The organism is Corynebacterium sp. HMSC035E02 (assembly GCF_001836065.1).
Lineage (GTDB): Bacteria > Actinomycetota > Actinomycetes > Mycobacteriales > Mycobacteriaceae > Corynebacterium > Corynebacterium hiratae.
In genome coordinates this window covers 111954-167376 of sequence record NZ_KV827333.1, presented here as the reverse complement: position 1 = coordinate 167376, position 55423 = coordinate 111954, and the positions used below count along the sequence as shown (strand labels likewise).

Here is a 55423-nt window from a genome sequence, read left to right as displayed (position 1 = left end):
GAGCCGACTGAGCCGACCGAGCCGACTGAGACTCCGGATGACGGTGACGGTAGGGACAAGGACGACAACGATGGCAGCTCGAAGAAGTCTGACCTGCCGTGGTGGCTGCTGCTCATCCCGGGTCTGGGCCTCATCAAGCTCATCATCGATGGTGGCAACGGCGGTGACGGTGGACATGATGGTGGCCATGATGGCGACCACAACACTGAGGTCATCGAGGAAGGCGGCCGTGGCAACAACCACGGTGAGCCGACCGAGGAGACCGGTGACAACACCGGCCGCGATGACCGCGAGGTCACTGTCCTGGACGCAACTCCGCCGGAGGACTCCGGTCAGCCGCTGCCGTCCAATGCAGAGCGCGTGGAGATCAAGCACGTACCTTCCGGTGCGACGAAGCTTGACCCGGGCATGAAGGACTTCATCAAGTAGTCCAGACCGCAACACCATCCCAGCCCTCACGGGTTGGGGTTGGTAGGGGCAGAGAACAATGAGGACAATCCCCTCCAGGGCATAAACGCTGGAGGGGATTCGTCGTCTGATTTTTAGTCTATTGTTTAGAACGAATAACTAGAGCCAATATTTTTATAAGCTAAATCTCAGAAGTTAGAACGTAGAAGTTAGGAGCGAGGAATAGAAAATGACTGATGATGGCGAAAAGAACGGTATCCCGGAGTATCCCGGTGAGTCCTCTGCACCTGAACACCCCGCCAGCGAAGCGCAGCCGGTAGGCGATGAGAAGAAGAGCAACAAGAAGCTGCTCATCGGTATTGCAGCGCTCATCGCGATTATCTTGGTTGTTGTACAGCTAGTGCTCTATGCGGGCCGCAGTGAGGACGATTCCGCGGAGACGAATGCGGCTGAGGAACAGACGTCAACCTCGCAGAGCGTTGAAGCTGAAGCGCCGACAACGAACAATGACCCCTTCGTGGATGACTCGGGTGAACAGGAACACGAGGTAGAACCGGCGCCGGGTGAGTTTCGGGGCTTTGGCGCGATGTCCTTAGGCATTAACGATGAGTTCGCGGCCGTGGACCCGATTCAGGTCACTGATACCGGCATGCTGATTCCCCCGCACGATGTACAGCGCTTGGGCTGGTACTCCGCGTCGGCAGTGCCGGGCGAGGCTGGTCCGGTGGGCTCCAGTGTTATTACCGGCCACATCAACTACCAAGGTCAGGGCACGGGCTTCGCAGAGAAGTTCACCACCATGGAGTTGGGCCAGGAATTTACCGTCTTCATCGATGGTGAGGAGCGCCGATTCCGCGTGACCGAGGCGCCGTACCGCCTGCAGAAGGGCGCGGGTTTCCCGGACGTGGTCAATGACACGCAGGGAGACAACCGCTTGGTCCTCATTACCTGTGGCGGCAAGTTTGTGGGTGGTCAGCTCGGCTACGAAGACAACATCATCACCGTGGCGGAGCCGGTGGCACCGGTGGAGGGTGCTGAGGCGCCGGTAGATGGTGGCGTCGAGGAGGGTGCTGAGGCACCGGCGGCTTAAGCCGTCGCAGCGGCCTAAGCAGGTGTACTGCTTACGCCGCAGACTGTTTAGGCGGAGGCCTCCTGCAGGCGGGCAATATGCAGCGTCAGGTAGGAGATCTCATCGGGGGTTAGGGCGCTGTCGAGGCGCAGCTCAATAAGGTTGGCCACCATCTGGGCGGTCTCGACGGCATCGGGGTAGCGCGCGGAGATGGCAGTGGCTACTTGGCGGTCGTCAGAGTCGAGCTGCTGGTGCTCCGCCATGCGCACAAACAGGTAGCGCAGGTGCGTGATGAAGCGGGCGACGGAGATGTCCTCGCTGTTGAGTTCCGTGCCGTTGTGGGAGCCGATGACGGCCAGGATCTGCTGAATCAGCCCCGTCATGCGGTAGGTGCCGGAAAGGTCTCCGACCGCGAAGCCGGCGTTGACCAGATGCAGGGTAATGGCCACGGCTTCGTCGGCAGCCAGTGGTGTGTGTAGGCCACTGTTGATGGCGGTGAGGAGCCGCTGCGCGAGGCTAAAGTCCTCGGCGTAGAGGTGGCGGACCTCAGCCTCGAGGGGATAAGACACCGTGTTGCCGCGGCTGACCGCGCCGTGGATGTGGTCCGCAATTGCCACGACCAGCGTGAGCTTGCTGCGTAGTGCCTCAGACATGTCCACGGAGTGCATGGCGTCGATGATCAGTTGCACGTACTCGCCGGGGATGCCGGCGATCATGGCGGCTAGGTGATCCGGGTCGCGGCCGGAGTCAGGAACGAAGACCTTCACCACCTTGGTCGGGTCAACCTCAGTGCCCGGCTTTGCCTGGAAGCCGATGCCGCGGCCGGTGACAATGACGTCCTCCGCGCCGCGTCGTGCGAGCACGACGTTGTTATTGAACACTCGCAACAGTTGCACAAGGCACCTTTCTGGTTGAGGGTAAAACGACTAAAGCCGGCCACGATGGTGGATACATCGAGCCAGCTTAGTCAGGGTGCGTTAAACGGGGGCCAAAGGTTCCCTCGTGGGTGCTTTAGCGGGTCGTGGTGATGACCGTGTCGCCGGCGGAGGCGTGGTTGAGGCCAGCCGGGGTGACGGCGGCCAGTGCCTTGGTGTTGGTTACGGCCAGGACGATGGTGGTGTCGTAGCCAGCTTCCTTGACCTTGTCGAAGTCAACGGTGGCCAGCAGCTCACCCTGCTTGACGGTGTCGCCCTTCTTGACGGCCGGAGCGAAACCTTCGCCCTTCATCTTCACGGTGTTGATGCCGATGTGGACGAGGACCTCCACGCCATCCTCAGTCTTGATGCCGTAGGCGTGGCCGGACTTCATAGCACTGACAATCGTGCCGCTGACCGGGGAGTAGACGTCGTTGTCCTCAGGGACGATACCGACGCCATCGCCAAGCGTTCCGGCGGAGAAGACTGGGTCATCGATTTCTGCCATCGGGACGACCTTGCCGGCGGCCGGCGAGGCGATGTCGGTGGTGGTGCCAGCGGCGGGCTCAGCAGCCTGGGCCGGTGCGTCTGCCTTGGTGGCGGTTGCGGTGGCAGCGCCAGCGCCAGCACCGGCGCCGGCAGTAGCGGTGCCTGCGGTGGTTGCGGGGGCGTCGGCAAGCGCGGCGTTGTTGGCGTTGTCGAGCTCGGCCTTCTCGGCGGCCTCGCGGGCGGCCTTGGCCTCAGCGCGCTCCTCCGGGGTGCGGTAGTCGGTGAAAAGGATGAGCAGGAAGGCCACGAAGAAAGCCACTGCGATGGAAATGGCGTACTTGGCCATCGGGGTGAAGACCGGGATGGTCAGCAGTGAGGTGAAGACGAAGGCATTCGTCGTGATGCCGTTGGAGCCCAGGGTCAGCAGGGCCACGGTCAGGCCACCGGCGAAGCAGCCCACCAGCATGCGCGGGTAGATGCGCTTGTAGCGCAGGTGGATACCGTAAAGGGAAGGCTCGGAAATACCGCCCAGCAGGCCAGCCAGAAGTGCAGAGCCGGAGGTCTGGCGCATTACGGTGTCGCGGTCACGGATGGACAGGGCCAGCACACCGGCGGTAGCGCCGAAGCAGGCAAAGTTCCATGCGCCCATCGGGCCCTGGATGAAGTCGTAGCCCAAGGTCTGGATGTTGACCAGCATGAGGGCGTTGAGCGGCCAGTGCAGACCCAGCGGGACCAGGAACGGGTAGAGCATCGGGATGGCCAGAGCGAAGACGAACGGTGCGTTGTCATTGAGCCAGGACAGGCCAGCGCCAATGCCGTTACCGGCCCATACACCGAAGGGTCCAATGATGAAGGCCGTTAGCGGGATGAGGAAAATCAGGGTCAGGAAGGGAACGAAGACCATGTGGACTGCGGACGGGATGAGCTTCTGGAAACCCTTGTAGAAGAGCGCTGCGACGGCGGCCATGATGAGCGGGACGAAGACATTTCCGCCGTAGTCCTGCAGCTGCATTGGCAGGCCGAAGATATCGATGGAGCACTGCTCAGCAGACAGCGTCTCGTTGGTCACGCATTGGACGGCTGGGTTGTCGGCGAGGCCGGTGAACTCCGGGGTGAACATCGCGAACATGACCGCAGCGGGGACCCAGGGGTCGATGCGCAGCTTCTTGCCGGCGTTATAGGCCACCATGACGGGCAGGAAGAAGAAGACGGAACGCCACATGGCGTCGACGAAAAGCCAGGATGCTGGCTTATCCTCAGCGCGGAAGTCGACGATGCCTAGCGCATCCAGCACTGCGGCGAAGGCAATAACCAGGGAGGCGCCCAGCAGCACGCCCAGGATGGGGCGGAAGGAATCCGAGAGGTACTCGAAGAAGGTATCCATCCACGGCAGTTTGCCCTTAGCCTTGGAACGGGCAGCAGCCTTGACATCGTCATTGGAGCGGCCGGTAGACGCGCCGGCGTTCTTCATCTGGGGGAGAGCGTTGATCTCGTCATAGACCGTGGCCACGTCGCCGCCGATGACGACCTGGTAGTTGCGCCCGCCTTGGGGCACAGCGCCCATGACCTTGGGGATAGATTCGAGTGCTTCCTTATCGGCTTTGGAGGCATCAGCCAGCTCGAAGCGCAAGCGCGTGGCACAGTGCGTGAAAGAGGTGATGTTCTCCGCTCCGCCGATGCCATCCAAGATGGCTTCGGCTGCCGAGCGAGTCTCTGTCGACATGAGAATCCTTTCGAGAGTAGGCAGGCACTGTGGCTAAAAACCACAAAAGACCTAGGCCTCAATGGTTCATAGCGAACCATCCCCACACGGCTAAGAGCGGGGAGCCTAGGTCTTGCCCGAAGTAACAATCCTGGTTAGGACCCTACTCCGAAGTGGTCACGAGGGGCAAGTTTCTGTGGGATACCGCACTCTATGGCGGTGTGGGGAGTTGTTGGCCTGCAACGTTGGGATATGAAGCCTCGCTTTGGCGGCGCGAAGGGGTGCGTTCCCGTACTGTGAAAGTGTCGTAGTGTCACTGTGTGCCCAGTTTGTGAGCCCGGGTACACGCTTTCTAAGCAGAGAAAGGTTTCTCATGACCGCCAAGTCCTCACGGAATTCCGCCTTTATTAGCGTCATCGGGCGCGGCTTCGACGGTTTGGACGTTGCTGCTGTGGCTCAGGAACTGGGGGCCACCTTCGCCCAGGTCGATGACCTGGGTACCACGCTCAGCGAGGTCCTGGAAAATGCCCCCGCGGGCAACCTGGTCCTTCAGGGCACAGGCGTTATGGATTTTGATGCCAAGGCCGCGGCCGCCCTGGGCCTGCCCTTTGTCCTGATTTCTAACGCGCCCGCCCGCGCGGAGGAGTTGGCGCTGGGCCACGCGCGCTCTGTGGGCGCTACGGTGGTCGGCGCGTTGACCGATGTTTCCTCGGTTCCCGGTGCGATTTCTTCCCTGGAGGAGATCGAGCCCTATATGTCCGCTGAGCTCTTCCAGAAGCAGCTGCTGGACCAGGCCCGCGAGGTCGGAGCGCACATTGTTTTGCCGGAGGGCGAGGATGACCGCATCCTTCAGGCTGCGGGTGAGCTCATCAAGGGCAAGGTGGCGAAGCTGACGATTCTGGGTGACGGGAACGTCGAGAAGCGCGCCCAGGAGCTCGGGATCGACCTGTCTGGTGTGGAAATCATCAACCACCTGGAATCCCCACTGGTGGAGGAGTTCGCCGCGGACTTCGCTGAGCTGCGCAAGAAGAAGGGCGTGACGCTGGAGCAGGCGCGCGAGATCATGCAGGACGTGTCCTACTTCGCCACGATGATGGTGCACAAGGGCTTGGCTGATGGCATGGTCTCCGGCGCGGCGCACACCACGGCGCACACCATTAAGCCTTCCTTCCAGATCATTAAGACCAAGCCGGAGGCTTCCGTGGTTTCCTCCATCTTCCTCATGGTGATGCCGGGCCGCTTGTGGGCCTTCGGCGACTGCGCGGTGAACCCGAACCCGACACCGGAGCAGCTCGGCGAGATCGCTATTGTCTCCGCGCAGACCGCCAAGCAGTTTGGCCTGGACCCGCGCGTGGCGTTGCTGTCCTATTCCACGGGTACTTCGGGCGCTGGCCCGGACGTGGAGAAGGTGGCGCAGGCCGTTGAGGTAGCTCGCGGTATCGATTCTTCCGTGGCGGTGGATGGTCCGCTGCAGTTCGACGCTGCCTGTGACCCAGGCGTGGCCGCCAAGAAGGCGCCTGACTCTGATGTTGCGGGTAAGGCTACGGTCTTTGTCTTCCCGGACTTGGAGGCCGGCAACATTGGCTACAAGACGGCGCAGCGCACCGGTGGTGCATTGGCGGTGGGCCCGATTCTGCAGGGCCTGAACAAGCCGGTCAATGATCTCTCGCGTGGCGCGACCGTTCCGGACATCATCAACACGGTGGCTATCACCGCGATCCAGGCAGGGGTGAAATAGATGGCGTATGTACTCGTTCTCAACTCGGGTTCCTCCTCGGTTAAGTTCCAGCTGGTGGACCCGGAAAGCTCGGCCACCGATACCCCGCTGGTTTCCGGTTTGGTGGAGCAGGTCGGTGAGCCGCAGGGTGCTGTGACCGTGAAAACGGGCGGTGAGGAATTCAAGGAAGAGCTGGAGATTCCCACCCACTCCTTCGGGTTGGACCGCGCGTTTAGCATCATGCATGAGCACGGCGTGGGCCCGACGGATGTGGAGGTCATCGCCGTGGGCCACCGCGTGGTGCACGGTGGACGCCTGTTCAGCGAGCCGCAGCTCATCGTGGACCAGATCGAGTCCATGATCGAGGACCTCATCCCGCTCGCGCCGCTGCACAACCCGGCGAACCTGGACGGCATCCGCGTGGCGCGCAAGCTCCTGCCGGAGATCCCGCACGTGGCGGTCTTCGATACGGCCTTCTTCAACCACATGCCGCCGGCGGCCGCACTGTACGCCATCAACAACGATGTGGCCTCGCAGTATGACATCCGCCGTTACGGTTTCCACGGAACCTCCCACGAGTTTGTCTCGCAGCAGGTGCCGAAGCTGCTGGACATGGACCCGGGGCACGTTCATCAGATCACGCTGCACTTGGGCAACGGTGCTTCGGCGGCGGCGATTCGCAACGGCCGCCCGATTGATACCTCGATGGGCCTGACCCCGTTGGCAGGTTTGGCCATGGGCACGCGCTCGGGCGATATTGACCCGGGTATCATCTTCCACCTCTCGCGTGAGGCAGGGATGTCCATCGATGAGATTGATGACTTGCTGAACAAGCGCTCCGGTGTGAAGGGCATTGCGGGTGTGAACGATTTCCGCGTGCTGCGCGAGCGCATTAACAACGAGGACCAGGACGCCTGGCTGGCCTACAACATCTACATTCACCAGCTGCGCCGCTTCATTGGTGCGTACATGATTGCGCTGGGCCGTGTGGATGCGATTACGTTTACCGCCGGCGTGGGTGAGAACGATACCGAGGTCCGCCAGGATTCGCTGTACAACCTGGACATGTACGGCATTGACTTCGACAAGGAAGCCAACCTGGTGCGCTCCAAGGAGCCGCGCATGATTTCGACCGCGGATTCCCAGGTCAAGGTCTTCGTGGTGCCGACGAATGAGGAGCTGGCCATCGCGCAGAAGTCCGCGGAGGTGGCCGCCATGGCTCGGGAGGCGGGGCTGTACTAAGCCGGGCGTCGGCTATGCCGCCGGCCGGTAGCGCTGGCGGCTAGAACATCGTGACTGGGCGGACCTTGTTGGCCAGGTCCACCAGCGCGTAGCGGTGGCGGGCGAAGGGGGCCTGGCGGGCCAGTGCCCGCAGGGTATCCGCCAGGCCGTAGCGCAGGCCGCGCTGGGTGAAGGGGAACTCGAAGAGATCGTTGGGGGAGGCCGCCGCGTCGAGGTCTGATTCGCGCAGGAAGGTCAGCCCGGCGGAGATGACCGCGATCTTGATCTGCAAGAAGCGCGGCTCGTTCTGCGGAATCTCCTCCAAGCGGCGGGCAGCGCGGCGGATGCGGGACTCGGAGAGATCGTGCACGATGAGCTGCAAAACCGTGGTCAAGCGGGCCATGCGGTGGTGGCGCGAGGCGTTGGGGACCTTATCCAAGGTAGCTACGGCGAGCTCAACTTGGTGCTCGGCGCGCAGCTGGCGGGCCAAGCCGAAGGCGGAGGAGACAGTCGTAGGGTTCGTCGCCCACACGATGCCGTAGAGGCGCAGCGAGTTGAAACGCAGGTGGGCGGGGTCATCGGTGACGTGGTCCCAGATGCCGGGCTGATCCTCAAAAGCGTCATTGGGCAGATCCGCGAGCGAGGTGGTGAGGTTGGCGCAGGCGCGGGCAACGGAGGCGTCGATCAGCGCGGCCTCCGAAAAACCTAGCTGCTGCAAGATGAGCTCATTGACCGCGCCGATGGCCAGCTTGGGGGCGGCCTCACCAGGCAGCACGTCGAGGACGTGGGCGAAGTGGGCCTGGGCCTCGCGATACTTATCCAAAAGCAGCTCGGTTACGCCGGAGTACCAGTGGAAACGCCAGTCCCTCCCCAGGCGGTCTTCGATGGAGTTCAGCCACTCGCGGGCCTGGCCGATGTAGCCCAAGTCAATCATGGAGCGCACCACGCCGAGCGGAATCTCGGCGGACTCCTCATACTCCGGCGCCTCCATGGCCTGGCGAAGTGTTTCCAGCGCTTCCTGTGGCTCCGTGTAGGAGGAACCTTGCAGCAGCGGGGCGCCGATATCGGAGCGGACGACCAGCGGGATGGGCAGCGCTGAGACCACCTCGGGGGCTGTGATGCGGACGGTGCGGTCGATGCCATCGATGAGCTGGTCGGTGCGGAAAACCAGGTGCTTCGTGCCGAAGGTCGTACGCTGCGGGGAGAACACCGAGTGCTGGGCCGGGTGCTGGATGCCATCGCGGAGCGCGATGACCTCGCGCAGGACGCCGAAGAGCTGGTCGCGCAGCTCGGAGACCGACGCAAAGCGCTGCTGTGGGTCCGGATCTGTGGCGCGCAAGAGCAAGCGGTAGAAGGAGAGGTAGCGGCGCAGTAGCGGCTCCTCCGTGGGGGAAGGCAGGCCGGGCTTGTAGACGCCATCCTCCACCGGCAGCTTCAGCGTCAGGCAGGCCAGGGTGCGGCCGATGGTATAAATATCGCTGGCCACAGATGGGCCCTGGGTGGAGATCTCCGGGGCCTGGAAACCCTGCGTGCCGTAGATGTGGCCGAAGGCGCCGATGCCGGAGACCGCGCCCAGATCAATGAGCTTGACCTGGTCCTCGGTAACGATGATGTTGGAGGGCTTCAAGTCGTTGTAGACCACGCCGCGGGCATGGAGGTAATCCAAGGCGGGCAGGATTTCGAGGATATAGGCAATTGCCGTGTCGACGGGGAAGCGGTCAGTGGCTTGGTCGTTGCGGCGCTGCTTCAGCGAGGGGCCGCCGACGTACTCCATGACGATGAAGCCACCGGGCACGCGGGGATCATCGATGAAGTTGAAAATCTTCACGATATTCGGGTGCGTGATATCCGCGAGGAATTCGCGCTCCGCCTCCGCGGTGGCTGTCTCCTCGGCTGAGTTGGTGGATTGCATGCCCTTGAGCACCACGATGCGCCCGGAGACGAAGTGGTCGTTGGCCAGGTAAATCCAGCCCAGCCCGCCATGCGCGAGCACGCCCAAGATCTCGTACTGGCCGGCCACCATGTCACCCGGCTTGAGCTGCGGTGGGGCCGCGCGGGGCGCATCCTTGGGATCGATGAGCGCGTCGCGCGGGTTGCCCGGGACAACGAAGGGCAAGGTGGCCATGCCATCGGCCACTTCCCGGTCGGTGCGCTTGGTGCTGCGGCGCTGGCGGAAGGTATCGAGCGCGCGGCGCCGCGAGGCTTGCGAGGGGTCCTCTGCTTTGCGGCGATCACGCAGCTGCCCCAGCTCCTCGATGAGCGCGGCGATATTGTCCGAGTCGACGTATTCGCCATCGTCGGGTTGGCCCGTCGCCGTGCCGCTCGTGCCCACGCGATTCGCGGGGGAGAGGCGGGCGCCGGTGGCGGCCTCGTAGTCATCGTCATCGTCATCCGCGAAGGGATCAAAGGGCACGGCGGCGGTGCGGTCGGAGGCTTCGGCGTCGGCGGCGCCGGCAGCTGCTGTTCCCGCGCTGTGCGAATCTGAGGGGGAGACGCTGAGGTGGTGGTCCTCCGAATAGTCGTCATCGTCATCCGCGAAGGGATCAAAGCGCACGGCTTGGGTGGCGTCGTTGGTGGCGTCGTTAGAGGCGTCGTTGGAGGCGGGGTGGTCAGCGGTAGTGGCGGCGTCGGGCTGAGCGTCCTCGTGCTCTTCGGGCGTGAGGTGATCGAGCTCATCCTCGGTGAAGCGGTGCGACATTATTGTCCCTCCTTCTTCTCGCCGGGCTGGTCCTTGGCTGCGGAGCTCGGCTGTGATTCCTCGGCAGGCGGAGTCTCGTTGAGGTACTTCGGCTCCGGGAGTACGGGCTGCTCCATGTAATTCCCCAGCCAGGTATTAAAGAGCTCCTGCCAGGTGCCGTCGCGGCGGATGCGCTCCAACGTGGAGTTGATCTGACGGATGAGCGGGCGCGAGTCATAGGAGGCATCGGGCTTGCGCACGGCCACGCCATAGCTCTGGCTTTCCAAAGGATCGCCGACGATCTCGGTGTATTTATCCTGCGCTAGCATGCCGGACAGCAGGGCGTCATCCACGACGATGCCATCCGTCTGGCCCAGCTGCAGCGCCATAAGGCAATCGCCCCAGGTACGGGTCTCCAAAATATCGGAAGACGGCGAGTGCTTGCGTATCGCATCCACCATGGTGGAACCTTTCGCCGCACACAACGTTAGCCCGGCGGCCTCCGTGATGGAATGGATGCCCGAGTTCTTCAGCACCAGCAACCGTGCATCCGTCTGCATATACGGAATGGAGAAGGCCACTTCGCGTTGGCGCTCGGGGCTAATCGTCATGGTGCGGATGACCATGTCCACCGTGCGCTCATTCAGTGCACGCGCGCGGTCGGAGGCCTCCACGAAGCGGAAGTCCACTTTGTCGGGATCCCCGAAGATATCGCGGGCGATTTCGCGGGCGATATCGACCTCGAATCCGCGGACCTCGCCGCTGGCGGTATCGCGGTAGCTGAGTAGGTTATTGGAGCGGTCCACGCCCACGATGAGTCGGCCGCGCGTCAGGATGTTGGGCACGCGCTCCTCCGGCTTCTTATCGTCCGGGCGGTAGGAGCCGTAAACGTCCGCGGTGCTTTGCTTGGACACCTCTCCCGTGCCGGCGGGTTCGATGATGGCGTCCTCCGGCAGCGGCGGCCCCGGGGTGGAGTTGAGATCCGCGCTGGAGGGCAGGATCGGATCCGGCGTGTTGGGCGGCTTCGGCTCGCAGGCGCTGAGTGTCACGGCGGCGCTGAGCAGCAGCACGGCCGCAGTGGCGTGCTGGCGGTGGTCGGTTCGGCGGCGCATCACAGGTACTCCTGCAGGCGGGGGCGGATACCCAGCCACACGGCGATAATCGCGCCAAACGTGGCTAGGAGGACGCCGGTAGACACCATGGTCATGGCATTGAGACCCTGAACCAGGTAGGTGCGCATGGCGTCGCGGGCTTGGTCGATGAGCGCGGCCAGGGAGTTATCCACGGCATTGAAGGCGCTGGCGGCGGTCGGGTCACCATCCGGATCGATGGCGGTGGCTTGGTAGAGCGCGGCGTCGTAATGGCCCATGGAGAGATCCTCCATGAAAGCATCGTGCGTGGTTTCCCAATCCTCCAAGGCCTCCTTGGCGCGAGGAATCAAGGAAGGATCGGAGGAGGGGAAGTCGTCGTCGTCAAGCGCCTGCTCATAGTCCCGCAGGGCCCGGTCCACCGAGTACACCGTGGAGTTAAAGTGCACGGACATGTCCTGTTGGGAGGAGCGCAGGACCAGCGCCAGGGTTTCCGAGGTGCGCATCTGCTGGGCCTCAATGCGCGAGGCGGTCAGCGAATCCCAGGGGCGCGAGACCGTCTCGAAGCCCTGGTGGCCGGAGGCCCACGTGGCGAAGTTGGAGCCAGCGGCCCACACCAGCGCCAAGAACAACAGTCCCGTGGCCACCACGAAACCGCGGTTGAAGCGGCGGCGGGTCAGCCGCCACAGCCACCACTGCGCCAAGCCGAGGAAAATGATCGCCGCGACCAGGCCCGAGAGCGGCACCCACTGCGGGCGGGTTAGGCGCTGTTGTTGCTGGGTCACCTTCTCCGAGGTCAGGGTGAACAGCTCCGCGGCGGCGGGGAGAATCTGGGTGCGCATGAGCGCCGAGGCATTGGACATGTAGGAGTTCGCCACGGCGTGGCCGGCACGGTGATTGACGCGGGCCTTTTCCACCAGGGCGGTGTAGACCGGCAGCTTGCGCTGGATAAACGTGACGAGCTCGCGCACGCGGTCATCTTCGGCGGAGGTACCGACGATGGCCTGCGTGGCGGCGACGGAGGCGGCGTCGATGGCCTCGTTATAGCGGTCGCGGTTATCCTCCGGCTCCACGCCTGCCTGGACGAAGCCGGTGGTGGCGACAGTATCGGCTAAAGACAGGTTGGTGTAGAGGTGGTGCGCCGCGTTGGACATCGGCTCGGTGGAGGCTAGCAGCGTGTCCAGATCATCGTGGCGCGCGGCCGAGGAGGAGGACATGGAAAAGCCGGCCGCGGCGAGCGCTGCGGTGAGGATGACGGTAACCGTAAACAGCTTGCCGGGAGTGGTGATGGCGAAGCTATAGAGGCGCCGAATGACCCGCGCGGGGCCGGCGAAGGAGCTCATCGCCAGCTGTGTGGGGCGGCTAAAAACCGGCGCGGAGGGCTCGGTGACGTCATCGAGCCAATGATCGCCCCATGATTCGGGGGAGTGCTCGCGCAGTTCGGTGGCCGGGCCGGTCATTCCCTTAGGATAGCGCTCTCGTGCGCTTCGCGCGATGATTTCGGGGGCGTTGGCGCGGGGAGTTTGTCGCGTATCGTGTAAGGCATGTGTGCACGCGTTAACCCAGAACTTTCCGGTGATGGCTGGTCGAAGGGCCCGGGCGGGGTGCCGGTGTGGGGCAAGTTTGGAGCAGCTGGTCTCTTCCTCGTGGCGGGCGATGAGGTACTGCTCCAGCATCGCGCGACGTGGACGAATAACGGTGGGACCTGGGGAATCCCGGGCGGGGCGCGGGATAAGCCGGAGTCGCCGGAGCAGGCCGCGCTGCGGGAGACGGAGGAGGAAACCGGAATCTCGCCGGCAGACGTTGAGGTGCTGGATGCCATCGTCACTGCCGGGCCCTTCGAGGAAGGCTGGACCTATACCACGGTGTTGGCGCGGACGGTCTCGGGGCAGCGCTTGGCCACGACCGCTAACGAAGAATCCGCCGAGCTGCGCTGGGTCCCGTTTAACCAGGTAGAAGAGCTAGAACTCTTAGCGCCCTTCCGGGAAGCGCTGCCGCGGTTGTTGAAGTACTGGGAAGACATCACCAGGTGATACAGGCGCGCGGCAGGAACCTGTGGCACGCTGTAGGACATGATTGAAGTAGCCGGACTGACCAAACAGTACAAGTCTGTCCGCGCCGTCGATGACCTCACCTTCCAGGTGGAGCCGGGCCAAGTGACCGGCTTTCTGGGGCCCAACGGCGCTGGAAAATCAACGACGATGCGCATGATCCTGGGCTTGGACAAGCCCACCGCTGGCACCGCTCTGGTGCACGGCAAGCGCTACCGCGAGCTGAAGAACCCGCTGCGTGAGGTGGGCGCGCTTCTCGACGCCAAAGCGGTCCACGCCAACCGCACCGCTGCCAACCACCTGTTGTGGATGGCGCAGGCCAACGGTATCCCTACCTCCCGCGTCGATGAGGTGCTGGGCCTGGTGGGGCTGGCTGATGTTGCTGGCAAGAAGGCCGGCGGCTTCTCCCTCGGTATGGGCCAGCGCCTCGGCCTGGCTGCCGCACTGCTGGGGGATCCGGGCGTGCTGATCCTGGACGAGCCGGTCAACGGCTTGGATCCGGAAGGTATTCGCTGGGTGCGCTCGCTCGTGCGGGCGCTGGCGGCAGAAGGCCGCACGGTGCTCATCTCCTCCCACCTGCTGGCGGAGATGGCGCAGACGGCGGACCACTTGGTGGTCATTGGCCGCGGCAGGCTCTTGGCCAATCAGCGCACCTATGACTTTGTGAAGGAAAACTCCAGTGCTTCGGTTGTGGTGCGTTCGGAGCACCTGCGCGAGTTCGGCTCGGCGCTCAGGGAGGCTGGAGTGACCTTCCGCGAGTCGGTCGATGAAGAACAGCGCCCGACGCTGGTGATCCCTCACCAGACCACAGACTACGTGGGCAAGCTGGCCTATTCCACGGGCGTGCCGCTAACGGAATTGACCCTCCACCGCGCCTCACTGGAGGAGGCTTATGTGGCCATGACGGATCGCGCGGTGCAGTACCAAGCGGAGGCACCGCAGAAAGGGGCCCAGTTCTAATGTTTTTCAACACTGTTCACGCGGAGTGGACGAAGCTGCGCACGACGAAGTCCTTCTGGTGGACCACGGCGCTCATCTTCCTCATCGTGACCGGCTGGACGCTGCTGAACTCGCTCAACGTGGGGGAGGCGGTGCTGGGCATTAGCCCGCTGCAGCCGCGGAGCTTGGCCTCCATTCTCCTGCTCATGGGCGTGCCGATCATGATGATCCAGGGCGCGATGATGGTGACCACGGAGTACCGCTACAAGACGCAATCCCTCACGTTCTTGGCCAACCCGAATCGCTGGAGCGTAGCCTGCGCCAAGCTTGTGGTGTATGGCTTGATTGCGGCTGTCATTGCCTTCTTAGGCTTGGTGTACATCTTCGTGTTGGCGGATCTCACGGCAAACGAATCCGCGGCGGAGGCCTTCCAGCCTTTCTCCAGCGACGACGGCAAGCACATGCTGTGGGCCTTCCCCATCGCGGCCTTTGGCGCGGTGCTCTTCGTGCAGGGGCTGGGTCTGCTGCTACGGCAGACCGCCGGCACGGTGGCGATTTCCCTCATCTTGTACATGGGCCTGGAAAACTTGGTGCGTTTGCTCCCGGTAGTGGGAGATAAGATCATCCACTTCATGCCGTTTACTGCTTTCCAGAACTGGGCGTTGGACTACGTGGATGAGAACGCCCCGTGGAGCTCGATTGGCTTTGAGGCCCTCGTCTTCTTCGGCTGGGCTGGTGTGCTGTGGATCCTGGGCGTTATCGTGCTGGAGCAGCGCGACGCGTGATCCCTTTTCCGCTTCTGGCGACGTTGGCGCTGTTGTCCGCAACAGCGCCCTTCGCTACTGATATGTACCTGCCGGTGATGCCGGAGATCGTCGCCGATCTGGGCACCACCCGGGCCATGGTGCAGCTGACCATTTCGGGCTTCTTCGTCGGCATGGGCATGGGCCAACTCGTCATGGGCCCGCTGTCTGATGCCATCGGGCGCAAGCGCCTCCTTGTCGCCGGCGCCTTTCTCGCTCTGCTGGCTTCCGTGTTAGCGGCGATGGCCCCGACGGCCTCGGTGCTCGTCGTGGCCCGCGTGCTGCAGGGCCTCGGCGGCGGTGCGTGCGTGGTGCTCTCCCGCGCGGTGGTCCCGGACCTCGTGCATGGTGCCGCGGCGGCGAAAGCCTATTCACTGCTCATGGCGCTCCAAGGTATCGCTCCTGCGGTAGCCCCGGTACTGGGCGGCATCCTGGCGGAGCCGCTGGGCTGGCGCGGCATTTTTTGGGTGCTTGCCGGGCTGCATGCGGTGCAGTTGGTCCTGGCCATCGCTATCGTCCCGGAAACTGCGGGCGGCCGCTCTCGCGATGGGTTGCTGCGCACGGTGGCGGGCAATTACTGGGCGGTGCTGACTAACGCCCGGGTCTGGGGCTACCTGGTGACCATGGCCTTCGGCTTCTGCTCGATGTTTTGTTACATCTCCGCCTCGGCCTTCGTGGTGCAAGAACAGTGGGGCTTTTCACCGCTGGGCTATTCGCTGATCTTCGGCATCAACTCCGTGGGCCTCTTTGCGGCCACGCTGGTGAATTCGCGGGCGATGGATTCGGTCTCCCCGGCGGTCATGTTGCGCATCGGCGTGACCGGTGTCTTTGTCTGCGGGGTGCTCCTCCTGCTGGCGGTACTGCTCGGCGCCCCGGTGTGGGTCTGCCTCATTGTGCTTTTTGCTTGCGTGGCACCGACCGGCTTCATTATGGGCAACGCCACCGCCTTGGCCACGGGTTTGATGCGCCCGCGGGCGGGCAGCGTGTCCGCGATCATGGGCTTTGGGCAGTCCATGCTAGCCAGTGCCATCAGCCCGCTCATGGGCTGGGGCTCGAACGCCGCGCTGACCATGGCCATCGGCATGGTGTGCTGCAGCTTCATCTCGCTGTGCGGCCTCGTGGTGTCCACGCGTCTGGCTCGTGGAGCTGCGTGAAGTTCAACAGATGTGCACAACGCAGAGAGCGTTCATGCGTATTATTGGCCGCATGGCTACCCCACGTCTCGCTGAGCTTCGCCTGAGCAAGTTCAAGTCCTTCCAAGATGCTGTATTGACTCTGCATCCAGTCACTTTTCTGACTGGCCTAAACAGTTCTGGAAAGTCGAATGCTTTGGATGGGCTGGAGGTTTTGTCCCGCTTGGCATCGGGGGCAGAACTAGGAGACGCACTTGATGGGCGCATGACCCAAACCGGCCCGATCCGAGGTGGCTCTCGTGGTTGCGCCCCGCATGGCACCGAGAGCTTTGAACTGGGCTGTACCGTTGAATCTGGGACAGATACGTACCGCTATGACGTCGAGGTTCAGGTATATCCGGAGTTGCGTGTTGTCAAAGAAAGCCTCGTGGGTACCGGATATTCCGTAAAGAGCGGCACCCGCACTAGCGATGCAGAGTTGTTTAAGACCCAGCCGGCAGCAGACAACCGAGCTGGGATCTACACGTTAATTTTTAGCGGAAAGCGTGGGGCAAACCCCACCACACTCTTGCGTGACTCTCGCCTTATTTTGGGACAGATTAAGGCGGTGCTTGCGGGAAAGAACCGTGCAGAGAATTCAGTGTTGAAAGGGGCGTCGATTGTGTCCATGGCGCTTCGATCAGTGTTTCACCTCGATCCAGTCCCCAGCCTTATGCGGGATTACGTTCCAAGGAAGAGCACGCAGCTGAAGCGTAGCGGTGAGAACCTCTCGGCGGTGCTGTGGCAGTTGCACAAGGATTCCCCCAAGACTTTCCAAGAGCTAGGGCAGCTGGCCGCTCACGTGACTGGAGTGGATTCCACACTGGACTTTATTGACTCCCCGTTGGACGAAGTCATGCTGACCCTCGTGGAACACTTCGAAGATGGAAAGCAAGAAAGAACGCCTGCTCGTGAAATGAGCGATGGCCTCCTCCGATTCCTCGCAATTGCAACGGCGCTTAAAACTGCGCCCAAGGACTTGGATATCGAACAGCCACTTGAACTTGGTGATGACGTAGAGAACCCAGTAGCTCAAATTGTCGTCGAAGAAATGGAAAACGGGCTCCACCCTTCGCAGGCGCAAAGAGTTATGCAGATGCTTAGCGAATCCGCACGCAAACATGACTCGCAGGTTCTTGTCACGACCCACAGTCCTGCCATCTTGGACCAGATTTCTGGGGAGAAAAACGGTCAGGTAGCAGTGTGCTACCGGGATAGCAGAACCGGGCAAAGCGAGCTCTCGCCTTTGGTGGAGTTACCGGATTTCGTGGAATCCATTTCCAAGCACAGCTTGGGTGCTGCGGTCACCGCTGGTGAATTAGTCGATGACACCGAAACGCAGACTAGTTTCGAGAACATGAATCGGCTTTTTGGGATCGGCTGATGCGCGTTTACTTCATCGATACCTCTGTGTTGGATAACCTGCTTGCGATCCCTCACAAATGCCAAGCTAAAGAACAAGCCAAAATCGATTTTGCGGAACGCCAAAGTGAGAACGCGAAGTTCATCCTGCCGATTACCGCGGTGATTGAAACCGGAAATCACATTGCGCAGCTTCCGCAGGGCGACGTGAAGCGCAATATTGCGGAAAAATTTTCCCAGATGCTAGAGCTGACCGCCCATCAACAAGCCCCATGGATCCTGCATGACTTTCAGTGGAACAAGGAGTTCATCACCGAGCTCGTCTCAAGGCACCGTGCGGGTCTATCAATGGTGGATATGATGACTCAGCAGGTTGGTGGCGGCGACCTTTGTATTCTGACTGAGCGCGAGCTGTATAAGCGCGCCACCGGAATTACCGCAGAAGTGTGGACATACGATGCGGCGCTGGGTGCATATTCTGGATAGGTCATGCCCAATCAAGGGCGAGGCACATCGAGCTCGCGGGCGTGCTCCTACTGCAGCGCTGAAGTCAGGCGCATGACGTTGTCCACGTAGCGGCGCAGCACGCCGCGCTCGTTCCACTCTTCGAGGGTGAGCTCGTGGCAGACCTTCTTGTAATTGGTGGCCAGCTGGGTGAAATCCTCGATGAGGTCGCCCTTGGCCACCAGCATGGTCGATTCATAGTTGAGGCCGAAGGAGCGCATATCCATGTTGGAAGACCCGAACATGCACAGCGGTTCGCGCTCCGGCAGGCCCGGGTCCGCCAGGATGAACTTGGAGTGCAGCACGAATGGCTCCGGGAACTGGAAAATCCGCACGCCGGCCTCCAGGAGCGCCTGGTAGTAGGAGGACTGCGCGTGGTGGACCATGAACTGGTCCGCCTTCGCGGACACTAGGAGCTCCACTTCGACGTCACGGTAGCAGGCGGTGGTCACCGCCTCCAAGAGGGACTCATCCGGAATGAAGTAGGGCGAGCAGAGGATGAGCTTTTCCTTCGCGTGGTGCACCACGGAGTTGAACATGCGCAGGTTGGGTTCCGTGGTGTAGCCGGGACCCGAGGGGACGAGCTGCAAGTGGTTGGAATCGGCCGTCATGGCGTCGTCATAGGGCTGCATGTCCAACGACAGCTGCTCCTCTGATTCCAGATACCAATCCACCGCGAACACCGCGGCGAGCGAGGTGACCACCGGTCCGGTCATTTCGACCATGTAGTCGATCCATGCGCGGTCCTTGGTCTTGTACTCGCGCTTGATCATGTTCATCGAGCCCAAGAAGCCCGTGTGGCCGTCAATGACCACGATCTTGCGGTGGTTGCGCAAATCCGGGCGGCGGAAACGTCCCTTATGCAGCTGCAGCGGAAGCATGAGCCGCCAGTCGACGTCAATGTCAGTGAGGCGCTTGCCCAACGTGAAGTAGCCCTTGTACTTCAAGCTGCCGATCTGATCCAGCAGCAGTTTGACCTCCACGCCGCGCTCGCGGGCGCGCGCCAAGGACTGGAAGAAAACATCGGTCACCTCATCCCAAGACTGGATGTAGATCTCAATGAGCACGTATTTCTCAGCCCGGTCCACGGCCCGCGCCATCGCCAAGATGGCCTCCTCATAGGAGGCGTGGAGGCCCTTGTTGTGCCCGATGAGGGCCGGGTGCCCGGTGAGGTTGCGGTTGAGCTGGATGAGGGATTCCACCTCTGAGGAAAGCCGGCCGGAAGGATGGTTGGGGGTGGAGGCGGTGACGTCGTTGAGCAGCGCGTTGGCCTCTTGTTGGATGCGGTGGCGGCGGCGGTTGATGTAGGGCGAGCCCATGAGCAAGAACAGCGGCAGCCCCACGATGGGAAGCACAAGAATGGCCAGCAGCCAGGCGGTAGAGCTGGAGGGGCGGCGGCCTTCGGGGACCACGCCGATGGCGATGATCTTGATGCCGTAGTCAATAACCAGCAGCACGAGCTGCCAGACGGAGAGATCGATGTTCACGTTCATGGCAGGCTAGCGCACCGACGCGAAATCAGGGACATCGAAATCCGCGATCAGCGGAACGTGGTCGGAGGTCTTGTCACCGGCGCGCTCCACCATGTCCACCTGGGCGCCTTGGACGAGGCGCGCTAGTGGCTCGCTGGCCAGTTGGAAGTCGATGCGCATGCCCTCGTTCTTCTGGAAACGCAGGGACTTGTAATCAAAATAAGTCCAGCGCTCCTCTTCGGTGAAACGGCGCGTGACCTCCTGTAGCCCGGCCTCCTGAAGCATTTGGAAAGCCGCGCGCTCGGGCTCAGTGACGTGTGTCTTGCCGCGGAAAAGAGAGATATCCCAGACGTCCTCATCCCGCGGAGCGATGTTGAAATCGCCCGTGAGCAGTAGCTTCGATTGCGCGCGGGTTTCCACATAGCGAGCCAAGGAGTAGAGAAAATCCAGCTTGTAATCGAAGTGCCGGTCCGTAATCTCACGGCCATTGGGAACATAGAGGGACCAGATCTCAACCCCGCGAATGCGGGCTGAGACCGCCCGGGCCTCGCGCTTTTGTTCCTTGGCGGGGTCCTTGTGGAAACCCGGCTGAGCGGGGAAGAAGGTCTGGACCTCCTCCGGTTCTTCCTTGGATAGGATGGCCACGCCATTCCACTGGTTCAGGCCGTGGCAGGTGACGTGGTAGCCGGCCTCCTCGAAAGGCTCGCGGGGGAACTTCGCATCCGCCACCTTGGTTTCTTGCAGGCAGAGCACGTCGATGTCGTGTTTGGCCAGCAAGTCCACCGCGCGCTGGGCGCGGGTGCGGACGGAGTTGATGTTCCAGGTAGCGATGCGCATGTGGTTTAGGGTACTTGAGGCAGGCGGCGGGCGTAACGGTGGCGGTGCTGCTCTAGGAAGCCGAGCTTCTCATAGAGCCGAATCCCGGCCGTGTTACCTGCCACGACCTGCAGGTAGGCCTTCTCAGCACCCTGGGCTTTGCCCCAGGCCAGCATGTGCGCGCCCAGCGCGGTGCCCAGTCCCTTGCGGCGCCAGCCTTTGGCGACCTCCACGGCGGAATAGCCCAGCCACACGGTGCCGTCACCGGATTCCGTCAGCGTGCCCCGCGTAATCGCGATGGTCTCACCCGTCGGGGCGAGCAGGCGCCCAAAGCCCATCGTCCCGTCGATGCGGCTGCGCAGGTACTCCAGGGCCAACGGCGGCAGGGCCTGACCGCGGAAGTGGTAGAGGTCGAGCCACTCGGAATCGGGCTGCTCGTCGATGCGGAAGCTGACGTCCCCCGGGGCAGGGAGATCTGCCAAATCGCGCACCATCACGAGGATCTCCGGTTCGAGCTGCCAGGCTTCGGGTTCGGCCGCCAGCAGCTTCTCCGCGGAGGCACCGATGCGCTCCGGAATGGCCAGGCACACGGGCAGATCGTGGCGGGCATAAAACGCTTCGATCTCCTCCATCGGCACCGGGAGGAAACCCGCGGAAGGTCCCAGCGGGATCGCCGAATTGGAGCGGCCGGTCACGCCGTCGCCAGCGCGCATGAGCCACTGGCCATCCGAGGTCCACGTGTGCTCCTTGCCGGGAAAGGCCGCCGCGGTGGCCACCTCGACGGCCCGGATATCGGAGTTGCGGACCGTGCGCGGCGAGAGGCGCTTAATAATCTTGAGCTGCTCCGGCGGAATCTCCACCGCGTCGAGCGAAGACGGGTAGCCGCCGACCTCTTGTGGCCGGATGAGCAGCGGATCCAGGCTGAGCACATGGCCGATGACATCGCTGTACACGCCGTCGAAATCGCGCCGGGCCACGACGCGCTCGCCCACGGAGACGTCATCGGAGCGGAAGATGCGGGACATTAGTCGTCGTGCCCGAAGGGGTCCTCGTCCTCGCCCGGCAGCCAGGTAAGCCCGGCTTCGGTCCACCCGTTGCGCTTGATGACCTTCTTGGCCTGGCGCTTGTAGCGGCCGGTGAGCACGTCGGTGTAGACAAAGCCGTCGAGGTGGCCGGTTTCGTGCTGCAGCATGCGCGCGAAGAAGCCGTAGCCCTCGATGGAGATGTCCTCGCCCTTCTCGTTCTTGCCGGTCACGCGGGCCCAGTCGGCGCGGCCGGTGGGGAAACCCTCGCCGGGGACGGAGAGGCAGCCTTCGTCCTCGGAGCCGTCGTCAGCCGGCATGGTCTCCGGGATCTCGGAGGTTTCCAGCACCGGGTTGATGACGCAGCCGCGGCGCATGCCGCCGTCGGGAAGCTCGGTGCCATTGGGGCCGTCGGTGTCGGGGCAGTGGTAGACAAAGAGGCGCTTGTTCACGCCGATCTGGTTAGCGGCCAGGCCAACTCCGTGCGCGGCGTCCATGGTTTCGTGCATGTCCGCGATGAGCTCCTGTAGCTCAGGAGAGTCGATGGCTTCGGTGACCGGCTCGGTGGGATTGTGGAGGACCGGGTCGCCGTGGATAACGATGGGACGAATAGTCATGGCATACAGTCTAAGCATGCACTCCCTGTCAGACCTAGACGCCGCGATTTTGGAGTTCGAGTCCCACGCCCCGCGCGATATCGGCGCCAAGGAGGAGGCCATCCGCACGCAGCTGGACATCACTCCGGTGCGCTATCACCAGCGCCTCAACGTGCTCCTGGATGACCCCGCGGCGCACGCCTCCTACCCGCTGTTGGTCACCCGCCTGCGCCGGCTTCGCGACGTCCGCGACGACGTCCGGCGCGCCGCACGCGATAATGCCCCAGACTGAGCGAATCAGATACTAAAGTTGCCAATGTGACTAATGTGAATCCGGAAAACTCTACCTCGTCCGCTGACCACGCGCGCCACGCCGCCGATTCTGACGCGGCTGCCGCCCCGGCCGCCGCTGCCGCTCCTGCGAGCAAGCTCCCCCTGCGCGGGCTCGCCATGGTGCTCATCGCCGTTGCCGTCATGCTCGGCATGTGGGCGCTTTATGCCATGACCTCTGATGATTCGGAGGACACCGCGCAGAACGCGCCGGCAGGCAACGATGCTGTCGTATCCGGCCCCGCGACTGGCGGCGCCGAGGGTGACGGTGCTGCCGCCGGTGGCGCGGAAGGAGAGGCGGACAAGAACCGCGAGGAGTCGGATGCTGCCGGTGCTGACGCCGAGGCTGGCGCAGACGGCGATGCTGAAGCCGAGCGTGACGCTGCCCGCGACGACAACGCTGAGGAAGGCGCTGCCGCAGGTAGCCCCGACCGAGCCCAGGCGGAGATCCCCGTCAACGTCTACAACAACTCCGGTCGCGCCAACTTCGCTGCCGATGAGGCCGAGCGCCTGAAGTCCCAGCACTTCCACATCGCCGAGGTGGGCAATATCAGCGGCGACGTCCTCGTGGCTCCGAAGACCACCGTCTACTTCCCTGAGGGCGATGCGGCCGCCGAGAGCCTGGCCAAGGAGGTTGCCGCCCAGTACTACGGTGCCAACGTACCGGCGGAAGCGATTGCCCCGTACCCGGCCGAGCTGACCGGGGACTACACCAAGGGCGATGCCGTCGTGGTTGTCCTCGCGGTTCCCCAAGCCTAGGGAATAAAATCTTATTAAATTCATCCGCCCGACGGATAGGATGAATGGGTGAATATTCCGGAAGAGAACTTCGCCCGCTCGCCCGAGCCCACGCTGGGTGTTGAGTGGGAAGTTGCCCTCGTTGATCCAGCGACCTGGGATCTCGTGCCGCGCGGCGCTGAACTTATCGACCGCGTGCACGCCGCTCATCCCGACATCCACCTGGAAAAGGAATTCCTCCAAAACACGGTGGAGCTGGTAACCGGGGTGTGCCGGACGGTGCCGGAGGCGATGGGGGACCTGCGGGCGTCGCTCAGCGCCGTGCGTGAGGCGGCCGACCCCTTGGGCGTGCGCCTGTGGGCCTCGGGCGGGCACCCCTTCACGGACTTTCGGAAGAACCCCGTCTCCAACAAGGAGAGCTACTCCGAAATTATCAACCGCACCCAGTATTGGGGGCAGCAGATGCTGTTGTGGGGCACGCACGTGCACGTCGGCATCAGCCACGAGGACCGCGTGTGGCCCATCATTAATGCGCTGATGACCAAGTACCCCCACCTGCTGGCAATTTCCGCCTGCTCGCCGGGGTGGGAGGGGCTCGATACCGGCTATGCCTCCAACCGCACGATGCTCTACCAGCAGCTGCCCACCGCGGGCATGCCCTACCAGTTTGAGAACTGGGAGCAGTGGAAGTCCTATATGCGGGACCAGGCTATTTCGGGAGTCATCAACCACACTGGCTCGATGCACTTCGACGTCCGCCCGGCCTCCAAGTGGGGCACGGTGGAGGTGCGGATTTCCGACGCCGCCTCCAACCTCCGCGAGCTCTCCGCCATCGTGGCGCTGACACACTGCCTCGTGGTGCACTATGACCGCATGATCGACGCCGGCGAAACGCTGCCCACGCTGCAGCCGTGGCACGTGGCGGAGAACAAGTGGCGCGGCGCGCGCTATGGCATGGACGCGCTGGTCATCACCTCGCGCGAGACCGATGAACGCTGGATCAAGGATGAGCTGGCGGATCTCTTGGTGGAGCTGGCTCCGCTCTCGGAAGAGCTGGGCTGCGCCCGGGAGCTGCAGCTGGTGCAGGAGATCATCGATGGCGGGGCGGGCTATGAGCGCCAGCGCCGTTTGTACCAGGAGACCGGCAGCTGGCAGAAGGTGGTTGAGGCCACTGCGGATGAGATGGAGCGGCTGGCGTAAGTACCGAACGATCAATTAAGGCCCGCCGGGGTTTTCAGGGGCTTAATTGATCGAAACGTCCCCCTAGCTAGCTCTCCGCCACCGCGCGCTTGCGCGGCGCAATGAAGCCCCACACGGCGTAGACCACGATGAAGGCCAGGCAGGACAGCGTCCACAGCGAGGTTGCCCACGGCTGGAAGGATTCGATTGCGTCGAGGTTGGCCGAGGACATGGTGAACCACACGGGCACTGACATGAAGGGCAGCGAAAGCACGAACAAGGCCGCCACGGAGGCAAGCCCCGCGAGCTGCTCACCGCCCTTGCCGGACACACGCGAGCTCACCGCCTGGTTAACCGAGACGAAGACCATGACGATGAAGGGGATGGTCCACACGAAGTGGTGGTACCACGAGAAGGGGGAGACCAAGCAGGTGCTCAGGCCCGTCAGCGCGAACGCTGCCGAGCGGTTGCCGCGCAGGTAGGCGGTGCGCAGCGCCAGGCAGGTCAGCGCGAAGACCACGATGACCGCCAGGATCCACCAGATGCCACCGTCGATGCCGAGCTCGCGGAACATGAGCGAGCGCAGCGACTTCGCCCCGGGGTTGGCATGCTCGCCCACACGCGAGGAGTTGAACATGGCATCGGTCCAGAACACCATCGCATCAGGAACGAAGAGGAATCCGAGCACCACCGTGACGAGGAAGGTAATCACCGCACCCGCGGCAGCCCACCAGCGCTTCTCAAAGAGCAGAGCTAGGCCCATGTAGGCCGGGGTCAGCTTGATTCCGGCAGCCAGGCCAATGCCCACGCCCGGCAGGCGGCGCTTGATAGGCAGGAAGTCAAAGGCCACGAGCAACATGAGGAAGACGTTGACCTGCCCGTAGTACAGCGACCCGTGCATCGTCTCATTCGCCGGGGTCAGCGCGGTAAGCAGCACCGCGATGAGGACGGCCGCCGGGGTCATCTTCACGCCCCGCTCGCGGAAGATCATGACGATGATGGCCAGCACAGCCAAGAACATGAGCGAAGGCCAGATAATGGTCAGCGCGTCCTTGCTAAAGAACGGCAAGACTTTGAACAGCAGGCCCGCAAAAGGTGGGTAAGTGAAGGGGAATTCAAAGATATAGGGGGCGTCGTAGAGCAGGCCACCGGCGTTGAGATCTTCGCCAGCCATGCGGTAGATGGCGAGGTCAAAGGGGAGGATGAAGGTAAAGGCCTTGTGGCCATCGAACTGGATGATCTTGTACACCATCACTGCGATGCCCAGTGCGAGGACAGCACACATCGTTGGTACGCCTTGCAGCTTCTTCACGTCGACTCTCCTCGCCTGACCACCTATTAGTGCCTTTTGCAGCCTATATTATTGTCCCCTCATTTCCCGGCAGAAAGGTGCCGTGTCCTTACTTTCGGCGCATCGAACGCGCTGCCGGGCTCTCGTTGCGTGTCATCGATTCCGGGGGACCGTACAGGCCCTCGCGGCGGGCGATACGCGTAGTTCTCTGCGCGGTCACCGGGCTGGTGATCATGGCGAAAAGGACAAGCAGCACCAAGATGCCCAAGTCGCCGCGCTCAGCCACGCTGAAGCTCTCCGAACCCGTCACCTTGATGATCGCGCCTACGATGGTGAAGATGAGCCCTGTGGTCTGTGGTTTGGCGATGGCATGCACGCGCGCCATCGTGTCCTTAAAGCGCGCCACGCCAATTGCGGCAGCCAAGATGAGGATGGAGCCGACGAGGATGAGGATGATGGAGAGGACATCGGCAATCAGTGCGTAACTCATGAATCCCTCTTCCTAAAGCGGGTGACAGAGACCGTCGAAATGAACCCGAGGAGCGCCACGACGATCATCGCGTTGGAGACCGTCGTGTCCAGTGTCCAGCAGATATAGGTGGCCAGGGCGCATTGGAACATGGCCACGAGTCCGTCCATGGCGATGAGGCGGTCGAGCGAGTTGGGGCCGATGACGATGCGCCACGTGGTGATGAGGAATGCCACCACGAGGAAGCCGGCGGCCACGGTGAGCAGGATGTTATACAGGTCCGTATCCATCAGGGGTGGCTCCTTTCAAAGATGGCAATCATATCGGCCTCGAGCTTGCGTACGGCCGCGATTTCGCGTTCCAGGTCCTTCTCGGAATCGGCGTTCAGCAGGTGGATGGTCAACATGCGGTTGGCAATGTCGATGTCGGAGACCGTGCCGCCGGGCTGCAGGTTGTAGAGGCTGACCGCCAGCGAGAGAATGAACTCGTTCTCCACGCGCATCGGCAGCTTCACAATTGCCGTCTTTGGCACCGGCTGTGGGCGCACCGCCAGCCAGCCGACCATGATGGAGGCCTCCAGCAGCTCCACAAACCACTGCGCCATGAAGACGATCAGTTTGCCCCAGCTCACCGAAATCCCCGCCACGGGCATGGCCGGCAGGGGCAGCGCAAAGACGATGAACAGGCTGACGAGCAGGCCGCCCACCAGGTTCGCTACGGTGACTTCGCCCATGAGCATGCACCACATGACGACGATCCACACCATGAACCACGGCCGGAAGCGGTGCTTAATACCGGAGAATCTCATCGCGACACCTCCTTTTCATCGTCGTCCACGGTCGTGGGGAGTGTAGCCGTCGTGCTTGGCGACGACTTGGTGGTCGGTGCCACCGGTTCCGGATCCGGGAGGGGCTGGCTCCGGTTCTTTCGCGAATCCGCGCCCTCCTCGTAGCGCTCAGCAGGATCTAAGTGGCGCGTCGGGTCCTCGGCGGAATCTCCCAGCACGGCATAGCGGTAGATGGAGTCATCCTGCGCCGAGGTGGCCGCGCGGGTGGTGACACCGGAGATGGGGCCCGCCAGGAAGGACATCGATACCGAGGCGATGACGAGCAGGGAGGTCGACGCCAGCATGCCGAAGGGCACGCGGCCGACGTCATCGCGCTCCTCTAACTCGACGTACTCGGTGACTTCTCCCAGTGGGGAAGGCCGCACCATGGCGAGGTTGCCCTCGGGCGCATCGCCGCGGTCGCGCAGGAATCCCTTGGCCCACACGAGGATCATGACGTAGAGGGTCAGCAGGGAGGTGATCACCGCGCCGCCGATGAGGACCCAGGACAGCCAGGAGCCTTCATTCGCACCGGCTTGGAGCAGCATGATCTTGCCCAGGAAGCCGGAGAAGGGCGGGATACCGCCCAGGTTCATGGCCGGGATGAAGTACAAGATGGCGATGAGCGGCGCGGTGTAGATCAACGAGCCCAAGCGCCGCAGCGAGGAGGTGCCGGCTTGGCGCTCGATGAGGCCCACCACCAGGAACAGCGCGGTCTGCACCAGAATGTGGTGCACCGCGTAGAAGATGGCGCCCGACAGGCCCTGCGCGGTTCCGAGGGCAACGCCGAAGATCATATAGCCGATGTGGCTGACCAGTGTGAAGGACAGCAATCGCTTGATATCCGATTGGGCGATAGCGCCCAAAATACCCACGAGCATCGTAGCCAGTGCGACCCACATGAGAAGGACGTCCAGCCCGCCATCAGTAAAGATCGAGGTGCGCGTGCGGATGATGGCGTAGACACCAACCTTGGTGAGCAGGCCCGCGAAGACGGCGGTGACCAGCGAGGGGGCGGTGGGGTAGGAGTCCGGCAGCCAGGCATCCAGCGGGAAGACGGCCGCCTTAATTCCGAAGGCGATGAGCAGCACGGAGAACACCGCGGTGCGGGTGCCGGCGGGGATATCCTCCATCCGGATGCCAATCTGGGCCATGTTCATCGTGCCCACCGTGGCGTAGACATAGGCCAAAGCCAGCACGAAGATGAGCGAGGAGGCCATGGAGACCATGACGTAGCCCACGCCGGCCCGCACGCGCGCCGGCGAGGCGCCGAGGGTGAGCAGAACGTAGGAGGCCACGAGGAAGATCTCGAAGCCCACGTAGAGGTTGAACAAGTCACCGGCCAGGAAGGACACGTTCACGCCCATGGTCAGCAGCATGTAGGTGGGCAGGAAAGCCGCCACTGGCTCGTCCTTCGTACCGTCGCGCACGCCCTGTGCGATCGCGTACCACATGACGGAGAAGAGGACGATGGAGGAGGTAAAGAGCATGACCGTGGACAAACGGTCCGCCACCAGCGTGATGCCCACCGGCGCGTCCCAGCCGCCCACCTGCAGGGTTTGAATGCCGGTGGTATCCGCGATGGCAATCAGAGCGGCATTCACCACGGCGAGCGTGAGCAGCGAGAAGAAAGCGATGCGGCGCTGCGCATTGGTATTGCGCGCAAAGAGCATCGCCAGCGCAGCAGCCAAGGCCGGGATGATGATCGGCAGGGGGATCAGATAGCTGATATACGGCAGCAACAGATCCACTAGGGGCGAGATGGTCTCACTCATCGGTCGCCTCCTTCACGGGAGCCTCGAAGAACTCGGGGCCAAACTTATCGCCTTCCTTGGTGGTGCGGCCGGTGGTCGGGTCATTAGACGCGTCGTGGTCAGGGGCGGCTGAAGCGTTGCCCGGGCGCGAGGCAATCGCCGCGATGGCAGCGTCCTCGGTGTCGTCCTCAATCACGTCTGCGGAGCGGTAGCGGTATTGGCGGTAAGCCAAGGTGAGGATGAAGCCGGTCAGCGCCATAGAAATGACGATGGCCGTGAGGATCATCGCCTGGGCCAGCGGATCGGCGATCTGATCGCCGTAGGGGAGGGAGTTCCGGCCGTCGATAGGCGGCGAGCCTGCCTGGCCACCAGCCATGAGCATGAAGAGGTTCGCGCCGTTGCCCAGCAGCAAGATGCCGAGCAGCATTTTGGTCATCGCGCGGTCGAGCAACAGGTAGACTCCGGTGCCGCAGAGCACGCCCGCAGCGAGCAGGAGCATGAGATTGGCATCCATTAGGCGTGTCCTTTCTCTGCCGTGGCAGCGGTTTCTTTTGCTTGTGTGCGGCGCGCCAGAGAGCGTGCGCGATCGCGGGCGCGTTGCTTACGCATCTCTTCTTCCTCATCGAGCTTCGCGCCCAAGGAGGACAGCACGTAGAGCGTGAGGCCAATGACGATGAGATAGACGCCGGCGTCGAAAATCAGCGCGGACGGCAGCGACACATCACCGATGAGCGGTATACCTACCTTCGTGTACCCAGAGGTCAGCGGCGGGTAGCCCAAGAGCATCGGGGTAATGACGGCGCTGAGGGAGAGCAGCAGGCCTACCGCCATGGTGCGGCCGCCGTCGAGAGGCAGCGCCTCTTCGAGCTCCTCGCGGCCGCCAGCCAGGTAGCGCAGGATCAGCGCGAGAGCGGCGACGAGGCCACCGGCAAAACCGCCGCCAGGGGCGTTGTGGCCACCGAAGAAGAAGTACAGGGACAGCACCATCATCGAGGGGAAGAGGATGCGGGTGCTCACGTCCACCATGAGCGAGCGGTTGAGCGCCTTTTCGGATTCCACGCCCGCGGCCAGCCAGCGGCGGCCGGTGACCTTCAAGGTCGGGCGGCGGGAGGCACGGGTGAAGCTCTGCGTGCGGAAAATCAGCGAGGCAATACCCGTTGCGGCAATGACGAGCACCGTGATCTCGCCGAAGGTATCCCACGCACGCAGGTCCACGAGCAGGACGTTGACCGTGTTGGCGCCGTGGCCAATCTCCTTGGCTAGCTCCGGCATGTACTGCGAGATGGGCTCCTCGCGTCGCGCGTTGATAGCAAACATACCCACCACGGTGACGGCGAGGCCTACGCCTACCGCGAGCCAGGCGCGCAGGCGGCCGGTCTTGGGATCTTGCTTCCACTCGGTATTAGCCGGCATACGGCGCAGCACCAGCATGAAGAGCACCATGATGATGGTTTCCACGAGGAGCTGCGTCAACGCCAGGTCCGGAGCGCCCTGCAGCGCAAAGATGAAGGACAAGGCGTAGCCGGTCACACCCACCAGGATGACCCCGGAGAGGCGGTTATCCAGCACCGTGGCGGCCACGGCGGCGATGATGATGATCACCGCGGCGATGGCCTGCCAGGGGTTCTCGGCCACGATCATGCGCACGTTGGTGATATCACCGTTGATGAGCATGACGATGGGCAGCACCATGAGCGTGGCGAAGATGACCGTGAGGTTGTATTGCAGCGAACCGCGCTGCGTGGAGGCGGTAATGCGCAGGGAGAGCTGGCGCAGGGCGTTGATGATGGCGTCGTAAGCATCGTCGGCAGAGCCCAATGCTGGGTAGGTGAATTGGGCCTTGGTGAGCGCCTGGCGCTGCCAGTGGAGGAGGGAACCCGCAGCGATAATGATCACGGAGAGCAGCAGCGGGATGGTCCAGCCATGCCACAGAGCGAGCTCGGAGGCGTCCTGCGCCCCAAAGGTGTTGTCCAAGTGCTGCGTGATGCCGTGGGAAAGCGGCAGCGGCAGCAGTCCAAAGAAGATGGTGAGCAGGGTCAGCACTGCCGGTGGGATCCACAGGAAGGGGCCGATGTGGTGCATGTGTGCTACCGCCTCAGAGGGCTCGTTCTGGCCCTTGGAGGAGAACGCGCCCCACAAAAAGCGCAGCGCGTAGGCCATCGTCAGCGCGGAGCCGACGACGACGGTGACAAGCAGCATGTTGCGCGGCATGCCGACGAGTAGTTCCTCGTGCATGATGGCCTCGAGCGTGGCTTCCTTGGACACGAAGCCCAGCAGGGGCGGGATACCGGCCATGGACATCGCGGGGAGGATGGCCAGGACGTACAGCGCGGGATTCTTCTTGCCCAGGCCCGCAAGCTTGTCGATGTCCCTGGTTCCCGTCGAATGGTCGATAGCGCCGACGATCATGAAGAGCGCGGCCTTGAAGAGGGAGTGCGCGACGGTCAGCGCCAGTCCTGCCTGCATCGCCTCGCGGGAGCCAATGGCGATGATGGCGGTAATAAAGCCCAGCTGCGAGACGGTGCCGTAGGCCAGGATGAGCTTCAGGTCACGCTGCTTGAGCGCCATCCAGCCGCCGAGCAGCATGGTGAAAGCACCCAAGGGGAGGACCACGAGGTGCCAAGTGGGGATGTCATGCACCGAGGGGGCAAGGCGTGCGACGAGATAGATGCCGGCCTTCACCATGGCCGCGGAGTGCAGGTAGGCCGAGACCGGGGTCGGTGCGGCCATGGCACCGGGCAGCCAGAAGTGGGCTGGGGCGATGGCGGACTTGGAAAGCGCACCACAGAGAATGAGCACGATAGCCACGGTGAGGTAGGGCGTGTTGGCGAGGTCCTCGGTGGCGGCGATACTGCTGAAAGACCACGCGCCGGTCTGGCGGCCGAGGAGGGTAATACCCACCAGCATGGCGAGACCGCCCAGGACGGTGACCATGAGCGCCTGCTGCGCTGATCGACGCGACGAGGCTCGCTCGCCGTAATAGCTCACCAAGAGGAAAGACAGCAGGGAGGTGATTTCCCAGAAGACGTAGAGCAGCAGGAAATTATCGGAAATCACCAGGCCATACATGGCCGTGGCAAAGCCCACCATTTGGCTGCTGAAGAGGGCGAGGCGCCGCCGGGAGTGGTCGAAATAGCCCCAGCAATAGAGCAGGACCAGCGCGCCTACACCCAGGATGATGAGGCTGAATAACGCGGAAAGCGCATCCATGCGGAAGCTGACATTGAGGTGCGCTGCTGGCATCCAGTTGAGGTCATAGGCCAGCTGGTTGCCGTCGCGCAGCGTGCCATCGGTCAGACGTTGGAGCACCCAGAAGAACCCAACCGCGGGCACTATTGCCAAGAGGCCGAAGGCACGGCGGCCGAGATAGAAAATCAGGAAGGGAGCGGCGATGGTGGTTAGAACCAAGGCACAAAAGAGAGTGAGCACGAGGTTGCGGTGGCGTCCTTTCCTTGTCGGGGGACTGGGCTAAACCCACCGCACTGGCGGGCGTCTACTAGTGCTCACGATACAGTCTGAAATCCCAATTTTCACTTTTTCATTTCATACAGTTATATATGCGTCTCCTGTTGGCGTTCTTCCACGTCGCTAGCGGCTCAGGTTGGAGGGGTACTGCGCCGCCCGCCCGGGATACCCGGGCCACGGTGGGCAGCGCTGCGGTGCGCTTAGGCGAAGCGCTGCAGGAAGAGCGCCTCGGCGATGGCGATCTTTTCAATCTCGGTCGGGTCGACCGATTCGTTAGCAGAGTGGATGGTGCACTGCGGCTCCTCGACGCCGAAGAGTGCGATCTCCGCGTTTGGGTGCTTCTCCTGCAACTCCACGGTCAGCGGGATGGATCCGCCCATGCCCTGGGTGATGGTCTCCCCACCGAATGCCTCGCCGAGGCACTCGCCGAGCAGAGCCACCGCGGGCTTTGCCGGGTCGGTCTCGAATCCCAGGTTGGCCTCCAGGATGGTGACCTCGATGTGTGCGCCCCACGGGACGTGCTTCTTCAGGTGCTCGGCCACGGCCTCCGCGGTGGCGCGGGGATCCATGGTGGCGGGGGTGCGCAGGTTGATGTTGGCTTCTGCGGTGGCGGGCACGGCATTGACGGCCTCGGCCACCGGGGTGGAAGTAAAGCCGGTGATGGTCACTGCCGGGCGGGCCCAAATCATATCCGCGATAGCGGTGGCACCGGCCGGGTCCTGCGCGCCCATGACCTCGGTGCCCTCGAGCATCTGGGCATCAGCGCGGAAGTTCTCCTCGCTGTAGGCGGTGTCCTGCCCCTCAGCCAGCGGCCAGGTGCCCTCGCAATCGACGCCGTCGATAGTCGTGCGGCCATACTCATCCGTCAGGGAATCTAGCGTGCGCATGAGCGCCTTGACGGCGTCGGGAGCCGCGCCGCCGAACTGGCCGGAGTGCACGGCCGAGTGGAGGGTGGAGACCTTGACGTTGATCTGCGAGCCGCCGCGCAGGGAGGTCGTCAGCGTCGGGACACCTACCTTGGCGTTGCCGGCATCGGCGATGAGGATGGCGTCGGCCGCGAAGAGCTCAGGGCGCTCCTCGATGAGTGCGGACAGGCCCTCGCCGCCGCGTTCCTCGGAGCCCTCAATAAGCACGGTGAGGTTGAGGTCGGTTCCACCGTTGGCGTCGAGCGCGCGCAGGGCCGCCAGGTGCATGGCGACGTTGCCCTTGCAGTCAGCGGCGCCGCGGCCGTACCAGCGGCCATCGCGCTCAGTCAGGGTGAAGGGATCAGACTCCCACGCGTCGGGGTTCCCGGCAGGAACCACGTCGTAGTGCGAGTACAGCAGCACCGTCTTCGCGCCCTCCTTGCCGGGGCGCTTGGCGACGATCGCCGTGGAACCATCAGCGGTAGGGATGGCCTCGGGGGTGAAGTTGGCGTCGACAAGCGCGGCGTGGACCCACTCCGCCGCCTTCGCGGTCTGGTCCTCTAGACCCGGCTCGTTGTGGACGGAATTGAAGGAGACGAGCTCCTTGAGCTGGTTGAAAATAGTGTCGCGGTCATTGTTCACAAACTCAGAAATCTTGGTCATGCACTCCAACCTACTCGGATCCTCAACTCGGCCTACCGGCCGCTAGGTAGTAACATATGCACGGTTCTAGTCCATATTGTTTATAAGTTCTTTTTAGAAAGGACCTGACATGGCGTCTACCACCGCCGAAGGTTCCCAGTCCACGCTCCGCGAGCTCACGCTGCGCGGCATCATCATTGGTGGGCTCATCACTCTTATCTTTACCGCCGCCAACGTGTATCTGGGCCTCAAGGTGGGCCTGACGTTTGCCACGTCCATTCCTGCCGCCGTGATTTCCATGGCGGTGCTGCGCCGTTTTGCCGGGCACAACATCAAAGAAAACAACATCGTGCAGACCATCGCCTCTGCGGCCGGCACGTTGTCCGCGATCATCTTCGTGCTCCCGGGCTTGGTCATGGTGGGCTACTGGCAGGGCTTTTCCTTCATCGATACCGCCGCGGTGTGCGCCATCGGCGGTGTGCTCGGCGTGATGTATTCCATTCCGTTGCGCCGTGCGCTGGTGACGGGCTCGGACCTGCCCTATCCGGAAGGCGTGGCCGCGGCGGAGGTCCTCAAGGTGGGAGATAGCACCGGTGAGGAGGGCGAGGCCGCCCACGAAGAGAACACGAAGGGCCTGCACGTCATCCTCTTTGGCGGCATCCTTTCTGCCGTCATGGCACTGCTGGCGGCCATGAAGGCGGCCGCCTCCGAGGTGGCCACCTACTTCAAGCTGGGCCCGGGCGCGACGACGCTGGGTAGCTCCCTCTCGCTGGCGCTGGTCGGCGTCGGTCACCTCGTGGGCTTGGCCGTGGGTATTGCGATGCTCGTCGGCGTGGTCATCTCCTACCTCATTCTGCTGCCCATCCTCACCGGTGGTGAGGGCCTAGGCGATCCGGCCACGCTCATGGACACTGTTGATTCCGTCTTCTCCGGCCGGATTCGCTTCATCGGCGTGGGCACCATGGCTATCGCCGCGATCTGGACGCTAATCAAGATCACCGGCCCGATTGCCAAGGGCATGGCTGAGTCCTTCGCCTCCTCCCGTGACCGCAAGGGCGGCCAGCAGGTAGCGGTGGAGGAGCGCGATATTCCGGCGCCCTACGTCATTGGCACCATCCTGGTCCTGATGATTCCGATTGGTCTGCTGCTGTGGAACTTCGTCCGTGGTACCGATATCCACGACCACATGGCCGTCCTCATCACGGTCTCCGTGCTCTTTACCTTGCTCGTGGGTCTGATTATCGCATCGGTGTGCGGCTACATGGCTGGCCTCATCGGTGCCTCCAACTCGCCGATTTCCTCCATCGGCATCATCGCGGTCATCGCTGCCGCGCTGATTATTGCCGCCGTGACCCGCGGGACGGACGCGGAGCCGCTATCGCTGGTGGCCTACACGCTGTTTACCGCGGCCATCGTCTTCGGTATCGCGACCATTTCCAACGACAACCTGCAGGACCTCAAGACCGGTCAGCTGGTCGGCGCGACGCCGTGGAAGCAGCAGGTAGCGCTCATCATCGGTGTCCTCTTCGGCTCCCTGGTGATTCCGCCGATTCTGCAGGTCATGCTCACCGGCTTCGGCTTCCAGGGCATGGAGGGTGCCGGTGAGGACGCGCTGGCTGCACCGCAGGCCGCGCTGATGTCTTCGGTAGCCTCCGGTATTTTCGATAACTCCCTGCCGTGGGATCTCATCGGTCTGGGCGCGGCTATTGGTGCCGTCATCATCATCGTGGACGAGTGCCTGCGCCACTTCACTGACAAGTACTCCCTGTCGCCGCTGGCCGTGGGCATGGGCATGTACCTGCCGGCAGCCATCACCATTGTGGTGCCGATCGGTGCGTTCTTGGGCTACTTCTACAACCGGTGGGCGGCCCGCCAGTCCAAGCCGGACTTTGCCAAGCGCATGGGCACGCTGTTGGCCACCGGCCTCATCGTGGGTGAGTCCCTCTTTGGCGTGGTCAATGCGGGCATCATCGCGGCGTCGGGCGGCGATTCCCCGCTGGAGATCTTCGAGGGCGGCACGGCAGCCAAGTTCATGGGCGTCATCCTCTTCGTTGCCGGCATTGCCGCGGCGTATAAGTGGACAGCGAAGAAGGCTGCGGCTTAAGAGCGACAGGGACTTCGTTGTGACGGGCGGTTCGTTTTAGCGGGCAGTTTACTTTGATGGGCGGTGCTTTCGCACCGCCCGTTCGTGTTGAATCTTGCAGTCGGTAGGTCTGAGTGCCAGAATGGTCGCTAGCACTTCCACATGGCAAGTGCCAGAAATGAATCAAAATCATCTATGTGGTTGGGGCTGGAGAACACTCGCCAGCCGTGCCGTCGCGGGCGTCCGTCATAGATCCAGACGTGAGTGTCGTCCTCAACAAAGCTTAAGGAGCACAAACACATGGCAAAGATCATTGCCTTCGATGAAGAGGCACGTCGCGGCCTCGAGCGTGGTCTCAACACGCTTGCCGACGCCGTCAAGGTCACCCTCGGCCCCAAGGGCCGCAACGTCGTCCTGGAGAAGTCCTGGGGCGCCCCGACCATTACCAACGACGGTGTCTCCATCGCGCGCGAGATCGAGCTCGAGGACCCGTACGAGAAGATCGGTGCAGAGCTGGTCAAGGAAGTAGCTAAGAAGACTGATGACGTTGCCGGTGACGGCACCACCACCGCTACCGTTCTGGCACAGGCTCTCGTGCGTGAGGGTCTGCGCAACGTAGCCGCTGGTTCTAACCCGATGGGCATTAAGCGCGGCATCGAGGCCGCTACCAAGAAGGTTGTTGACTCCCTGCTCTCCTCCGCGAAGGAAGTAGAGACCCAGGAAGAGATCGCCACCACCGCTGGTATCTCCGCTGCTGACCCGGCAATCGGCGAGAAGATCGCCGAGGCTATGTACACCGTGGGCAACGGCTCCGTAAACAAGGACTCCGTTATTACCGTTGAGGAGTCCAACACCTTCGGCGTCGACCTTGAGGTCACCGAAGGCATGCGCTTCGATAAGGGCTACATCTCTGGCTACTTCGCTACCGACATGGAGCGCCAGGAGGCTGTCCTCGAGGATCCGTACATCCTGCTGGTTTCCTCCAAGGTCTCCAACATCAAGGACCTCGTTCCGCTGCTGGAGAAGGTCATGCAGACCGGCAAGCCGCTGCTGATTATCGCTGAGGATGTTGAGGGCGAGGCCCTGTCCACCCTCGTGGTCAACAAGATCCGCGGCACCTTCAAGTCCGTTGCCGTGAAGGCTCCGGGCTTCGGCGACCGCCGCAAGGCCACCCTGCAGGACATGGCTATCCTCACCGGCGGCCAGGTCATCTCCGAGGAGGTCGGCCTGTCCCTGGAGACCGCTGAGATCGAGTACCTCGGCCAGGCACGCAAGGTTGTCGTGACCAAGGACGAGACCACCATCGTTCAGGGCGCTGGCTCCCAGGAGCAGATCGACGGCCGCATCAAGCAGATCCGCGCCGAGATCGAGAACTCCGATTCTGATTACGACCGCGAGAAGCTGCAGGAGCGCCTGGCCAAGCTGGCCGGCGGCGTGGCAGTCCTCAAGGTTGGTGCCGCTACCGAGGTTGAGCTCAAGGAGCGCAAGCACCGCATCGAGGATGCCGTGCGCAACGCTAAGGCAGCCGTCGAAGAGGGCATCGTCGCCGGCGGTGGCGTGGCCCTGCTGCAGGCAGCTGATGTCCTGGATTCCCTCTCTGACCTCACCGGTGACGAGGCAACCGGCGTCAAGATCGTCCGTGAGGCACTGTCTGCTCCGCTGAAGCAGATTGCTCAGAACGCTGGCCTGGAGCCGGGCGTTGTTGCCGACAAGGTTGCGTCCCTGCCGGCTGGCCAGGGCCTTAACGCTGCTACTGGCGAGTACGTGGACCTCATGGCCGCTGGCATCAATGACCCGGTCAAGGTCACCCGTTCCGCACTGCAGAACGCTGCGTCCATCGCGGCCCTGTTCCTGACCACCGAGGCAGTTGTGGCTGATAAGCCGGAGCCGGCCGGTGCAGGCGCTGGCATGCCGGACCCTGACGCAATGGGCGGCATGGGCTTCTAATGCCTAGCTTCCCGGACTGAGGCGTCTCGTCGTCGCAGCCCGTAGCAAAACGAACGCTCCCCACGGTCAACCGTGGGGAGCGTTCTCTGTTCTGAGACCTTTTTGTGTCCTTATGTCACCCCGGATGGGGGTAGATGAGCATGTTCTTGCGGAAAATATTTCTCGCTTTCACTTTGTTTGTCAGGCCTATGAATCGCTAGTGAAGCGGCTAGCGTTACGTTCTGCAGAAAATTTCTTGTCGCCTCGCGCCTGATGCTGTCTATTTCCGCAGTTAGGGACGTTGTTGCTGGTTAGGTTAACGTCGAGTGAATAAATAACGCTCGTTGCATGCTTGATTCGCAATACTCTTCACCCGAAAAATTAACTCGCCTAAACGCTTGCAAAGTCGGGGAGGTGTGCCAAAATAGTTTTCTGTGACGCCCGCTGAGGGTGTCTGCAAAACCGCAAACCCCTCCGGGCACTTCTGAGTCCGGACTTCACAAAAGGAGACCATAATGGATCTTTCTTTCGTTGCTGATCAGCTGGGCAACTTCGCTGACTTCGCTTCCGGCATCAAGAACCTCTTCCAGGGCTTCGCTAAGGCTTTCGACATCATCGCTGGTGCTGCTACCGCTGACTCCGTTGAGGTAACCCCGGACACCTCCAAGCTGGACGCCCTGTCCTCCACGAAGTAATCTTGTGCCCTTCTGAAGGGCGCACTTAATACACACACTTTCAATCCCAAGGAGATTTTAAAATGGAAACCCTGTCTTCCACCGGCATCTTCGGCCTCATCCTGCCGCTTCTCTACGCTCTGGGCGACGCTGCTTCCGGCGCCAAGAAGCTGATCGGCCTGCTCTAAGCAGCACGCTGTTCACGCAGAACTAAGCGTTAACCCCGCTGTCCCATGATGGGCAGCGGGGTTTCTCATTTCCAGAACCCTTGGGCTGGCGCAGTGGCGCGGTACGTTTTCGCAAACATGCCCTTGGGATCATGCGCTTTCCGGACCTTGCATGCGAAAACGTACCATCGCGTAAGCGGGGCGGGTACGGATCGATCATTTAAGGCCCCCGATCTTCGAGTTTTGGGGGCACTATTTGTGAGAAACGTACATTCTGGGCTGCTGCTGACGCCCGTTTGCCACTACGGGGGTAAATTGGGCGGCGGCAACCAGTTTTATCGCGCCGGATGCCTGTTTCATAGATAGAATTATTGGCATGGCTGACATTAAAGACGACGAACTCCCCGAGATCGACCTTGCGCAGACCGACGGCTACGTCGTCGATGACTCCGATGAAGACGATCCCACGCTCATCATGCCGGATGGCTCGCCGGTTGAGACCTGGCGCGAGAACTACCCATACGAAGAGCGCATGACGCGCGATGAGTACGAGTCCATCAAGCGCTCCCTGCAGATCGAGCTGCTGAAGTGGCAGAACTGGACCAAGGAAACCGGCCAGCGCCACATCATCCTCTTTGAGGGCCGCGATGCCGCAGGTAAGGGCGGCACCATCAAGCGTTTCAACGAGCACCTCAACCCGCGTGGTGCCCGCACCGTAGCGCTGGAGAAGCCGTCCCCGCGCGAATCCACGTCGTGGTACTTCCAGCGCTATATTCAGCACTTCCCGTGCGGCGGTGAAATCGTCTTCTTTGACCGCTCCTGGTACAACCGCTCCGGCGTGGAGCGCGTCATGGGCTTCTGTACGGAATCCCAGCACGCAGAGTTCCTGCGCGAGGTTCCGATGCTGGAGAACATGATTCTCGGCTCCGGCATTTCGCTGACTAAGCTGTGGTTCTCCGTGACCCGCAAGGAGCAGCGCACCCGCTTCGCCATCCGCCAGATCGACCCGGTCCGTCAGTGGAAGCTTTCGCCCATGGACTTGGCCTCTCTGGATAAGTGGGATGATTACACCCGCGCCAAGGAGGAGCAGTTCCGTTACACCGATACTGAAGAGTCTCCGTGGATCACCATCAAGTCCAACGACAAGAAGCGTGCCCGCATTAACGCGATGCGCTACGTGCTCTCCAAGTTTGAGTACACCAACAAGGACCACGAGCTCGTTGACCAGGTGGATGACAAGATCGTCAAGCGTGGTCGCGACCAGATCGGTGACTAGTCACGTCACATTGACCGCTCATTAGCGGCTCGCGAATTTGCGCCAGGCATAAAGAGAAGAGGCGGCAGGAAATCCTGCCGCCTCCTTTCTTTGCCTACCTAGTGTTTCCAGGGCTCAATCGGGTTGCCCTGCCACTCGGAGCTGCTCGGGACTTGGTCGCCGCGCATGACCAGCGAGCCGGGGCCGACGGTGGCCACGCTGCCGATGACTGAAGCAGGCAGTGCCACCGAATGCGAGCCCAGGGTGGCGCCGGCCTTGATGGTGACGGTATCCAGGCTCATGACGCGGTCCTGGAAGAGGTGCGTTTGCACCACGGTGCCGGGGCCAACGGACGCGCCTTCGCCCACGAAGCACAGGTCCGTCTCCGGGAACCAATAAGAATCAATCCACGCGCCGCGGCCAATCGTCACGCCCAGCGCGCGCAGGCCCTGGTTGATTTCACCCATGCCATAGGTGTGGGTGAAGAACCACGGGGCGGCGACCGCCTCCACGAAGGTGTCCTGCAGCTCGTTGAGCCACACGAAGGCGGACCACAGCGGGTGGTCGCCGGCGGTCTGCGTGCCCACGCAGATCCACTTGACCGCCACGGTGATCGCCATCGCGATGGCGCCCGCCACCATGAGGATGACACCGCCGAGGGCCCAGGCGGCGGCGATGCTGAGGGCGTCGGCAAGCGCGTAAAGCGTTGCCAACGTGCCCGCCAGCAGCATGGCCGAGGTCATCGGCGCCAGTAGGCGCATGGTCTCAATCGCACCACGCGCGGCCTTGACCCCAAAGCCCGGGTTGTAGGTGAGGGACTCGCCCTCCACACCGTCCACGTGGGCCTCCACGCGGCGCATGCGCTCCGGCGGGGAACCCCACCAGTTGGCACCGGACTTGGTCTTCTTCGGCGTCGAGGACAGCACAGCCACCAGCGAGTTCTTCGACAGCTTGCGGCCCGGACCGGTGATTCCGGAGTTGCCCACGAAGGAACGCTTGCCCACCTTGGTCTCACCCGTAAGCATCCAACCGCCGCCGAGCTCATAGCCGCCGATCATGGTGTCATCCGCCAAGAAGGCGCCGTCCTTGACCTCGGTGAGCTTGGGCACCATGACGGCCGTGGAAATCTCCACGTCCTTGCCAATCGTTGCACCCAGCGAACGCAGCCACGCCGGGGTGAGCTGCGAGGCGTAGATGGGGAAGAGCTGCGTGCGGGCCTCGTCCATAAGGCGCTCGATGGCCCACAGGCGCCAGCCCTTGGCGGAGCGCACCGGTGCCACACCGGGCTTGATACCCAGCGAGAGGATGCGCACGCCCAGCCAGGTTTGCAGCATGAAGGTGGCAAACGCCGCCAGGGCACCGAGCGGAGCGAAGAAGATAGAGCCGACGTAAGGGGAACCGTCGGTCACCGCGATGAGGGCAACGACCACGGCAGCGCCCACGGCCAGCGCCACGATGGGCTGGAAGGCCAGCAAGATAGAGGTAGCGCCGTAGATGGCTACCCACCACGGGCGGCGCTTCGGGGCATGCGACGGGAAGCGGTGCTTGGAGCGGCCCACCTTCTTGGCAGGAGAGCCGGACCAACGCTGGCCGTCCTTGATCTTCTTGCGCCCAGTGACGGTGGAGCCAGCCTCGACGTGGGCATCTTTGCCCACGACGGTGCCCGGAAGCAGCGTCGAGCGCGCGCCCACGCGGGCACCTTCCTTGACCTCAATGGCGCCGACGTGCAGGATATCGCTGTCGAGCCAGTAGCCGGAGAGATCGACCTCGGGCTCAATCGCGGCGTGCTTACCCAAGGTCAGCAGACCCGTCACAGGCGGCAGCGAGTGCAGGTCCACTCCGCGGCCCATCTTCACTCCCAGCGCGCGGGCATAGTTGTTGACCCACGTAGCGCCCGCGATCGAGCGCGAACCAGAAGCATCCGCCCAGCGCTCCGCTGCCCAAATACGCAGGTGCGTGGAGCCCCCGCGCGGGTACTCGCCGGGCTTAATGCCGGCGGTGATCAGCCGCGCGCCGAAACCACCGATGGGGATGCGGCCGATGGGGGTGACAAAGATGATGAGGAGAAGGATGACCAGCCACCACGGGGTGGTCATGGCCCACTCCACGCCCAGCAGGTTCGCCAGGTTGGAGCCCAGTAGCAGCCAGGCCAGCCACGTCGTGGCAGCCAGCGTCATAACGGGGATTTGGATGAGCGTCTGGGCCACGCGTGTACCAGCGCCGACGGGCTTGACCTCGCGGGCAGGCCCGGCGTCTTCGACGGACTCGGCACCAGCAAGCTGCTCTGCCAGCGAACCCAGACGCGGGTGGTCGTAGAGGTCGCGCACGGCCACGGTGGGGAAGCGCTCGCGGATGCGGCCGACCAAGGTCGCCGCGGCCAGCGAGGTGCCGCCGAGAGAGAAGAAGTCTGCGTTGACGTCCTCCACGGAAACACCCAGGGTGTCCACCCACAGCTCCGCCAGCCACTGCTCGGTGGGGTTGAGGCCGTCTGCCTCCACGCCCACTCCCGGCAGCGGCCACGGCAGGGCTTTCTTGTCCACCTTGCCGGAGGTGCGAATCGGCAGCTCATCCATGACGCAGATGCGCGGGACGAGCGCTGCCGGCATAGTCTCCGCTAGGCGGGCGTGTGCCGCTTCGTGGTCGAACCCGGCATCCGGGTCATCCAGGGAGACGTAGCCGACGAGCACGGACTCGCCGCCCGGCGTCTTCTGCACGGCCACGGCGGAGTTATACACGTTCGGCAAAGCGGCGACGTTGGCCTCCACCTCACCGAGCTCGATGCGGCGGCCACCAATCTTGACCTGGTCATCGACGCGGCCCACAAAATACAGGCCGTCCTCTTCCAGGCGCACGTGGTCGCCGGTGCGGTAGGCGCGCTCCCAACCCAGGGACTCCAGCGGCGCGTACTTCTCCGCATCCTTCACCGGGTCCAGGTAGGCGGCCAGGCCCACACCACCGATGACGAGCTCGCCCACCTCACCGATGTTCACGGGGACGCCGTGCTTGTCGACGACCACCAGATCCCAACCCTTCAGCGGCAACCCAATCGATACGGGCCTGCCCGGCAGCATGCGCTGCGCGCAGGCCACGACGGTGGCCTCGGTGGGACCGTAGGTATTCCACATCTCGCGGTCCTCGGTGGCCAGGCGGTCCGTGAGCTCCTGGGAGCAGGCCTCGCCGCCGACGATGAGAAGGCGGATGTTGTCCAGGGCCTCGGCGGGCCAGAGGCCGGCCAAGGTCGGCACGGTAGAGACCACCGTGATGTCGCGGCGGATGAGCCAGGGGCCCAAGTCCATGCCGGAGCGCACCAGGGAGCGCGGGGCCGGGACCAGGCAGGCACCGTGGCCCCAGGCCAGCCACATTTCCTCGCAGGAGGCGTCGAAGGCCACGGACAGGCCGGCTAGGACGCGGTCGTCCGGGCCGAGGGGGCCGTGCGGGCTATCCGCCAAAAAGAGGGCAGCCTCCGCGTCCACGAAGGCGGCCGCGGAACGGTGGCTCACGGCCACGCCTTTGGGCTTGCCCGTCGATCCGGAGGTGAAGATGATCCACGCGGTGTCTTCGGGGCGCGGCTCGTCGAAAAGCGCGCCGTCTCGATCGTCCTTTTCGTCGGACGTGGGGCGCGCCTCGCGCAGCATGCGGAAGCCCTCATCGGTGAAGACACCGTCGATGTCGGCTTCGCCGAAGACCATCTCGGCGCGCTCATCGGGGTCGTCGGCGTCGACCGGCACGTAGGCCGCGCCGGCGGCGAGTGTGGCCAGGATGGCCAGATAGAGCTCGCGCTTGCCGGAGGTCATGCGGATGCCGATGCGGTCTCCGCGACGCACGCCGCTGGCGTGGAGCTCGGTGGCCCATGCGGAGACGTCGGCAAGCAGCTCGGCGTAGGTGAGGATCTCACCGTCGTCGAGGGCCGCGGCCTCGGGGTAGTGCTCAGCGGTGGTCTTAACGATGTCCCACAAGGTGCGCGCGGGGGCGGCCTCGTCGCCGAGGAGGTAGTGCTCGGGGACCTCGGGCATCGCTGGGGTCTCGGGCTCATCGGTGCGGAGGGCGTGGCGGCCCCCGGTACTAGGAAGGTTTTCGGGCTCTGTCATTTAAGCATCACCGCTTTCGGTATCAGCGGGTGCGTCCGCCGCGATGATGGCGGCGGCCAGCTTGCGCAGATGCTTGAGCTGCTTGTTGGTGGATTCGTCGAGGGCTTCGTCCTCGGCCTTCGACACCAGGACGGCAAGCTCCTTGTGAGCTTTCACGCCCTTCTTGGTGGAGGCAATGATTTGGCGGCGACGATCTTTGGCATCGCGCTCACGCTTGACCCAGCTGCGGGACTCCAGGGAATCGAGCAGGCGCACCATGTCGGAGGCGTCGATGGCCAAGGTCTCCGACAGTGCGGACTGGGAGGACGCGGTCTCCGCAACGAGGCAGGTGAGCACCCAGTACTCGCGCAGGGTGGTTTGCTGCGTTTGCAGCGCGGCCTCGACGCCTTCGCGGGTGCGGCGGCGGAGGCGCTCCAGCTGGAAGGAGGGGGACTCCAAGAGCGCGGTCGGAATGGATACAGAATTCAATGAAGGCATGCCGACGATACTACGCGCCTAAGGTGGCAAACTTAAATCATGGGTTGTGGCCCATTAGTTTCAGGCTGAGGCTAGCTTCTGCACGATGAGTGTGTTGAGAGAAACGCCTTCCCGTTCTGCTTCGATGGTTAGGTCTCGGTGAAGTGACTGAGGTATGCGGAGGTTGAACTTCCCCGAAAAGCTTCGCTGCCCGAATGGTTCCGGGATGCGTTCATTGTTGCGTTGCATATCTTCTAGAGTTTCTTCGACGACGCTGCGCAACTCGGCTTCTGCGGTGGCCGCAGTGGCGTCGAGCCATGAGAGGGAGGGGAACTCTAGGACTGTGGCAACGAATTCTCCATCTTCTTCGGACCACGCGGTTTGGTAGGTGTATTTGTCTGCGAGGTTCATGATCTGCTCCTAGGGAAGGCGGTCAATGGCGTCTAAAACTTGGCGTATCTGGAAAGGCTTCGCTTTCCCATTGCGGCCCTCTTGGATATTGACTCGGGGGTCTCCCTGCCATGGGGTTTTATAGACGATGTGCGAAGTTCCACGCCGTTTCTTTCCGGCGCTTTCTTGGCGTTCGAAATAGAAGTCACACACAAGTTGCAGCTCTGAGAAGCGGACGTTTGTCCGTGAGGTCCGCATCTTTGTGAGGATCTTTTCTATCTTGGAAACCACACCTGGATGGTACCGCAAATGGTACCACTAGTGGTTTGGGTAAACCATAGGGCAGCCTTGTGCTTTCCAACCATCCGTGCCGCCCTCGACGTTGATGACGTCCCAGCCCTTTGCCTGCTCGAGGTACTGGCAGACCTGCATGCTGCGCCCGCCTAGGTGGCAGATGACGTAGATATCGCGGTCCGGGTCAATCTCGTCGATGCGATCAACTAGTTCGCCCATCGGGATGTGCGTGGCGCCCTGGGCGTGTTCGGTGTTCCACTCGTGGTCCTCGCGGACGTCGATGAGCTGGGCGTTCTCGGGTACTTCGGTGGGTTGTACGTTCTGCATGCGCACCAGCTTACGCGGGCGCGGTTGTGAGGCTGGTGGGGCACCGTAGCGTGAGCAGCACTTTCGTCCCCGGCGCGCCCTTATGCCACACTTATTCAGGTGATGAACTCCAGCGCTGTCGCGCTTATCCCCGGAGACCCCACGGGTCGCTTCTTTGGTTCTCGAGTGCTCGTGGTGGATAATTTTGACTCCTTCACCTTCAACATCGTGGACTACCTGGTGCGATTAGGTGCTGAGGTGACGGTCACCCCTAACACCGAGCCCGTGCCGCTGACTGGCTACCACGCGGTGGTTCTCTCACCGGGGCCGGGAACCCCTGAGCGTGCAGCGGACATTGGCTTTTGTGCTGAGGTGTTGAAACGTGCTGCGGTGCCGGTGCTGGGGGTGTGTCTGGGCTTCCAGGCGATGGCCCAGCACCTCGGCGCACGGATCGCTCCGGCCCCAGAGCCTGTGCACGGGCGGGTGAGCACCATACATTGCTCCGAGGATCCGCTCTATGTCGGGATTCCCACCTGTCACGATGTGGTGCGCTATCACTCATTGGTGGTAGATAAGCTGCCTTCCGGTATGAAGGAACTCGCGCATACGACAGATGGCCTCATCATGGCTGGCCGCAGCGAAGAACGCCGCTGGTGGGGCGTGCAGTACCACCCGGAGTCGATTTGTAGCGAACACGGTCTCCGGCTCTTCGAGAACTTCCTGGCTATCGCTTGTCCCGAAGCAAACGAGGTGGCATCTCCTGACGTCAAAGTCGACACCCCCTCAGTTGCGCCCCTGCCACCACTGCACGTGGAGGAGCGCCTACTCGCCATCGATCCCCTCGACGTCTTCGATGTCCTAGGCGGCAAAGGGGCGCTGCTAGAGTTCGAGGGCACTTCGATCATTGCACCGTTGGGAGAAATGGTGGGAATGGAAGCACTAGCGGAGCCCCCTCGCTTTTCCCGCCCCGCGGGGTGCCTCGGCGTTCCAGGTGTGTTCGGCTATCTGGGTTACGAGGCCCTCGGCGGCTTGCCCACACACCACCCTCATGGTCTCTTCCGCGCGCCAGGCGTGGTGGCCATCCGTGGGCAGAGAGTGCAGCTGATTTGCCAGGAATCCGCGGCCTCCTGGCTGGCACAGACCTGGCGGCTCCTCGAAGGACTCGCCGGCAACCCTGTTCAGCAAAGGCGTTTCGACACCAGTGCGATTGGCCCGCTGATCTGCCGCGATACCGCCGCCAGCTATAAGGAGAAGATCCGCCGCGCCCAAGAGCTCATCAGTGCGGGTGAGACCTACGAAGTCTGCCTCACTACCAGTCTCGAGGCGGCAGCCGATCTCGATCCGCTGGCCCTCTACCAGCGCCTTCGGCAGCAGGTGCCCGCGCCGATGCGTTCGTTGTTGGTGCTCCCTGAGCTCGCAGTGGCTAGCGCCTCCCCGGAACGCTTCCTTAAAGTGTCTGGCGGCGTCGTCTGCTCGGAGCCGATCAAAGGCACCCGCCCACGTGGCCACAACCCCACCGCCGATGAACAGCTGCGGGCGGACCTGGCCAGTAACCCGAAGGATCACGCGGAAAACCTCATGATCGTTGACCTAGTGCGCAACGATCTCACCCGTGTGGGGATTCCAGGCACCGTGCATGCCGAAGAACTCTTCGCGGTTCGCAGCTTTGCCACCGTGCACCAGTTGGTCTCCACCGTTTCTGCTCGGTTGTGCCCGGATGCCTCGCTTATCGACGTCCTCCGCTCCACCTTTCCCGGTGGCTCTATGACCGGTGCGCCGAAAGTCCGCACCATGGAGATCATCCGTGAGCTCGAGGCCGCGCCGCGTGGGGTGTACTCCGGTGCGATCGGCTATCTCGGTTGCGATGGCAGCGCTGATTTCGCTATGACTATCCGCAGCATCGTCCTGCATTCCGGGAGACTGCATTATGGCGTTGGTGGAGCGGTGCTGGCTCTTTCGGACCCGGATGCCGAGTGGCAGGAGATCGTGGATAAGTCCGCCCCGCTCCTCAAACTTTGCGGGCAGGCCTTCCCCGGGGAGCACTGCTACCGCTTCGAAGCGGGCGAGCTGCTTCCCGTCCCATCGCTTCCCGAGCCCGTGCTGATCGACTCCTTCCGTCTTGAAGAGGGCCAGGTGCGCGGCTTTGAGCTACACTGCGAGCGCTTTACCGCGGGTGCAGAGGCCTTGGGGATGGACTCCCCTCGATCCTTCCTCCACGCAGTCCAGGAACACCTGCCCGCTCGGGGGCGGTGGTTCCCGCGTCTGGAGGCTGGCCCCAGCGGTTTCGCACTTCGGTTGCGCCCTCTTCCTACTCAGCGGAAAACCACCCGTTTGCACAGCGCTACGGCAACAGTGGAATATCCGCATGTCAAGGGGCCGAATCTGGTGCTGTTCTCAGAGCTTCGTGAGCAGGACGATACCTTGCTCATCTCCGACGAGGGCGTGGTCTGCGAAACCACCACCGCAGCGCTCATCGCCTGGGATGGCGACACGATGCTCACGATGGACGCGCCTCGGCTGCGTTCGGTCACTGAGTCTCTGCTGGTTGCTGCGGTGGGAGAAGAGGGGAGCGTCGAAAAGCGCAAGCTCGGCCTGTCCGATCTTGCCGGCCTAGAGTTGTGGACCCTCAACGCCTTGCACGGGATTACCCCGGTGGTGGAGCTCGACGGGAAGCCGCAGCCGGCACCCGACGCCGCACGCCTTGAGCACTGGCGCAGCGTGCTAGATAGTATGTGCGCTACAATTCCGCGAACCCAATGAGCACGATCCCGCTCTATCTCAACGCCTCATAGCAGCATTCGATGCTCGCCTTGGGCTTTAGCGGTGCGCGGAGAGGTACTCCAGAATGGCTTTCACGCGGCGGTTGTCCTCGCTGGGGTCGAGACGCAGCTTGGTGAAGATGTTGGAGACGTGCTTGGCCACCGCGGCGGAAGACAAGACGAGATCCGTGGCGATGTCCTTGTTGGACTTGCCGCGGGACATCAACTCGAGGACCTCGCGCTCGCGCGGGGTGAGCTCGCCCAGGCCGCTGCGCCCAGAGCTCATGAGAGCCTGCGCCACGGTGGGGTCGATGACGGTGCCGCCCTGGGCCACCACGTCCAGGCTCGAGAGGAAGTCCCGCACCTCGGAGACGCGGTCCTTCAACAGGTAGCCGGTGCCGGCATCGGGGGAGTCGAAGAGCTCCACCGCATATGCGGGGGCCACATACTGGGAGAGCACCATGACGGGCAGACCCGGGTATGCATTTCTCAAGTTTACGGCGGCTTTCAAGCCGTCATCGCCCATACCTGGCGGCATGCGCACGTCCGTGATGACGATGTCCGGAAGCTCATCGCGCAGCTTATCCACCACGGCCTCCAAAGCTGGAGCAGAATCCGCCTGGCCCACAATTGAATGCCCGCGGCGCTCCAGAAGGCCGGCGAGGCCTTCGCGCAGAATGGCGGAGTCATCCGCCACGACGATTCTCAAACTCATTTCTTAAACTCCTGACTGTCCGCGATCGAGAAGAAGAGGAATCGAGCATGCCAGCCTCGTGGGCCCGCCCGGGGGAGAGCTCAGCGTCATCTCCCCGCCAAAGGCGGCGAGGCGCTCGGCCATCCCCGCCAAGCCGTGACCTTGTACAACCTGCGCGCCACCCGGGCCCTCATCCACCACGGTGATGCGCAGCGAATCATCCGCGATCACTAAAACAGACACCGGCGCGCCGGGCGCGTGCTTGGCCGCGTTGGTCAAAGCCTCCGTGCCGAAGAAGTAGCCGCAGGCCAGCACGGAGGCGGAAAGCCTGGGCAAAGGATGCGGGGCGAAGACGCTGACGTGGGGGCCGTGGGAGGAGGAGACGTCGGCAAGCGCGGCGACCAAACCGTGATCCTGCAGGACTTGCGGGTGGATGCCGTGCACCGTGGCGCGCAGGGAGTGCAGGCCGCGGTCCACGTCCTGCTTGGCAGCGGTGAGAAGCTCGGCGAGGTCAGAGGGGGCGTCGAGAAGAGCCTCCCCCAACTTCATGCTCGCGGCCACGAGGTATTGCTGCGCGCCGTCGTGCAAGTCGCGCTCGATGCGGGCGCGCTCCACCTCATAGGCATCCGCGATGGCGCGGCGCGAGGCCGTGAGTTGCGCAATTTTCTGCGCCTGCTGTTGCTCATGGTTGGTGGGCTGGGGTTTTCTTCGGAACACAGGCCCAGCATAGTGGCCCGCCCCTGCGGCAGGGGTAGTGCTGGCACTACCTTAAAGAGCAACGCTAGGACTGTTCTTTATGAGGGCCCGAGACGGTGAAATGAGAGACATGGCACAGACACTTTCCCTGACAGACATCACCAAGGATTTCGGCGGCGGCCCGGTGCTCGCCGGAATCTCCCTCGACATTGAACCGGGTGAGCTCGTGGCGGTCATGGGGCCGTCTGGTTCCGGCAAGTCCACGCTGTTGCACTGCATGTCCGGCGTGCTGACCCCCACGCACGGCAGCGTGCGCTACGGGGATGACGAGCTCTCCGCGCTTGGCGACGGCCCCCGCTCCCGCCTCCGCCTGCGCAACTTCGGCTTCGTCTTCCAGGACGGCCAGTTGCTGCCGGAGCTGAGCAACGTGGACAACGTAGCGCTTCCCGCGATGCTCAACGGGGTCTCGCGCGGTGCTGCGCGCAAGCGCGCGATGCAGCTGCTGGACCAGCTGGGATTGGGCGGTTTGGCGGAGCGTCGCCCGGCGCAGGTCTCCGGTGGACAGGCGCAGCGCGTGACTATCGCGCGTGCGCTGGTGGCTTCTCCGGGCGTGGTTTTCGCCGACGAGCCCACCGGTGCACTGGACCAGTCCACGGGCCACGAGGTCATGCAGATGCTGACCACCATCGTGCGCCAGTCCGGTGCCAGCCTGGTCATGGTCACGCACGACCCGAAGGTGGCCGACTGGATGCAGCGCCGCGTGGAGATTCGCGATGGCATCATCCACGACGACCGCCGCCTCGAGGTGATCCGATGAACACCGCGACTTTAGTCTTTGACCTGCAGCGCGAATCGATTCGCGCGCGCTCCGGAACAGGAATCGTCTCGCTTCTGGCCATTGTGAGCCTGACCATTGGTTCCGCCATTGCCTTCCTCGTCGCGGGTGGCACCTGGATGTTTTGGGAGCGCGCCCAGCACGTCGAGGAAGCCGCGCCCGCGCTCAAAGAGGCCTTCGGTAACGAGATGACGGCCTTTCTTTATCCTTGGTTTGCCCTGGCCCTGCTGGCCTGCGCCTTCATTCTTCCGGCGCTGTTTAACCTCACAGCCCAAGCCGCCGTCCTCGGCGCCTCCGGCCGGGAGCAGCGCCTGGCCACCCTGCGCCTTCTGGGGTTGAGCTCCCGCCAGGTGGAGCGCATGGCCATCGTGGAGACCGGCCTGCAAGCCATCATCGGCATCGTGCTGGGCGGGCTGATCAGCCTGCTCATCGCGCCGGTCTTTACGCAGGTGGACTTCCAGATGCGTTCTATTGCTGTATCCGAGATTCTCCTCCCGTGGTGGGGTTATCTGGCCGTGGCCGGTGTGCTCTTTGTGTTGGCCATCGGTGCGGCACTCGTCGGCATGCAGCGCGTGCGCGTGAGCCCCCTGGGTGTGGCCAAGCGCCAGATGCCCGCGGCCTATCGCTGGTGGCGCGTCATCGTCTTCCTCATCATCGCGGGTATCGGTGGTGTGTTGCTCTCCGGGAAGGCGGGACCGCCGACCGCCATGGTCATCGTGGTCATGTTTGGCATGGTGATGAGCATCAACCTCATTTCCCCTTTTATCTTGCAGCTCGGCGCACACATCATGTCTCTCTTTCCTGGCACCGCGCACTTCGTGGCCTGCCAGCGAGTGGCGGGCAATGCGCGCCCGGCGTGGAAGCGGAGTGCGGCCATCGCGTTCTTCGGCTACTTGGCGGGCTTCCTCGTTGCGGCGCCCCTAGGCTCTGATGCCTTGGCCATGGTTCTCAAAGAGGACCCGGGGATGAACGTGGTGTTTAAGGACATCTCCACCGGCGTCTTATTAACCCTCATCTTCGGCTTCACGCTGACCACCATGTCCATCATTCTGGGGCAGGTCTCCGGCATCTTCGAAGACAAGGAACTCATCCGCTCTCTGGATCTCATGGGTGTGCCGCGCGGTTTCCAGTTCCGCTCCGGTGCCCTGACCATCATGGGGCCTGTGGTGGGATTGAGCTTCTTCGGCTTCCTCTTTGGCGGCGGGATTGCCTCGCTGATGTTCTTCTCCAGTGTCGAGCAAAGCGATGTCGACGTTCTTGGCCGTCTGCTCATGGCCTTCGGTTTCTTGGCAGTGGGCTGGCTGGTTACGCTCCTTGCCATCGTGATTGTGGAGCCTCTCCGCGGTTACGTGTTGCGCACGGGACGGCGAAAAGAATGAAAACGGTACTGAAAATCTTCGGTGGCCTGTTCGTCGTTGCTCTCATCGCCGTGGTCGCGGCCGTGTACTTCTTCGGCCCCTCCTATGGCGGGGCGTTTGCGGGCAAACCCGTATTCCTCTTCAACGCCAGCGAAAAGCGCATCAACACCGCGATGGTGGATACCGCGGCGCTTACCGGCATCTACGGCGACAGCGATAAATTCCAGCGCGCCCGTGAGGCCTTTGAGGAGGATCCCACGAATGCCGATCTCCTCGATGCCGCCATCGACGCCGCCGGCGGTAAGCATTCCAAGGTCTTTAGCGCCGAAAAGGAAAAGGCGATTGAGAAGACCGCCCCCGTCGTCGACTACGACGACGGCGTCCTGCGCGCCACCGTTCCGTCCATCGGCCGCCACGATGACGGCCAGGCTTACGCGGATACCCTGGCCACAGGGTTGACCGCCCACCCGGAGGCCTGCGCCGCCGTGGTGGACCTGCGGGGCAACGATGGTGGCGACATGGGACCCATGTACGCGGGCTTGAGCCCCCTGCTGCCGGACGGCCCCGCTTTGTCTTTCGTCTCCCGCATGGGCACGACGGATGTCACCATCGACGGCAACTCCGTCACCGGTGGCGGCACACCCACCACCACGTCCGGCGGCAAGCTCGAGGTCCCCGTCGCGGTGCTCACCGATGGCGTCACCGCATCCTCCGCCGAAGCCACCCTCCTAGCCTTCCGTGGCCTGGACAACGTGCGCACCTTCGGTGAGCCAACCGCCGGCTACGCCTCCGCCAACACTGTCATTGACTACCCGGATGGGCGCTCACTCATGCTCACCACGGCCAAGGACAAGGCCCGTACCGGCGAAGAATTCGCCGAGGATCCCATCGCTCCCGACGCACCAGAGTCCGAGCTCGACGGATGGCTTGCTTCCCGCTGCAGTTAGTTAGCTGCAGTGTTAGTAAGCCGCAGCGTTAGCCAGCCCGGTTCGTTGTCGGCACGTTGCTGCTGTTCAGCCGCAACGCTAGCCTGCCCAACGCTCGCGCTCCCACCGCCAGTAGTGGTGCCACTTCCAGGGCGGGGCGACGAACTCGCCCCGCCCTTTGATAACTGCGAGGACCTGGTGAACAGCGACGTCAAGGTGGTGCTCAATCGTGGCGGCGGTGAAGTGGAGGGGCCGATAGCCGCGCTGGACGGCGTCGTTCAGCTTTTGGCGGTCGATTTCGAAACGTTGTCGGTTCTCGCCTTTGTGATAGGCGTAGCCGTCCACCTCGATGGCCACCTTGTGCTCCTCGAGCACCAAGTCCCAGCGGTAGGGCCCAATCCGCACGTTGTTGCGGACTTTGGCGTGGGGCTCAAGGCCCCGGGTGAGGTCGCGCTCCGGCTTGCTATCCGCCCCGACGATGGCCTTTTCCAACACCTCACGCGTGTGCTTGGGCAGGCGGCGAAAGTCCAGCTGTTCGGTCTCGATGCGCGAGCGCCCGTGCGGCCCGGCGAAGAAGGCCTCGATGAAGGCCACGGCATCCTCCTGCGCCATCGCCTCAATACATTGCAGCGGGCTGCAGACGTTCACCCCGTTCATGCTGCCCAGCGCTTTAGGCCGTGCCCGCCTGCTGCGAAAATAAGTGCTCGATGGGAGAGTGGAGTCGCGGATAAACTCGAGCGGGAATTGAAGGGGCTGTTCTAGGTACCGGCGCGCGGCGGAATAGCCATCAAGCGCTAAATCAGGCCATTCACGTGACATGATTTGTGCTAGCTGAAGCGGTGTGGGCTCCTCTGAGAGGTAAAAGCCATTCGCAATCTTGATGGCCCCCTTGCGCCGAGCCCCGCGGGAGACATCGCGCCCCCGATAAATCTCAATCAATGTTCCCCCCCGGAACGAAAAAAGGTACGTTTTCGCAAATAGTGGCGAAAAACTGGTAGGTTTTCAGCCCCTATTTACCAAAACGTACCTGACAGTGTCGTCGCCGGCATGCGGAACGCGGCTGCTTACTTGAAGCGAGCCTTTGCTTCCTCGAGGATCTTCTCTGCCTCAGCCTTGTCTCCCCAGCCGGAGCCGGTAACTTCCTTGTTCGGCTCCAGGTCCTTGTAGCGGGTGAAGAAGTGCTCGATCTCGTCCTTGATGTGCTGCTCTACATCGTTGATGTCCTGGTAGCGCTCCCAGCGCGGGTCATCGACGACGGCGAGCAGCTTGTCGTCGCCACCGGCCTCGTCGGTCATCTTGAACACGCCGAGGACGCGAGCCTCAACGACAACGCCCGGGAAGACCGGCTCCGGGAGGATGACCAGCGCGTCCAACGGGTCACCGTCCTCACCCAGGGTGTGGTCGATGAAGCCGTAGTCAGCCGGGTAGGCCATCGGGGTGAACAGGTAGCGGTCGAGGTGGACCTTGCCGGTCTCGTGATCGATCTCGTACTTGTTGCGGGAGCCCTTTGGGATCTCGATGGTTACTTCAACGCTCACGGCTGAATCCTCCATAACTAATAGGTTGGCATGTGCTCCGCTTAGTCTACCGCGCTAGTCTAAAGGGCGATGAAAGCTAAGCATGTCTGGTGGAGTACTGCGGCCCTCGTCACGGCGGGAGCCGTGGCGGCGACGGCCGCCTTGGGCGTAGAAATCCAGCGCACCTACGATCACCTGGACCACGGCCAGCCCTATAAACAGGAAGAACCCACAACACTGGTCCAGCCCGTCGAGCCCGGTGATATCGACGCCGCCGCGCTCAAAGCCAGGTTGGATGAGCTAGGCAAGGACAAGGCTCTAGCCACTTTCGGCGGGCAGATCATCGACACCACCACCCAGGACGTGCTGTGGGAGCGCGAGCCCGCAAAGCCGCTGACCCCGGCCTCCGCCACCAAGGTCCTCACCCTCGCCGCGGCTACGCTCAAGCTCGACGAAGAAGAGCGCCTGACCACCGAAGTGGTCGCAGGTGAGCACGAGGGCGAGATCGTTATCAAGGCCGCCGGCGATGTCTGGCTGACGGACGAGCGCCTCGATGAGCTGGCGGAACAGATTCAGCAGAAGATGGATACCGTCACGCGGGTCTCCATCGACACGTCCATCTGGGCCGGGCCCGACCAGGCACCGGGCTGGGATGATGACAATATTGACGGCGGTTTCGTCGCCCCCATCCAGCCGGCCATGCTCTACGGTGGGCGCATTGGGGAGAAGACCGGCGACGTTCCGCGCTCCCACGAGCCGGCCCTCGACGTCGCCCGCGCGTTGGCCTCCCGCCTGGGAACCGACAAGGCGGACACGAGCTCAGCGCCCGAGAACACCGAGGTCATCGCAGCTACAGAATCTGAGCCGTTGGCTTTGCGCGCCCAGGAAGCGGTGAAGGATTCCGATAACGTCATGGCGGAGGCCATCGCCCGCGAGCTGGCCGTCAGCCAGGGCGCGGAAGCAAGTTTCGAGGGCGCCACGAAAACCATGCTCGACGTGCTTAAAGGCCACGGCATCGACATCAGCGACATCACCCTCAAAGACGGTTCCGGCCTGTCCCGCGATAACCGCATCCCCGCCGACGTACTCGCCCACATCATGGACCAGGCCGTAGCCACCGAGGAGCTGCGCCCGCTGTTGGGCTACCTGCCCCTCGCCGGCGGTGAGGGCACGCTCTACCAGCGCTACCCCGATTCGCCGGCCCGCGGGTACGTTCGCGCCAAAACCGGCACCCTCACGGGAACCTCCGCGCTGACCGGCACCGCCCAGGGCCAGTCGGGTCGCGTGTACGCCTTCGCCTTCTTAGTCAACGACGGCGAAGTCACCTCCGCCCGCCAAGCCCAAGATGCTCTCGCCGCTGCCCTCCATGACTTCTAAG

47 protein-coding genes and 1 pseudogene (1 of these 48 running past the window's edge) are annotated in these 55423 nt (G+C 62.9%); 23 read left to right on the top strand and 25 right to left on the bottom strand.

From position 1 onward, the window contains the following. A pseudogene (locus HMPREF2635_RS13395) lies at window positions 1-429 on the top strand (hypothetical protein); the annotation flags it as partial. 208 nt (window positions 430-637) lie between these two features. Next, the gene (locus tag HMPREF2635_RS05125; protein WP_070546221.1) at window positions 638-1498 is read left to right on the top strand and encodes a class F sortase; all 861 of its coding nucleotides are present in this window, start codon (window positions 638-640) and stop codon (window positions 1496-1498) included. A 47-nt stretch (window positions 1499-1545) separates the two neighbouring features. Here HMPREF2635_RS05125 and HMPREF2635_RS05120 read toward each other — a convergent pair whose 3' ends face one another. Together HMPREF2635_RS05120 and HMPREF2635_RS05115 are read right to left on the bottom strand one after the other, a co-directional pair. Further along, window positions 1546-2373 (bottom strand): PRD domain-containing protein, encoded by an 828-nt coding sequence (locus HMPREF2635_RS05120; RefSeq protein WP_070511192.1) that lies wholly within the window; start codon window positions 2371-2373, stop codon window positions 1546-1548. A 115-nt stretch (window positions 2374-2488) separates the two neighbouring features. Further along, window positions 2489-4603 carry a glucose PTS transporter subunit IIA gene (locus HMPREF2635_RS05115; RefSeq protein WP_070546223.1) on the bottom strand — a complete coding sequence of 705 codons (2115 nt, stop codon included), beginning with the start codon at window positions 4601-4603 and terminating at the stop codon, window positions 2489-2491. Window positions 4604-4955: 352 nt separating this feature from the next. Here HMPREF2635_RS05115 and pta point away from each other — a divergent pair, with 352 nt between their 5' ends. Both pta and HMPREF2635_RS05105 read left to right on the top strand, forming a co-directional pair. Next, on the top strand, window positions 4956-6320 hold the full coding sequence (gene pta / locus HMPREF2635_RS05110) for a phosphate acetyltransferase (RefSeq protein ID WP_070516148.1): 1365 nt from the start codon (window positions 4956-4958) through the stop codon (window positions 6318-6320). Then, a complete protein-coding gene (locus HMPREF2635_RS05105; protein WP_070821373.1) occupies window positions 6321-7541 on the top strand; it encodes an acetate kinase in 1221 nt (406 codons plus the stop codon). Between the two features lie 40 nt (window positions 7542-7581). On the opposite strand, the gene HMPREF2635_RS05100 is transcribed toward HMPREF2635_RS05105, so the two are convergent. Genes HMPREF2635_RS05100 through HMPREF2635_RS05090 form a run of 3 tightly spaced genes read right to left on the bottom strand, consistent with a single transcriptional unit; the run spans window position 7582 to window position 12745 of the window. Further along, the gene (locus tag HMPREF2635_RS05100) at window positions 7582-10218 is read right to left on the bottom strand and encodes a serine/threonine protein kinase (RefSeq protein ID WP_070821372.1); all 2637 of its coding nucleotides are present in this window, start codon (window positions 10216-10218) and stop codon (window positions 7582-7584) included. Further along, window positions 10218-11309: a glutamate ABC transporter substrate-binding protein gene (locus HMPREF2635_RS05095; RefSeq protein WP_070511182.1), complete on the bottom strand. Its 1092-nt coding sequence runs from the start codon at window positions 11307-11309 to the stop codon at window positions 10218-10220. Before HMPREF2635_RS05095 ends, HMPREF2635_RS05100 begins: the two co-directional genes overlap by 1 nt. Then, window positions 11309-12745: a hypothetical protein gene (locus tag HMPREF2635_RS05090; protein WP_070511180.1), complete on the bottom strand. Its 1437-nt coding sequence runs from the start codon at window positions 12743-12745 to the stop codon at window positions 11309-11311. The genes HMPREF2635_RS05095 and HMPREF2635_RS05090 overlap by 1 nt, the downstream gene beginning before the upstream one ends. Window positions 12746-12829: 84 nt before the next feature. Here HMPREF2635_RS05090 and HMPREF2635_RS05085 point away from each other — a divergent pair, with 84 nt between their 5' ends. From HMPREF2635_RS05085 to HMPREF2635_RS05060, 6 genes are read left to right on the top strand one after another with little or no spacing between them, the layout of a single operon-like run. Beyond that, complete coding sequence (locus HMPREF2635_RS05085; protein WP_070511178.1) at window positions 12830-13318, top strand: NUDIX domain-containing protein; 489 nt, start codon at window positions 12830-12832, stop codon at window positions 13316-13318. 39 nt (window positions 13319-13357) lie between these two features. Continuing rightward, window positions 13358-14296, top strand: a complete 939-nt coding sequence (locus tag HMPREF2635_RS05080; RefSeq protein WP_070821371.1) for an ABC transporter ATP-binding protein — start codon at window positions 13358-13360, stop codon at window positions 14294-14296. Next, complete coding sequence (locus tag HMPREF2635_RS05075) at window positions 14296-15060, top strand: ABC transporter permease (RefSeq protein ID WP_070821370.1); 765 nt, start codon at window positions 14296-14298, stop codon at window positions 15058-15060. The genes HMPREF2635_RS05080 and HMPREF2635_RS05075 overlap by 1 nt, the downstream gene beginning before the upstream one ends. Beyond that, entirely contained in the window at window positions 15057-16232 is a 1176-nt protein-coding gene (locus HMPREF2635_RS05070; protein WP_070511172.1) for a multidrug effflux MFS transporter, read from the top strand. The genes HMPREF2635_RS05075 and HMPREF2635_RS05070 overlap by 4 nt, the downstream gene beginning before the upstream one ends. Then, a complete protein-coding gene (locus HMPREF2635_RS05065; protein WP_083318680.1) occupies window positions 16219-17634 on the top strand; it encodes an AAA family ATPase in 1416 nt (471 codons plus the stop codon). Before HMPREF2635_RS05070 ends, HMPREF2635_RS05065 begins: the two co-directional genes overlap by 14 nt. Continuing rightward, complete coding sequence (locus HMPREF2635_RS05060) at window positions 17634-18098, top strand: hypothetical protein (RefSeq protein WP_070821369.1); 465 nt, start codon at window positions 17634-17636, stop codon at window positions 18096-18098. Before HMPREF2635_RS05065 ends, HMPREF2635_RS05060 begins: the two co-directional genes overlap by 1 nt. A gap of 47 nt (window positions 18099-18145) precedes the next feature. Here the strand turns inward: HMPREF2635_RS05060 and cls are convergent, their stop codons facing one another. The 4 genes from cls to HMPREF2635_RS05040 are packed head-to-tail and all read right to left on the bottom strand — an operon-like array spanning window position 18146 to window position 22043. Beyond that, the gene (gene cls / locus HMPREF2635_RS05055) at window positions 18146-19609 is read right to left on the bottom strand and encodes a cardiolipin synthase (protein ID WP_070821368.1); all 1464 of its coding nucleotides are present in this window, start codon (window positions 19607-19609) and stop codon (window positions 18146-18148) included. 6 nt (window positions 19610-19615) lie between these two features. Continuing rightward, complete coding sequence (locus HMPREF2635_RS05050; RefSeq protein ID WP_070821367.1) at window positions 19616-20425, bottom strand: exodeoxyribonuclease III; 810 nt, start codon at window positions 20423-20425, stop codon at window positions 19616-19618. Between the two features lie 5 nt (window positions 20426-20430). Then, window positions 20431-21429, bottom strand: coding sequence for an N-acetylglutamate synthase, CG3035 family (locus tag HMPREF2635_RS05045; protein ID WP_070821366.1), 999 nt, complete (start codon window positions 21427-21429; stop codon window positions 20431-20433). After that, the gene (locus tag HMPREF2635_RS05040; RefSeq protein ID WP_070516170.1) at window positions 21429-22043 is read right to left on the bottom strand and encodes a peptide deformylase; all 615 of its coding nucleotides are present in this window, start codon (window positions 22041-22043) and stop codon (window positions 21429-21431) included. The genes HMPREF2635_RS05045 and HMPREF2635_RS05040 overlap by 1 nt, the downstream gene beginning before the upstream one ends. Window positions 22044-22059: 16 nt before the next feature. Here HMPREF2635_RS05040 and HMPREF2635_RS05035 point away from each other — a divergent pair, with 16 nt between their 5' ends. The 3 genes from HMPREF2635_RS05035 to HMPREF2635_RS05025 are packed head-to-tail and all read left to right on the top strand — an operon-like array spanning window position 22060 to window position 24290. Continuing rightward, window positions 22060-22314: a DUF3263 domain-containing protein gene (locus HMPREF2635_RS05035; protein ID WP_070511158.1), complete on the top strand. Its 255-nt coding sequence runs from the start codon at window positions 22060-22062 to the stop codon at window positions 22312-22314. Between the two features lie 26 nt (window positions 22315-22340). Then, the gene (locus HMPREF2635_RS05030) at window positions 22341-23111 is read left to right on the top strand and encodes a LytR C-terminal domain-containing protein (RefSeq protein ID WP_141761681.1); all 771 of its coding nucleotides are present in this window, start codon (window positions 22341-22343) and stop codon (window positions 23109-23111) included. 48 nt (window positions 23112-23159) lie between these two features. Next, the gene (locus HMPREF2635_RS05025; protein WP_070821365.1) at window positions 23160-24290 is read left to right on the top strand and encodes a glutamate--cysteine ligase; all 1131 of its coding nucleotides are present in this window, start codon (window positions 23160-23162) and stop codon (window positions 24288-24290) included. Window positions 24291-24357: 67 nt separating this feature from the next. On the opposite strand, the gene HMPREF2635_RS05020 is transcribed toward HMPREF2635_RS05025, so the two are convergent. From HMPREF2635_RS05020 to HMPREF2635_RS04985, 8 genes are all read right to left on the bottom strand, one after another. After that, complete coding sequence (locus tag HMPREF2635_RS05020; protein ID WP_070821364.1) at window positions 24358-25581, bottom strand: glycosyltransferase 87 family protein; 1224 nt, start codon at window positions 25579-25581, stop codon at window positions 24358-24360. 88 nt (window positions 25582-25669) lie between these two features. Continuing rightward, on the bottom strand, window positions 25670-26050 hold the full coding sequence (locus HMPREF2635_RS05015; RefSeq protein ID WP_070821363.1) for a monovalent cation/H(+) antiporter subunit G: 381 nt from the start codon (window positions 26048-26050) through the stop codon (window positions 25670-25672). Next, window positions 26047-26319, bottom strand: a complete 273-nt coding sequence (locus HMPREF2635_RS05010; protein WP_046647179.1) for a monovalent cation/H+ antiporter complex subunit F — start codon at window positions 26317-26319, stop codon at window positions 26047-26049. The genes HMPREF2635_RS05015 and HMPREF2635_RS05010 overlap by 4 nt, the downstream gene beginning before the upstream one ends. Then, window positions 26319-26837 carry a Na+/H+ antiporter subunit E gene (locus HMPREF2635_RS05005; protein WP_070821362.1) on the bottom strand — a complete coding sequence of 173 codons (519 nt, stop codon included), beginning with the start codon at window positions 26835-26837 and terminating at the stop codon, window positions 26319-26321. Before HMPREF2635_RS05005 ends, HMPREF2635_RS05010 begins: the two co-directional genes overlap by 1 nt. Continuing rightward, complete coding sequence (locus HMPREF2635_RS05000; protein WP_070821361.1) at window positions 26834-28630, bottom strand: Na+/H+ antiporter subunit D; 1797 nt, start codon at window positions 28628-28630, stop codon at window positions 26834-26836. The genes HMPREF2635_RS05005 and HMPREF2635_RS05000 overlap by 4 nt, the downstream gene beginning before the upstream one ends. Next, window positions 28623-29123, bottom strand: coding sequence for a Na(+)/H(+) antiporter subunit C (locus HMPREF2635_RS04995; RefSeq protein WP_046647182.1), 501 nt, complete (start codon window positions 29121-29123; stop codon window positions 28623-28625). The genes HMPREF2635_RS05000 and HMPREF2635_RS04995 overlap by 8 nt, the downstream gene beginning before the upstream one ends. Then, a complete protein-coding gene (locus HMPREF2635_RS04990; protein WP_070821360.1) occupies window positions 29123-32038 on the bottom strand; it encodes a Na+/H+ antiporter subunit A in 2916 nt (971 codons plus the stop codon). Before HMPREF2635_RS04990 ends, HMPREF2635_RS04995 begins: the two co-directional genes overlap by 1 nt. Window positions 32039-32274: 236 nt before the next feature. After that, window positions 32275-33642, bottom strand: coding sequence for a dipeptidase (locus HMPREF2635_RS04985; RefSeq protein ID WP_070680044.1), 1368 nt, complete (start codon window positions 33640-33642; stop codon window positions 32275-32277). A gap of 109 nt (window positions 33643-33751) precedes the next feature. Between HMPREF2635_RS04985 and HMPREF2635_RS04980 the strand changes: the two genes are divergently transcribed. The 4 genes from HMPREF2635_RS04980 to ppk2 all read left to right on the top strand — a co-directional run bounded on the left by HMPREF2635_RS04980 (window position 33752) and on the right by ppk2 (window position 39747). Continuing rightward, window positions 33752-35725 carry an OPT family oligopeptide transporter gene (locus HMPREF2635_RS04980; RefSeq protein WP_070821359.1) on the top strand — a complete coding sequence of 658 codons (1974 nt, stop codon included), beginning with the start codon at window positions 33752-33754 and terminating at the stop codon, window positions 35723-35725. 279 nt (window positions 35726-36004) lie between these two features. Then, a complete protein-coding gene (gene groL, locus HMPREF2635_RS04975; protein WP_046647185.1) occupies window positions 36005-37651 on the top strand; it encodes a chaperonin GroEL in 1647 nt (548 codons plus the stop codon). Window positions 37652-38145: 494 nt separating this feature from the next. Further along, a complete protein-coding gene (locus HMPREF2635_RS04970; RefSeq protein ID WP_046647186.1) occupies window positions 38146-38325 on the top strand; it encodes a PorH family porin in 180 nt (59 codons plus the stop codon). A 522-nt stretch (window positions 38326-38847) separates the two neighbouring features. After that, window positions 38848-39747 (top strand): polyphosphate kinase 2, encoded by a 900-nt coding sequence (gene ppk2, locus HMPREF2635_RS04965; RefSeq protein ID WP_046647187.1) that lies wholly within the window; start codon window positions 38848-38850, stop codon window positions 39745-39747. 98 nt (window positions 39748-39845) lie between these two features. On the opposite strand, the gene HMPREF2635_RS04960 is transcribed toward ppk2, so the two are convergent. The 4 genes from HMPREF2635_RS04960 to HMPREF2635_RS04945 all read right to left on the bottom strand — a co-directional run bounded on the left by HMPREF2635_RS04960 (window position 39846) and on the right by HMPREF2635_RS04945 (window position 45281). Beyond that, window positions 39846-43814 carry a Pls/PosA family non-ribosomal peptide synthetase gene (locus HMPREF2635_RS04960; RefSeq protein ID WP_070821358.1) on the bottom strand — a complete coding sequence of 1323 codons (3969 nt, stop codon included), beginning with the start codon at window positions 43812-43814 and terminating at the stop codon, window positions 39846-39848. After that, entirely contained in the window at window positions 43815-44291 is a 477-nt protein-coding gene (locus HMPREF2635_RS04955; RefSeq protein ID WP_049154701.1) for a MarR family winged helix-turn-helix transcriptional regulator, read from the bottom strand. 60 nt (window positions 44292-44351) lie between these two features. Beyond that, entirely contained in the window at window positions 44352-44681 is a 330-nt protein-coding gene (locus tag HMPREF2635_RS04950) for a type II toxin-antitoxin system HicB family antitoxin (protein WP_070511139.1), read from the bottom strand. Window positions 44682-44978: 297 nt separating this feature from the next. After that, window positions 44979-45281: a rhodanese-like domain-containing protein gene (locus tag HMPREF2635_RS04945; protein ID WP_049154702.1), complete on the bottom strand. Its 303-nt coding sequence runs from the start codon at window positions 45279-45281 to the stop codon at window positions 44979-44981. 102 nt (window positions 45282-45383) lie between these two features. On the opposite strand from HMPREF2635_RS04945, the gene pabB reads away from it, so the two are divergent. Further along, on the top strand, window positions 45384-48020 hold the full coding sequence (pabB, locus tag HMPREF2635_RS04940) for an aminodeoxychorismate synthase component I (RefSeq protein ID WP_070821357.1): 2637 nt from the start codon (window positions 45384-45386) through the stop codon (window positions 48018-48020). A gap of 57 nt (window positions 48021-48077) precedes the next feature. Here the strand turns inward: pabB and HMPREF2635_RS04935 are convergent, their stop codons facing one another. Beyond that, window positions 48078-48734, bottom strand: coding sequence for a LuxR C-terminal-related transcriptional regulator (locus tag HMPREF2635_RS04935; protein ID WP_070511133.1), 657 nt, complete (start codon window positions 48732-48734; stop codon window positions 48078-48080). 3 nt (window positions 48735-48737) lie between these two features. Next, window positions 48738-49430 (bottom strand): sensor histidine kinase, encoded by a 693-nt coding sequence (locus tag HMPREF2635_RS04930; protein ID WP_070821356.1) that lies wholly within the window; start codon window positions 49428-49430, stop codon window positions 48738-48740. A gap of 109 nt (window positions 49431-49539) precedes the next feature. Here HMPREF2635_RS04930 and HMPREF2635_RS04925 point away from each other — a divergent pair, with 109 nt between their 5' ends. The 3 genes from HMPREF2635_RS04925 to HMPREF2635_RS04915 are packed head-to-tail and all read left to right on the top strand — an operon-like array spanning window position 49540 to window position 52549. After that, the gene (locus tag HMPREF2635_RS04925; RefSeq protein WP_049154705.1) at window positions 49540-50226 is read left to right on the top strand and encodes an ABC transporter ATP-binding protein; all 687 of its coding nucleotides are present in this window, start codon (window positions 49540-49542) and stop codon (window positions 50224-50226) included. Then, on the top strand, window positions 50223-51623 hold the full coding sequence (locus tag HMPREF2635_RS04920; RefSeq protein WP_070821355.1) for an FtsX-like permease family protein: 1401 nt from the start codon (window positions 50223-50225) through the stop codon (window positions 51621-51623). The genes HMPREF2635_RS04925 and HMPREF2635_RS04920 overlap by 4 nt, the downstream gene beginning before the upstream one ends. Further along, window positions 51620-52549: a S41 family peptidase gene (locus HMPREF2635_RS04915; protein WP_070821354.1), complete on the top strand. Its 930-nt coding sequence runs from the start codon at window positions 51620-51622 to the stop codon at window positions 52547-52549. Before HMPREF2635_RS04920 ends, HMPREF2635_RS04915 begins: the two co-directional genes overlap by 4 nt. 78 nt (window positions 52550-52627) lie before the next feature. On the opposite strand, the gene HMPREF2635_RS04910 is transcribed toward HMPREF2635_RS04915, so the two are convergent. Continuing rightward, entirely contained in the window at window positions 52628-53185 is a 558-nt protein-coding gene (locus tag HMPREF2635_RS04910; RefSeq protein ID WP_232745242.1) for an endonuclease domain-containing protein, read from the bottom strand. 407 nt (window positions 53186-53592) lie between these two features. Further along, a complete protein-coding gene (locus HMPREF2635_RS04905; RefSeq protein WP_010188812.1) occupies window positions 53593-54066 on the bottom strand; it encodes an inorganic diphosphatase in 474 nt (157 codons plus the stop codon). 69 nt (window positions 54067-54135) lie between these two features. On the opposite strand from HMPREF2635_RS04905, the gene dacB reads away from it, so the two are divergent. Beyond that, window positions 54136-55422, top strand: coding sequence for a D-alanyl-D-alanine carboxypeptidase/D-alanyl-D-alanine endopeptidase (gene dacB, locus HMPREF2635_RS04900; protein WP_070511124.1), 1287 nt, complete (start codon window positions 54136-54138; stop codon window positions 55420-55422). Further along, on the top strand, window positions 55412-55423 hold the beginning of the coding sequence (gene tilS / locus HMPREF2635_RS04895) for a tRNA lysidine(34) synthetase TilS (protein ID WP_083321279.1). 942 nt of this gene lie beyond the right edge of the window; the window shows 12 of its 954 coding nt (coding positions 1-12); its start codon is at window positions 55412-55414; its stop codon lies beyond the right edge, outside the window. The genes dacB and tilS overlap by 11 nt, the downstream gene beginning before the upstream one ends.

Coding starts and splice junctions, on each gene's coding strand:
- HMPREF2635_RS05125 (WP_070546221.1), top strand. CDS start 638: ATGACTGATGATGGCGAAAAGAACGGTATCCCGGAGTATCCCGGTGAG.
- HMPREF2635_RS05115 (WP_070546223.1), bottom strand. CDS start 4,603: ATGTCGACAGAGACTCGCTCGGCAGCCGAAGCCATCTTGGATGGCATC.
- pta (WP_070516148.1), top strand. CDS start 4,956: ATGACCGCCAAGTCCTCACGGAATTCCGCCTTTATTAGCGTCATCGGG.
- HMPREF2635_RS05105 (WP_070821373.1), top strand. CDS start 6,321: ATGGCGTATGTACTCGTTCTCAACTCGGGTTCCTCCTCGGTTAAGTTC.
- HMPREF2635_RS05100 (WP_070821372.1), bottom strand. CDS start 10,218: ATGTCGCACCGCTTCACCGAGGATGAGCTCGATCACCTCACGCCCGAA.
- HMPREF2635_RS05095 (WP_070511182.1), bottom strand. CDS start 11,309: ATGCGCCGCCGAACCGACCACCGCCAGCACGCCACTGCGGCCGTGCTG.
- HMPREF2635_RS05090 (WP_070511180.1), bottom strand. CDS start 12,745: ATGACCGGCCCGGCCACCGAACTGCGCGAGCACTCCCCCGAATCATGG.
- HMPREF2635_RS05085 (WP_070511178.1), top strand. CDS start 12,830: ATGTGTGCACGCGTTAACCCAGAACTTTCCGGTGATGGCTGGTCGAAG.
- HMPREF2635_RS05080 (WP_070821371.1), top strand. CDS start 13,358: ATGATTGAAGTAGCCGGACTGACCAAACAGTACAAGTCTGTCCGCGCC.
- HMPREF2635_RS05075 (WP_070821370.1), top strand. CDS start 14,296: ATGTTTTTCAACACTGTTCACGCGGAGTGGACGAAGCTGCGCACGACG.
- HMPREF2635_RS05060 (WP_070821369.1), top strand. CDS start 17,634: ATGCGCGTTTACTTCATCGATACCTCTGTGTTGGATAACCTGCTTGCG.
- cls (WP_070821368.1), bottom strand. CDS start 19,609: ATGAACGTGAACATCGATCTCTCCGTCTGGCAGCTCGTGCTGCTGGTT.
- HMPREF2635_RS05050 (WP_070821367.1), bottom strand. CDS start 20,425: ATGCGCATCGCTACCTGGAACATCAACTCCGTCCGCACCCGCGCCCAG.
- HMPREF2635_RS05045 (WP_070821366.1), bottom strand. CDS start 21,429: ATGTCCCGCATCTTCCGCTCCGATGACGTCTCCGTGGGCGAGCGCGTC.
- HMPREF2635_RS05040 (WP_070516170.1), bottom strand. CDS start 22,043: ATGACTATTCGTCCCATCGTTATCCACGGCGACCCGGTCCTCCACAAT.
- HMPREF2635_RS05035 (WP_070511158.1), top strand. CDS start 22,060: ATGCACTCCCTGTCAGACCTAGACGCCGCGATTTTGGAGTTCGAGTCC.
- HMPREF2635_RS05015 (WP_070821363.1), bottom strand. CDS start 26,050: ATGAGTTACGCACTGATTGCCGATGTCCTCTCCATCATCCTCATCCTC.
- HMPREF2635_RS05010 (WP_046647179.1), bottom strand. CDS start 26,319: ATGGATACGGACCTGTATAACATCCTGCTCACCGTGGCCGCCGGCTTC.
- HMPREF2635_RS05005 (WP_070821362.1), bottom strand. CDS start 26,837: ATGAGATTCTCCGGTATTAAGCACCGCTTCCGGCCGTGGTTCATGGTG.
- HMPREF2635_RS05000 (WP_070821361.1), bottom strand. CDS start 28,630: ATGAGTGAGACCATCTCGCCCCTAGTGGATCTGTTGCTGCCGTATATC.
- HMPREF2635_RS04995 (WP_046647182.1), bottom strand. CDS start 29,123: ATGGATGCCAATCTCATGCTCCTGCTCGCTGCGGGCGTGCTCTGCGGC.
- HMPREF2635_RS04985 (WP_070680044.1), bottom strand. CDS start 33,642: ATGACCAAGATTTCTGAGTTTGTGAACAATGACCGCGACACTATTTTC.
- HMPREF2635_RS04980 (WP_070821359.1), top strand. CDS start 33,752: ATGGCGTCTACCACCGCCGAAGGTTCCCAGTCCACGCTCCGCGAGCTC.
- groL (WP_046647185.1), top strand. CDS start 36,005: ATGGCAAAGATCATTGCCTTCGATGAAGAGGCACGTCGCGGCCTCGAG.
- HMPREF2635_RS04970 (WP_046647186.1), top strand. CDS start 38,146: ATGGATCTTTCTTTCGTTGCTGATCAGCTGGGCAACTTCGCTGACTTC.
- ppk2 (WP_046647187.1), top strand. CDS start 38,848: ATGGCTGACATTAAAGACGACGAACTCCCCGAGATCGACCTTGCGCAG.
- HMPREF2635_RS04960 (WP_070821358.1), bottom strand. CDS start 43,814: ATGACAGAGCCCGAAAACCTTCCTAGTACCGGGGGCCGCCACGCCCTC.
- HMPREF2635_RS04955 (WP_049154701.1), bottom strand. CDS start 44,291: ATGCCTTCATTGAATTCTGTATCCATTCCGACCGCGCTCTTGGAGTCC.
- HMPREF2635_RS04950 (WP_070511139.1), bottom strand. CDS start 44,681: ATGAACCTCGCAGACAAATACACCTACCAAACCGCGTGGTCCGAAGAA.
- HMPREF2635_RS04945 (WP_049154702.1), bottom strand. CDS start 45,281: ATGCAGAACGTACAACCCACCGAAGTACCCGAGAACGCCCAGCTCATC.
- pabB (WP_070821357.1), top strand. CDS start 45,384: ATGAACTCCAGCGCTGTCGCGCTTATCCCCGGAGACCCCACGGGTCGC.
- HMPREF2635_RS04935 (WP_070511133.1), bottom strand. CDS start 48,734: ATGAGTTTGAGAATCGTCGTGGCGGATGACTCCGCCATTCTGCGCGAA.
- HMPREF2635_RS04925 (WP_049154705.1), top strand. CDS start 49,540: ATGGCACAGACACTTTCCCTGACAGACATCACCAAGGATTTCGGCGGC.
- HMPREF2635_RS04920 (WP_070821355.1), top strand. CDS start 50,223: ATGAACACCGCGACTTTAGTCTTTGACCTGCAGCGCGAATCGATTCGC.
- HMPREF2635_RS04915 (WP_070821354.1), top strand. CDS start 51,620: ATGAAAACGGTACTGAAAATCTTCGGTGGCCTGTTCGTCGTTGCTCTC.
- HMPREF2635_RS04910 (WP_232745242.1), bottom strand. CDS start 53,185: ATGAACGGGGTGAACGTCTGCAGCCCGCTGCAATGTATTGAGGCGATG.
- dacB (WP_070511124.1), top strand. CDS start 54,136: ATGAAAGCTAAGCATGTCTGGTGGAGTACTGCGGCCCTCGTCACGGCG.